General features: G+C 66.0%; 41 protein-coding genes and 1 pseudogene (1 of these 42 cut by a window edge). 25 read left to right on the plus strand and 17 right to left on the minus strand.

Annotated elements, in window-relative coordinates; translation table 11 throughout:
- Positions 1-25 precede the first annotated feature (25 nt).
- The 3 genes from OOB33_RS13665 to OOB33_RS13675 all read left to right on the plus strand — a co-directional run bounded on the left by OOB33_RS13665 (position 26) and on the right by OOB33_RS13675 (position 2,561).
- A complete protein-coding gene (locus OOB33_RS13665) occupies positions 26-505 on the plus strand; it encodes a DUF3828 domain-containing protein (protein WP_271008980.1) in 480 nt (159 codons plus the stop codon).
- 1,181 nt (positions 506-1,686) lie between these two features.
- The gene (locus OOB33_RS13670; RefSeq protein WP_271009082.1) at positions 1,687-2,040 is read left to right on the plus strand and encodes an ankyrin repeat domain-containing protein; all 354 of its coding nucleotides are present in this window, start codon (positions 1,687-1,689) and stop codon (positions 2,038-2,040) included.
- Between the two features lie 65 nt (positions 2,041-2,105).
- A complete protein-coding gene (locus OOB33_RS13675) occupies positions 2,106-2,561 on the plus strand; it encodes a hypothetical protein (RefSeq protein ID WP_271009083.1) in 456 nt (151 codons plus the stop codon).
- 328 nt (positions 2,562-2,889) lie between these two features.
- Here the strand turns inward: OOB33_RS13675 and OOB33_RS13680 are convergent, their stop codons facing one another.
- The gene (locus tag OOB33_RS13680; RefSeq protein WP_271009084.1) at positions 2,890-3,969 is read right to left on the minus strand and encodes an IS110 family transposase; all 1,080 of its coding nucleotides are present in this window, start codon (positions 3,967-3,969) and stop codon (positions 2,890-2,892) included.
- A gap of 159 nt (positions 3,970-4,128) precedes the next feature.
- Here OOB33_RS13680 and OOB33_RS13685 point away from each other — a divergent pair, with 159 nt between their 5' ends.
- Positions 4,129-4,686, plus strand: coding sequence for a hypothetical protein (locus OOB33_RS13685; RefSeq protein WP_271009085.1), 558 nt, complete (start codon positions 4,129-4,131; stop codon positions 4,684-4,686).
- A gap of 413 nt (positions 4,687-5,099) precedes the next feature.
- Positions 5,100-5,603 (plus strand): GNAT family N-acetyltransferase, encoded by a 504-nt coding sequence (locus OOB33_RS13690; RefSeq protein ID WP_102766720.1) that lies wholly within the window; start codon positions 5,100-5,102, stop codon positions 5,601-5,603.
- A gap of 937 nt (positions 5,604-6,540) precedes the next feature.
- Here the strand turns inward: OOB33_RS13690 and OOB33_RS13695 are convergent.
- Positions 6,541-7,619: pseudogene (locus OOB33_RS13695) on the minus strand (IS110 family transposase).
- 164 nt (positions 7,620-7,783) lie between these two features.
- Here OOB33_RS13695 and OOB33_RS13700 point away from each other — a divergent pair.
- From OOB33_RS13700 to gloA2, 5 genes are all read left to right on the plus strand, one after another.
- Entirely contained in the window at positions 7,784-8,146 is a 363-nt protein-coding gene (locus OOB33_RS13700; RefSeq protein ID WP_166096270.1) for a transposase, read from the plus strand.
- Complete coding sequence (locus OOB33_RS13705) at positions 8,110-8,967, plus strand: IS3 family transposase (protein WP_271010058.1); 858 nt, start codon at positions 8,110-8,112, stop codon at positions 8,965-8,967. The genes OOB33_RS13700 and OOB33_RS13705 overlap by 37 nt, the downstream gene beginning before the upstream one ends.
- Before the next feature lie 449 nt (positions 8,968-9,416).
- Positions 9,417-9,587: a hypothetical protein gene (locus OOB33_RS13710; RefSeq protein ID WP_271009086.1), complete on the plus strand. Its 171-nt coding sequence runs from the start codon at positions 9,417-9,419 to the stop codon at positions 9,585-9,587.
- Between the two features lie 368 nt (positions 9,588-9,955).
- Positions 9,956-10,720: an SDR family oxidoreductase gene (locus tag OOB33_RS13715; RefSeq protein ID WP_442953014.1), complete on the plus strand. Its 765-nt coding sequence runs from the start codon at positions 9,956-9,958 to the stop codon at positions 10,718-10,720.
- 245 nt (positions 10,721-10,965) lie between these two features.
- Complete coding sequence (gloA2, locus tag OOB33_RS13720) at positions 10,966-11,388, plus strand: SMU1112c/YaeR family gloxylase I-like metalloprotein (RefSeq protein ID WP_102770010.1); 423 nt, start codon at positions 10,966-10,968, stop codon at positions 11,386-11,388.
- A 47-nt stretch (positions 11,389-11,435) separates the two neighbouring features.
- Here the strand turns inward: gloA2 and OOB33_RS13725 are convergent, their stop codons facing one another.
- Complete coding sequence (locus OOB33_RS13725; RefSeq protein WP_271009088.1) at positions 11,436-11,759, minus strand: DUF6172 family protein; 324 nt, start codon at positions 11,757-11,759, stop codon at positions 11,436-11,438.
- Positions 11,760-12,209: 450 nt separating this feature from the next.
- On the opposite strand from OOB33_RS13725, the gene OOB33_RS13730 reads away from it, so the two are divergent.
- Entirely contained in the window at positions 12,210-14,273 is a 2,064-nt protein-coding gene (locus tag OOB33_RS13730) for a GGDEF domain-containing protein (RefSeq protein WP_271009089.1), read from the plus strand.
- Between the two features lie 8 nt (positions 14,274-14,281).
- Entirely contained in the window at positions 14,282-16,417 is a 2,136-nt protein-coding gene (locus tag OOB33_RS13735; protein ID WP_271009090.1) for a diguanylate cyclase, read from the plus strand.
- Positions 16,418-16,426: 9 nt separating this feature from the next.
- On the opposite strand, the gene OOB33_RS13740 is transcribed toward OOB33_RS13735, so the two are convergent.
- From OOB33_RS13740 to OOB33_RS13755, 4 genes are all read right to left on the minus strand, one after another.
- Positions 16,427-17,893, minus strand: a complete 1,467-nt coding sequence (locus OOB33_RS13740) for a sulfatase family protein (RefSeq protein WP_271009091.1) — start codon at positions 17,891-17,893, stop codon at positions 16,427-16,429.
- Positions 17,894-17,960: 67 nt separating this feature from the next.
- Entirely contained in the window at positions 17,961-18,728 is a 768-nt protein-coding gene (locus OOB33_RS13745; protein WP_271009092.1) for a substrate-binding periplasmic protein, read from the minus strand.
- 58 nt (positions 18,729-18,786) lie between these two features.
- Positions 18,787-20,661, minus strand: coding sequence for a maltodextrin glucosidase (malZ, locus tag OOB33_RS13750; protein ID WP_271009093.1), 1,875 nt, complete (start codon positions 20,659-20,661; stop codon positions 18,787-18,789).
- 137 nt (positions 20,662-20,798) lie between these two features.
- Positions 20,799-22,646 (minus strand): helix-turn-helix transcriptional regulator, encoded by a 1,848-nt coding sequence (locus OOB33_RS13755; RefSeq protein WP_271009094.1) that lies wholly within the window; start codon positions 22,644-22,646, stop codon positions 20,799-20,801.
- 242 nt (positions 22,647-22,888) lie between these two features.
- Between OOB33_RS13755 and OOB33_RS13760 the strand changes: the two genes are divergently transcribed.
- The 4 genes from OOB33_RS13760 (at position 22,889) to OOB33_RS13775 (ending at position 28,435) form a co-directional block, all read left to right on the plus strand.
- Entirely contained in the window at positions 22,889-24,256 is a 1,368-nt protein-coding gene (locus tag OOB33_RS13760) for an MATE family efflux transporter (protein ID WP_271009095.1), read from the plus strand.
- A 60-nt stretch (positions 24,257-24,316) separates the two neighbouring features.
- Positions 24,317-26,374: a TonB-dependent receptor plug domain-containing protein gene (locus OOB33_RS13765; RefSeq protein WP_271009096.1), complete on the plus strand. Its 2,058-nt coding sequence runs from the start codon at positions 24,317-24,319 to the stop codon at positions 26,372-26,374.
- A complete protein-coding gene (locus tag OOB33_RS13770) occupies positions 26,374-26,925 on the plus strand; it encodes a YfiR family protein (RefSeq protein ID WP_171825877.1) in 552 nt (183 codons plus the stop codon). Before OOB33_RS13765 ends, OOB33_RS13770 begins: the two co-directional genes overlap by 1 nt.
- A 142-nt stretch (positions 26,926-27,067) precedes the next feature.
- A complete protein-coding gene (locus OOB33_RS13775) occupies positions 27,068-28,435 on the plus strand; it encodes an esterase-like activity of phytase family protein (protein ID WP_271009097.1) in 1,368 nt (455 codons plus the stop codon).
- 90 nt (positions 28,436-28,525) lie between these two features.
- Here the strand turns inward: OOB33_RS13775 and OOB33_RS13780 are convergent, their stop codons facing one another.
- Together OOB33_RS13780 and OOB33_RS13785 are read right to left on the minus strand one after the other, a co-directional pair.
- On the minus strand, positions 28,526-29,113 hold the full coding sequence (locus OOB33_RS13780) for a GGDEF domain-containing protein (protein ID WP_271009098.1): 588 nt from the start codon (positions 29,111-29,113) through the stop codon (positions 28,526-28,528).
- A 114-nt stretch (positions 29,114-29,227) separates the two neighbouring features.
- Positions 29,228-31,147: a glucokinase gene (locus tag OOB33_RS13785; RefSeq protein WP_271009099.1), complete on the minus strand. Its 1,920-nt coding sequence runs from the start codon at positions 31,145-31,147 to the stop codon at positions 29,228-29,230.
- A 499-nt stretch (positions 31,148-31,646) separates the two neighbouring features.
- Between OOB33_RS13785 and glk the strand changes: the two genes are divergently transcribed.
- From glk to OOB33_RS13810, 5 genes are all read left to right on the plus strand, one after another.
- A complete protein-coding gene (gene glk, locus OOB33_RS13790) occupies positions 31,647-32,693 on the plus strand; it encodes a glucokinase (protein WP_271009100.1) in 1,047 nt (348 codons plus the stop codon).
- A gap of 313 nt (positions 32,694-33,006) precedes the next feature.
- Entirely contained in the window at positions 33,007-35,799 is a 2,793-nt protein-coding gene (locus OOB33_RS13795) for a TonB-dependent receptor (RefSeq protein WP_102770023.1), read from the plus strand.
- Between the two features lie 100 nt (positions 35,800-35,899).
- The gene (locus OOB33_RS13800; RefSeq protein ID WP_271009101.1) at positions 35,900-38,008 is read left to right on the plus strand and encodes a S9 family peptidase; all 2,109 of its coding nucleotides are present in this window, start codon (positions 35,900-35,902) and stop codon (positions 38,006-38,008) included.
- Between the two features lie 43 nt (positions 38,009-38,051).
- Complete coding sequence (locus tag OOB33_RS13805) at positions 38,052-38,666, plus strand: nitroreductase family protein (RefSeq protein WP_165794725.1); 615 nt, start codon at positions 38,052-38,054, stop codon at positions 38,664-38,666.
- Positions 38,667-38,869: 203 nt separating this feature from the next.
- Positions 38,870-39,781: a sensor domain-containing diguanylate cyclase gene (locus tag OOB33_RS13810; protein ID WP_271009102.1), complete on the plus strand. Its 912-nt coding sequence runs from the start codon at positions 38,870-38,872 to the stop codon at positions 39,779-39,781.
- Positions 39,782-39,851: 70 nt separating this feature from the next.
- Here OOB33_RS13810 and OOB33_RS13815 read toward each other — a convergent pair whose 3' ends face one another.
- The 8 genes from OOB33_RS13815 to OOB33_RS13850 all read right to left on the minus strand — a co-directional run bounded on the left by OOB33_RS13815 (position 39,852) and on the right by OOB33_RS13850 (position 50,388).
- Positions 39,852-40,616 (minus strand): LytR/AlgR family response regulator transcription factor, encoded by a 765-nt coding sequence (locus OOB33_RS13815; protein WP_102770027.1) that lies wholly within the window; start codon positions 40,614-40,616, stop codon positions 39,852-39,854.
- Positions 40,613-41,719 (minus strand): histidine kinase, encoded by a 1,107-nt coding sequence (locus OOB33_RS13820; RefSeq protein ID WP_271009103.1) that lies wholly within the window; start codon positions 41,717-41,719, stop codon positions 40,613-40,615. Before OOB33_RS13820 ends, OOB33_RS13815 begins: the two co-directional genes overlap by 4 nt.
- Positions 41,716-42,918 (minus strand): sensor histidine kinase, encoded by a 1,203-nt coding sequence (locus OOB33_RS13825; RefSeq protein ID WP_165794727.1) that lies wholly within the window; start codon positions 42,916-42,918, stop codon positions 41,716-41,718. The genes OOB33_RS13820 and OOB33_RS13825 overlap by 4 nt, the downstream gene beginning before the upstream one ends.
- 143 nt (positions 42,919-43,061) lie before the next feature.
- Positions 43,062-45,506, minus strand: a complete 2,445-nt coding sequence (locus OOB33_RS13830; protein ID WP_271009104.1) for an alpha-amylase family glycosyl hydrolase — start codon at positions 45,504-45,506, stop codon at positions 43,062-43,064.
- Positions 45,506-46,396, minus strand: a complete 891-nt coding sequence (gene malG / locus OOB33_RS13835; RefSeq protein ID WP_171825886.1) for a maltose ABC transporter permease MalG — start codon at positions 46,394-46,396, stop codon at positions 45,506-45,508. Before malG ends, OOB33_RS13830 begins: the two co-directional genes overlap by 1 nt.
- Before the next feature lie 46 nt (positions 46,397-46,442).
- Positions 46,443-48,074: a maltose ABC transporter permease MalF gene (gene malF, locus OOB33_RS13840; RefSeq protein WP_271009105.1), complete on the minus strand. Its 1,632-nt coding sequence runs from the start codon at positions 48,072-48,074 to the stop codon at positions 46,443-46,445.
- A gap of 8 nt (positions 48,075-48,082) precedes the next feature.
- Complete coding sequence (gene malE / locus OOB33_RS13845) at positions 48,083-49,288, minus strand: maltose/maltodextrin ABC transporter substrate-binding protein MalE (protein WP_271009106.1); 1,206 nt, start codon at positions 49,286-49,288, stop codon at positions 48,083-48,085.
- Entirely contained in the window at positions 49,285-50,388 is a 1,104-nt protein-coding gene (locus OOB33_RS13850; protein WP_271009107.1) for an ABC transporter ATP-binding protein, read from the minus strand. The genes malE and OOB33_RS13850 overlap by 4 nt, the downstream gene beginning before the upstream one ends.
- 503 nt (positions 50,389-50,891) lie before the next feature.
- Between OOB33_RS13850 and OOB33_RS13855 the strand changes: the two genes are divergently transcribed.
- The 4 genes in view from OOB33_RS13855 to glgX are tightly spaced (at most 20 nt apart) and all read left to right on the plus strand, a layout consistent with a single transcriptional unit that may run on beyond the window.
- Positions 50,892-53,363 (plus strand): glycogen/starch/alpha-glucan phosphorylase, encoded by a 2,472-nt coding sequence (locus tag OOB33_RS13855; RefSeq protein ID WP_271009108.1) that lies wholly within the window; start codon positions 50,892-50,894, stop codon positions 53,361-53,363.
- A 20-nt stretch (positions 53,364-53,383) separates the two neighbouring features.
- The gene (glgB, locus tag OOB33_RS13860) at positions 53,384-55,285 is read left to right on the plus strand and encodes a 1,4-alpha-glucan branching protein GlgB (protein WP_271009109.1); all 1,902 of its coding nucleotides are present in this window, start codon (positions 53,384-53,386) and stop codon (positions 55,283-55,285) included.
- On the plus strand, positions 55,282-56,235 hold the full coding sequence (locus OOB33_RS13865) for an alpha/beta hydrolase (RefSeq protein ID WP_271009110.1): 954 nt from the start codon (positions 55,282-55,284) through the stop codon (positions 56,233-56,235). The genes glgB and OOB33_RS13865 overlap by 4 nt, the downstream gene beginning before the upstream one ends.
- Positions 56,236-56,240: 5 nt before the next feature.
- On the plus strand, positions 56,241-57,671 hold the 5' portion of the coding sequence (glgX, locus tag OOB33_RS13870; RefSeq protein WP_271009111.1) for a glycogen debranching protein GlgX. It continues 711 nt past the right edge of the window; the window shows 1,431 of its 2,142 coding nt (coding positions 1-1,431); the start codon lies at positions 56,241-56,243; its stop codon lies beyond the right edge, outside the window.

The raw sequence follows: 57,671 nt of genomic DNA on the forward strand, positions 1-57,671 counted from the left end.
GTTAGCTCGAACGTTGAACAGCTGAATGATCCATCGCGCTGTATTCCTGCTGGGCTTCTTGCCGACATTGGCCTTCCCAGCGCCTCCGAATGAGCTCGACCCCGTGGTGCGGCTCTATCGCGACTTCGCATGGGAAGCTGTAATCGACACGCCGACCGCTGGTCCAGGGCTTCTTTCCCAGTCTGACGCTGTCTGGTCGCGCTATTTCTCCCCTCGGCTAATCAAGCTACTTCGAAACGACCGCCAATGTGTGGCGCGAACGCGGGAAATCTGCAAGCTTGATTTCAGTCCGATCTGGGCATCACAAGATCCTGGTGCAGCTAGGCTGAAGGTCGTTCCTGGCGAGACGCCGGCAACCGTTAACGTGTACTTCGACTATCCCGGCAATGGAAAGCGCATCAGCATGAAGTTCTTGCTACAAAAGCCCGACGCCAGATGGCTCATCGACGACATCCAGTATGAAGATGGCCAGCGACTCGGGAAGCTCCTGGAGGCGCGGGAATGAGCGCAGTAGTTGGCGGTGTGGCCATCTGTTCAACCGGTCATTCGAGCCGATCGCCTTCGGCGCCAGCTCAACTTCGACGTTAGGCAACATCCCATGCAACCACCCTCACACATCGACGGTGCTCGTGTTCTCCAATGGGCTTGGTCAGAAGTTCCATTTGGAGAGTTGAGCTTCCCGAATGGCCGTGTAGCTGCCGTCATTCATGGAATTGCACTTTGTCAGTACGACGGCTCCACCGATGTTTACCGGTTCAGTTGTGGTCAAGGTTGGCAATGCGAGCAAGATGAGGTCTATTCCTCAATCCAAGAGGCCAAAGATGAGCTTCCGGACCAGTACCAGAAAGCGCCGGCGCACTGGCGAACCGTTGCCTAACACTGCAGTCAACCGGACACCCAAATGCTGCGCATTTGGGTTCCCTTCGCTGGCGCTCCGGTGCCGGTTACTTCCACGTTAGAAGTCATGCGTTCATTGAAGATTCGATACCCGCTATTGGCGATTGGGATCATGTCCCTCTCGGCAACCGGGGCTGGAGTGTTGTTCTTCATGCTTTGGCGCGATTACCTGCTCTACGCCATCGCAACTTCAGCGTTGCTGCTAGGTGCGGCATCACTGCTTCCCGAGAAAAACACGTACCTCCATGGCCTCTCTTTAGGCCTATGCCTAGGTGCCCTTGTCGGCGGCGCCCTTGGTGCGTGCAAATACTTGGTGCCGGAGTCGACCATGACTTCTAACCTGTCGCTGGAGTGGACCTCCGCCAGCTGGCCGTGCGCCACTTCCTGTGCATTTTCAGCTCCGCGCGGCCAGCTGGCTTCGGCCTCTCAGCTTCAACGCTATGCAGCAGGCTAAGAATTCTTCGACGAGCCGTTCTGGGTTGCGCGTTTGCGGCAATCACGCGGCTCTACGGGCCGAGGTGTTCTCGCATTCGGGCTCAGCGCAAACAGCCCCCGCTTCCGGTCGTCGTGATCTTGCCGGGTCAAGCCAAACTGGCCGTCCGCTTTCCTTGGTTCGCCGCCTGCCGCATGGTGAGGAGGCAGCCTGGCGCCTCAGCCGCCTGCGGCGTGGGTACAGCTTCGGTATGCTCTCGGCCACTTCCACCGCAGTGCCTCCGAAGGTGGCTCTGCATAGCCGGTCGTTGCAGCGGACCGCCTGCGGCGTCCGCTGACCTTTACGTTAAGGCGCACATGCAAGGGCTCTCTTCGTCCGAGTACGCTGAACTGCGGAGCGCCTTCGCGGACTTGATCAACTACGAGGCCGATGACCCGATGGCGCCGGTTGAGCCGCTCACATATGTCGCGCCGGACGGTGACACCTGTCTTCACGTGGCGTCGCAGCGCGGGAACATCCGGGCAGTTGAATTGCTGGTCAAGGCAGGGGTAGATGTCAATCGGCAGGGAGATATGGGATCGACGCCGTTGCACTGCGCTGCAACACCTGAGGTGGCTGCCTTCCTGGTTGCTAGCGGTGCTTCAGTCACTATCCGGGACGAGTTCGGCCGGCTTCCGCTTCAGGTCGATGAAGGCACGAATGCGCCTTAACCTGCCGTTGGAGCGGACCGCCTGCGGCGTCCGCTCACCTACACGTTAGGCCTCAAGATACGGCGATGTCGACGATCAATATTGCACCGGAAGAGAAGAGACGGAGCGAACGCCAGGATTGGCTGTTCCAGGCTGAGGAGCGGCCTCGTCGTCCGTACGCGCTGCTGCATCTAAGCTCGCATGGCCTGCTACTCCAGGTCGATGCTCGCCTAGCGTTCCTTGCGGGTGCATGGGCATCGGTGATTGTCATTTGCCAAGCAGCCATTGAGGCCACGCTACGCGACCTTCAACTACACGACTACGAAACGAAGGCAAAAGGCATCTTCTTCGATCAGGAGGATTTGGAGCAAATGCGCTCACTCCGGAACGAACTCCTTCATCCTCAAGCTCCGGGAACACCTTCACAGGTCTGGTGCTTGCCCGGCGGAGACGTCGCGGGTTGCCATGCCGCGCTTGAGGCCCACGCAAAAAATGCGTATGAGCTGATGCTGGAAGCAACCTATGCAAACCGTGAGGCCTAACCAGTTACAGGGACTTCCCACCGCGTCAACACCGTCTCATTGAATCCCTCCGCAAGACCTGACCCCGATTGATCTGGATTGCACACGCCGACTCGGACGAAGGGCTGAACAGAGAACAGACTGCCACTCTACAGACGGCCTTGTTGCAGTCGCTGGCAGGTGCCCTGGCGCTGCGGACCCAGATACGAACCGCTCAGCAGGGCTCCATTCCATTCGCGTGGACTGGGTCCGAAGACCGCGCGCCACCACTGGTTAGTCGAGCTTGCCTGCTGCCGGTCTGACCTGTCAGTGCATCTTCTGTGTGTCGTCGTGCATGGAAGTTGGAGATTCAGCTCGGCATGGTGGCGCCGGGCTTGAGGCTGATGTGATGGGGATCGAAGCGCTCGCCGCGGGTCATGACGGCCCAGAGGATGCGGGCGTTCTTGTTGGCCAGGGCGACGACCGCCTTCTGCCAGCCCGAGCGCTCCTTGAGGGCCAAGACCCAACGCGAGATCGGATCGCTACGCGTGTGGGCGGTGTTGACCACGGATTTGGCGCCCTGGATCAGCAAGGTCCTCAGATAGGCATCGCCGCGCTTGGTGATGGTGCCCAGGTGAGGCTTGCCACCGCTGGAGTGCTGCTTGGGCACTAGACCCAGCCAGGCGCCGAACTGGGCTCCACTCTTGAATTGTCTGAAGTCCCCGACTGTGGCGACGGCCGCTGATGCGCCAACGGGGCCGATGCCCATGAGCTGCCCGGCGCGACGCACCTCCGGGTTCTCCTGCTCATGCGCGGCCAGTCGCTCATCGCACCAGGCTAGGTGCTCGTCCAGCTCACGCCACTGCGCCTGCGCCCGGCGAAGCGTCATGCGGGCCAAGCCATTCATCTCGTTGGCGCCGTCCTCCAGCAGCTCGTCCAGCACCAGGCGCAGGGCTCTGGATCCATTGGGCACGGCGACACCGAACTCCAGCAGCAGGCCGCGAATGCGATTGATGCAGGCCGTGCGGTCCGCCTTGAGGCCTTCGCGCAAGCGATGCACGCACAGCAAGCTCTGCTGCTCGACGCTCTTGACCGGAACAAAGCGCATGTGAGGGCGGCTCGCCGCCTCGCAGATGGCCGCAGCGTCGTTGGCGTCGTTCTTGCCGCAGTGGCCCTCGGCGCGATAGGGGGCGGCCAGGTGAGCCGAGATGATGCGAGCATCCAGCCCCATCGCGCGCAGGGCCCGGGCCCAGTGATGTGCGCTGGAGCTGACCTCCATCACCACCATGCAGCCGACCTGCAACAGCGCACACCAAGCCAGGAACTTGTCGCGGGCCAGCGCCCGGTTCGTCAGCACGCGGCCACCGCCGTCAACGGCGTGCACTTGGATGATTCGCTTAGAGAGATCCACGCCTACGCGCACCGCTGGAACTTGGGTATTCTTGTCCATGGACTTCCCCTTTCGAAATGGCTGCAGATTGATGACCAACACCACCAATCTTGGCGCTTTGACGCCTTTGCCTGAAGGTGGGAAGTCCCTTCGTATTCCATTGCAGCCGACCCAGGCCGGCTGCGCCGGCCGGTCGGCTGAATTCAAACGTTAGCCGTCATGAATACCAGCCCACTCTTCTTCGCCGCGCGGTCAAGAATCGCCGAGCTTCTGCCGCGTTTGCATCTGGTGCAAAAGGCAGACTGGAGCGCGGACTACCTGGACCAGGCAACCGGAGAAAGGTGGATTCGCTACCCCCTTTGGGATTACCACGGTCCAGGGCCTGATTGCCTCCGTCGAGGCGACCCGGATCTTGGCGAAATACTTGAATGCATAGGCTCGAGTCATGACGATGCAGAGGTTGCCGCAGCCGCCTTCCATCTGGTGAACGAGCATCCTGCGCGGAAAGAGAACTACGCGCCGTTGGTGGATTACCTCGAAGGTCTGGTTCAAGGGCGGCCATCCGTGCGCCAGCTCAGGAACGCTGCACTTGCGATTATTTGGTCTGCTGCAAATCAGCCTTTCAACTCTCGCGATCCGTCAGGTAAGTCCATTGAGCAGGTCGATGCCGACTATCGACACTTCGTGGAAATTGCAGCGCGTGCTCGCGCAGTCAAGGCGCGGGCGGAGGAGGAACTTGGGTGCTCAATCACACAACAGAGCGTGAGTTTCGCGTGACGGCTAACCAGTCGCTCGAGCCGACTCGCGTCGGCAGGCCGCCGCTCGCGGCTCAGCTTCAACGTTGTGCAGCAAGCTAAGCAACGCATGAAGATTCGCCTTCGGTCCGTCGTTCGCCGCGGTCTCGCGGGGGAATCCTCATCGCGCTTGTTCGAGTCGGTCGCAGTTCAAGCTCTGTCAGTCCCTGGCCGCCGTGATGTTGCCTGGCTGAGCAAGGCCGCTTGTGTTCCGTTTCGTCCTGCGCCGCCAGCGGACAGGCGAACAAGGCGCTTGGCGCCTCGGGCGTTCGCCGCGTGGGTACCGCTTCGATATGCTGTGGGCCAGTTCGACGGCAGTGCCTCCGAAGTGGCTCTGCACAACCTGCCATTCGAGCGGACCGCCTTCGGCGTCCGCTCACTTTCACGTTAGGCCTCATGATCGTCCCGCTTCTGGAATCGACCCGACTTCGGCTTCGCCAGTACCGAGTGGGCGATCTTCCACACTTCGCGGCGTTGAACTCCGACCCCGACGTACGTGAGCACGTCGGCGGCCTTCTACCGACACAGCGCATTTCGCAGTACCTGCATGACTTCGCCGCCACGACAGAACCCACCGAACTGCGAGCGTGGGCGATTGAGAACTCAAAGAACGGTGAGTACATCGGACACGCTTGGCTACTCCACCAAGGCAGGCTATATCAGCCTGACGTAGGGGTATTAATTTCAAAGAATCACTGGGGCAGTCGATTTGGGCCAGAGGCAACTGCTGAAATCCAGCGATTTGCTAAACGCGAACTCAACAGCGCTTGCGTTTATGCGTCAGTCGACACTGACAACCTAAGATCAATATCCATGTTGCACCGAGCAGGCTTCGCCTATTTAGCTACCGAGAAAGATGAAGAGGGTAGTTTTTATATTTTCGTCAGCAATGAGGCCTAACCCCTCGCTCAACCGGACCCATTGCCGCATGCGGCTAAAGGCCCTCCATTTCATTCTGGGCCTTTAGCCACATACCGCAACGGTCCGGTTAGCTCAAACGTTAGGCCGCTGATGCGTTTCGCCTTGGTTCCCGTTCTAGACAAAGAAGTTCTTCCTGTCGGGTGGGAGCGCGGAGACTTGCACACAAAGAGCGACTGGCTTCGCGCAGGCCGTTGGCGCCTAGACATAGGGCTCGTTAGCGCAATGCTTGGAAGGGGCCTAGCTCCTTGCAGTGAGCCGTCCTTGCCCGCGGCGTTAGTTCTCCACCTAATCATCGTCGGCTCAACTGACTCGTCCCAACTGATGCACTTCTTTGGTGACTCACCGTCCTATGTCCGGAGTAAGCGGGAGCTTCACCTTTCTGTGTCACTAAAGTACACGGGCGTCAAGTACCTCGACGCGAGCGCTCAATGGAAGCGTCTCTGCAATGCGATATTGCACTCAGCGCGAGAGGCGGAGCGCAGTTTGGAGGTTCCGCGAACCGTGTCGCTGGCTGTGCTCACGTCGCAATTGAAGGAGGTTCTTGCGCAAGTTGAGCCTCGGGAGGTCACTGCGCGTGCAGCGGCCTAACCCTTTACAGGGACTTCCCACCGCGTCAACACCGTCTCATTGAATCCCTCCGCAAGACCTGACCCCGATTGATCTGGATTGCACACGCCGACTCGGACGAAGGGCTGAACAGAGAACAGACTGCCACTCTACAGACGGCCTTGTTGCAGTCGCTGGCAGGTGCCCTGGCGCTGCGGACCCAGATACGAACCGCTCAGCAGGGCTCCATTCCATTCGCGTGGACTGGGTCCGAAGACCGCGCGCCACCACTGGTTAGTCGAGCTTGCCTGCTGCCGGTCTGACCTGTCAGTGCATCTTCTGTGTGTCGTCGTGCATGGAAGTTGGAGATTCAGCTCGGCATGGTGGCGCCGGGCTTGAGGCTGATGTGATGGGGATCGAAGCGCTCGCCGCGGGTCATGACGGCCCAGAGGATGCGGGCGTTCTTGTTGGCCAGGGCGACGACCGCCTTCTGCCAGCCCGAGCGCTCCTTGAGGGCCAAGACCCAACGCGAGATCGGATCGCTACGCGTGTGGGCGGTGTTGACCACGGATTTGGCGCCCTGGATCAGCAAGGTCCTCAGATAGGCATCGCCGCGCTTGGTGATGGTGCCCAGGTGAGGCTTGCCACCGCTGGAGTGCTGCTTGGGCACTAGACCCAGCCAGGCGCCGAACTGGGCTCCACTCTTGAATTGTCTGAAGTCCCCGACTGTGGCGACGGCCGCTGATGCGCCAACGGGGCCGATGCCCATGAGCTGCCCGGCGCGACGCACCTCCGGGTTCTCCTGCTCATGCGCGGCCAGTCGCTCATCGCACCAGGCTAGGTGCTCGTCCAGCTCACGCCACTGCGCCTGCGCCCGGCGAAGCGTCATGCGGGCCAAGCCATTCATCTCGTTGGCGCCGTCCTCCAGCAGCTCGTCCAGCACCAGGCGCAGGGCTCTGGATCCATTGGGCACGGCGACACCGAACTCCAGCAGCAGGCCGCGAATGCGATTGATGCAGGCCGTGCGGTCCGCCTTGAGGCCTTCGCGCAAGCGATGCACGCACAGCAAGCTCTGCTGCTCGACGCTCTTGACCGGAACAAAGCGCATGTGAGGGCGGCTCGCCGCCTCGCAGATGGCCGCAGCGTCGTTGGCGTCGTTCTTGCCGCAGTGGCCCTCGGCGCGATAGGGGCGGCCAGGTGAGCCGAGATGATGCGAGCATCCAGCCCCATCGCGCGCAGGGCCCGGGCCCAGTGATGTGCGCTGGAGCTGACCTCCATCACCACCATGCAGCCGACCTGCAACAGCGCACACCAAGCCAGGAACTTGTCGCGGGCCAGCGCCCGGTTCGTCAGCACGCGGCCACCGCCGTCAACGGCGTGCACTTGGATGATTCGCTTAGAGAGATCCACGCCTACGCGCACCGCTGGAACTTGGGTATTCTTGTCCATGGACTTCCCCTTTCGAAATGGCTGCAGATTGATGACCAACACCACCAATCTTGGCGCTTTGACGCCTTTGCCTGAAGGTGGGAAGTCCCTTCGTATTCCCATCGAGAGGGACGGGAGCTTGAATCGGTTTCGTTGACACTTCCACCTAACGAAGGAAGTGTTCAATGGGAACAGCAGGGCCAAGAAAAGTTCACCGTTACGAGCTGAGTTTCAAGCTCAAGGCGGTGCTGATGAGCGAGCAGCCAGGGGTGCTGATCAAGGACGTGGCGGAGTCCTTGTGCATTCATCCCTTCATGCTGTCCAAGTGGCGAAAGCAAGTGCGTGATGGTGAGCTGTCCGGCCCCATCGAGCCGGTTGAACCCGCAGCGGTGGCGGAACTGCGGCGGCTGCGCGAAGTCGAGCAGCAGTTCAAGCGTTTGCAGACGGAGCACGATCTGCTAAAAAAATTCATCCGGTTTGCAGCAGATCAAAAGCGGAAGTCTTCGCCTTCATCGCGGCAAACCGGCAAGCCCACTCGATCCAAGTGATGTGCAAGCTGTACCAAGTCACCCGCGCAGTCTACTACGCCTGGTGCCAGCGTGAGCGCAGCGTCAGAGCTGCCGGCGATGAGCAGCTCATCGAGCAGGTGCGCTTGGTTCACGAGCAAAGCCGAGGCTACTACGGCAGCCCGCGTATTGCGCAGCAGCTCAAGCAGCAGGGCGTTCAGGTGGGGCGCCGCCGGGTGGCACGTCTGATGCGCAAGGCGGGCTTGCAGGGGCGCAGCGCCCGGCTGTACCGGCGTGCCAAGGTGGGGCAACGCAAGTTCTTCGCCAGCGTGCCCAATGCGCTGCGAGACGTGGCGCTGAGCGATGCAGACCAGGCCTGGGTCGGTGACGTGACGTACCTCAAAGTGGCGGGCCAGTGGCGCTACATGGCGGCTGTAATGGATCGACACTCCCGGCGGCTGGTGGGCTGGAGCCTGAGCCGGCGTCGCGATGCAGCGCTGACGCGCCAGGCTCTGAATCATGCGGTGCGCAAGCGCCAGCCGTCGCCGGGCTTGATCTTCCACAGCGATCGGGGCATCGAGTATGCGGCGTATGAGTACCGCGAGCAGCTGAACCGGCTGGGCATCAAGCAGAGCATGAACCGGCCCGGCAAAATGAATGACAACGCGCACATGGAGTCGTTCTTCCACTCGATGAAGACCGAGTCCTTGCATGGCATGTCGTTCGAGACGGACAAGCAACTGCGTACCGCACTGCGCAGCTACATCGGTTTCTACAACCAGCAGCGGCTACATTCCTCGCTGAGCTATCTATCCCCGGTCAAATTCGAGCAACAGCAGCGGCAGCAATCATGTGTCAACTGAATCGGCGCAAGTTCCCCTCCGCCAGCTGGCCGCGCTACGCTGTCTGTGTATTTTCAGCTTCGCGCGGCCAACTGGCTGTGGCCCCTCAGCTTCAACGTTGTGCAGCAAGCTAGGTAGCGCATGAAGATCCGCCTTCGGCCTGTCGCTCGCCACGGTCTCGCAGGACAGTCCGCATCGCGCTTGCTCGAGTCGGGCGCAGTTCAAGCACTGTCAGTACCTGGTCGCCGTGGTCTTGCCCGGCTGAGCAAGGCCGCTTGTTCTCCGTTTCGTCTTGCGTCGCCAGCTGGCAGGCGGACAAGGCGCTTGGCGCCTCGGGCGTTCGCCGCATGGGTACCGCTTCGGTATTCTCTTGGCCACTTCCACCGCAGTGCCTCCGATGGTGGCTCTGCATAGCCGGTCTTTGCAGCGGACCGCCTGCGGCGTCCGCTGACCTTTACGTTATGGCGCAAATGACGATTGACGAGGCGGCGTCTGCGATCGGTCGCACATCGCCGGATGTTGCTGTTCAAGGGTTGGCTAGTTTGTTGGCCGAATGGAAGCTCAATGCGGACAACGTGGATGAACTGCGAGGTCAGGTCGAGCGCTACATTGGCAATAGTTGGATTTCAGCACAGCGTTGAGTACACGACGCAAGGCATCAGGGCTTTGCAGGAAGACCAGCCCAAACTCAGCCAGCCAGTGCGTTCGTGCTTGCTTCAACGTCAGCAGCATCAGGTCGGGTAATTTGCTGCTGAGTTCTTCCGGCACGTCGCTGGGCACATGTTCCAGCCGATCCGCTTACGGCGCCGCGTTTCGTCGCGCTTCGCTTCGCAAGAAGCGGGTCGCAAGTTTCCAGACTGTCCTCCACAGTCCAGGTCTCGCATTGCATCGCATCGCACTGAATTGCGTTGCTTCGCATCACCCTTCGTCACCTTGCCTGGTGTGGGCGCAGGAGCAGGGCTGGTGCGTGGATGCAAGTTTTCATAGGATCTAGGAGGCTTCATTCAGTATGGCGGCTTTGATGAACAAGGTGGCGATCGTCACCGGGGCGAGTTCGGGGATTGGGCGCGCGGCGGCGCTGTTGTTCGCGCGAGAAGGGGCGAGGGTGCTGGTGGCTGCGCGGCGAGAGGAGGCGCTTCAAGCCCTGGTCGAGGAGATTGCGAGCGCAGGCGGTCAGGCAGTGGCGATGGCAGGGGATGTGAGTGACGAAGCCGTGGCGCGCGAGCTGGTGGCGCGTGCGTGCGCCCAGTTCGGCGGGCTGGATGTGGCCTTCAACAATGCGGGGATTCTGGGTGAGATGGCGGCGGCGCCGGATTTGCCTCTTTCCGCTTGGGAAGCCACTTTACGGACCAATCTGACGAGCGCGTTTTTGGCGGCCAAGTTCCAACTGCCGGCGCTGGCGGCGCGTGGCGGCGGTTCGCTGATCTTCACATCGAGTTTTGTCGGCCACACCGTGGGCTTTCCAGGCATGTCGGCCTATGCGGCCAGCAAGTCAGGACTGATCGGGCTGACGCAGTGCCTGGCCAGCGAATGGGGAGCACAGGGCATTCGGGTCAACGCCTTGTTGCCGGGCGGCACGGACACGCCCATGGGTCGACATGTGGCCAACACGCCAGAGGCCATGGCCCAGGTGCAGGGCCTGCACGCGCTGCGGCGCCTGGCCCATCCGGACGAGGTGGCCCGTTCGGCGCTGTACTTGGCTTCGGACGATTCGAGCTTCACCACAGGCAGTGCTTTGCTGGTGGACGGGGGCGTGTCGATTCACCGGGGTTAAGAGCGGGGGGATGGAGCGGGGGATGGAGCGGCATCCGGCCCATGAGAGAGGCCGGGGGGGGGCTGTTTGCGAGGCCCATCTTCAGCCGGCGTGTCTGGCTTTATGCTCGTCGGGGCGACGTGCGCGGCGCGTTCGTCTGGAGGCCACCCTCGATCGTTTTGAGTTTTTGCTTTTTGTTTTTCGGTACCGGGCTCTCGCCGCGCCTACGGTTCGCCAATCATTTTTGCTCTTTCCCTTTCAAGCCCATGCTCTTGCGCATCCATCACGTCGCCATCATTTGCTCGGATTACGCCGTGTCCAAGCGCTTCTATACCGAAGTGCTGGGGCTGCGGGTGCTGGCCGAGCAGTACCGGGCGGAGCGACAGTCTTACAAACTCGATCTGGCGTTGCCGGATGGAGGGCAGATCGAGCTGTTCTCGTTTCCAGGCGCGCCCGCGCGGCCCTCGTATCCTGAGGCGCAGGGTTTGCGCCATCTGGCGTTTGAGGTTGAGGATGTGCATGCCTGCTGCGCAGCCTTGCGGGCGCAAGGTGTGGCTGTCGAACCGATCCGTTTGGACGCCCACACGCAGCGGCGTTTCAGCTTCTTTGCGGACCCGGACGGGCTGCCTTTGGAGCTGTATGAGCGCTCGGTCCGGGAGGAAGTGGAGCCGGGCCAGCCCAGCGCCTGAGGGCGCGGATGCTCTGGTGAGCGATGGGAGGGCGGGGCGGCGGGCGCTCAGTCTTCGTGATGTTCGTCAGCGCTTGCGGGGCTGGCTGCGCGTGGTTTGCGCACGCCGGGCTTGGCAATCAGTTCGACGTAAAAGCTCTCCGCCTTCTCCGCGGCATAGGCATTGATGCGCTCGGTCAGCGCGCCTGGGTGGATGGACTCGGCCGTGGCGGCGCTGCTGCCGAACTTGCAGTCGAAATCCCAAAAGTCCACGCCAGCGGGGCGGGGCTTGTTCTGCTCGCGCTTGATGTATTTACGGATCTCGTGCTTGGTGGCTTCGAGCAGGCGGTCGGGGTGCTTGCCTTCGACGTGGAGGGGGTAGGTTTTTTTCAAGTGGGCTTTCTGGGCAAGTGGTGCCGGCCCGGGCGATGAGCGCACGGCGATGGCGAAACAGGGCGCGATTATCCCCTGGAGGCGCCCGCCAGTCGTCATGGAGCTTTTGCGCCGGGCTTGCCCTTCGATTCGGCGCTTCGGTGCCGGGGTTTGGGTCGATACTGGACTCAGAATAGCGCCAGCCGCCTTGGCCGAGGACGTATGGGGTTACCCGTGGCGCCCGGCGCGGCGATGGCGGCGCCGGTTCATCAAGGCATCATCATCGGCAACTTCTTTTTCTATCTCCAGGACGAGCAGAAGCAGATGGCGCACGACAGGCTGGGGGCCATGCGGGCCGGAGCACAGAGGACAGGGGGCATGCGCCGCGGCGCAGGTCTGTGTCCGCCTGGTGTGACGCTGCTCTTGGGCCTTGCGTTGCTGCTGGGCTTGGCGGAAGCACAGCCCGGGCACATGTCGGCCAGCCAGGTGGCGCCGCCTGGAAGCGCCGGTTCAGCAGCCAGTTCCGCGCTGCGCAGTTCGCACAGCGAAGTGCCCGATCTCTGGACGCAGTTGGAGCGGGTCGAGCGCGGCGGCACGGCCCGAGCCGCCCTCAATCTGCCGGTGCTGGCAGCCTTGGAGGGGCGCGCGGCGCCGGGCAGCCTGGAGCTCTTGGAGTTGCTGGCCCTGCGTGGCTCGGCCCTGGTGGAAACCAAGGACACGGTGGCCCTGCAGCCATTGCTGGATCGCCTGAAAGCCTGGCCCGACAGTCGCCAACACGCTGCGGCCCAGCTGGCCGAGGCCTGGGTGCGTGCGCAGCAACTCAATCGCGAGGGCAAGTCGGATCAGGCGCTCAAAGCCATGTCGACCTTGCCCACCGAATGGACGTCCGAGATCCCTCTGAGCCTGATGGTGCGTTTTCTGAGTCAGCTTTGCATCGCCGAATCCGAAGCTGGGCGGGTCGAGCAGGCGATCGCCCATGCCAATCAGGCCTTGCAGCTGGCCGAGCGCTCGCGGGCGTCCTGGCGCCGCGCGGCCGCGCTGTCCAGCCTGGCCTATGCCTTGCTGCGTGCCCAGCAGTTCGAGCGGGCTGCCTCGGTCATCGAAGAAGCGCTGCAAGAGGCCGGACGCGACCCCGACCCCATGTTGCTCTACCGCGTGCACAACACCCGCGCCATCATCCTGAGCCAGCTCAAGCGCTTTGACCGGGCCCAGGCCTCCATGCAGATGGCCTTGAGCGCCGCACGCGACAGCGGCTCGCTGACCTTGCAGTCGCTGGCCCTGGCCAACTTCGGCGATTTCTACCTGCGCCAAGGCAATTTCGCCAAGGCCCGCCAGTATTCCGAGGAAGGCCTGGCCCTGGCCCGCCGCAACGAAGACAGCAGCAACGAAGCCTTGGCCCTGCACAACCTCGGCATCGCCCTGATTCAGCTGCGCCAGGTGGAGCAGGGCAAGGGCTATGTCATGCAGTCCATCACCGTCAGCCAGGCCCAGGGCTTGAATGGCCAGGTGGCCGACAGCCTGCATGAGCTGGGCGATGCGCTGGAGCGCATGGGAGATCTGGGCGGCGCCGCCCATGCCTTTCAGCAGCACCGGCGCATGATCGACCAGCAGCTGCGCGAAGAAACCCGCAGCGCCGTGCTCGAGCTGCAAGCCCAGTACGACGACGACCGCCGTGCCAAGGAAATGGCCCTGCTCAACCGCGACCACAGCCTCAAGCTGGAGCAGCTGCGCGCCCGCGATCTGCAGCTGCAGCTCTGGGCGGCGGTGGGGGCGTGCGTGGTGCTGTCGGCTGTGCTCCTGGGCCTGGCCTACCAGCGCATCCGCAAGACCAATCTCGCGCTGGCGCACAGCAATGCAGCACTCAAGGTGCAGGGTGAGCGTGATCCACTCACCGGCCTGGCCAACCGGCGCCATTTTCAGACGGCCATCCGCCGCCTGGCCGAGCATGGCCAGCTGCGCGCCTCGGTCTTTTTGATCGACATCGATCACTTCAAACGCATCAACGACAGCCATGGTCACGCGGTCGGTGACGCGGTGTTGATCGAGGTGGCCGCGCGCCTGCGCAGCTGCCTGCGCGACGAGGACTTGCTGGTGCGCTGGGGCGGCGAGGAGTTCCTGATCGTCATCGATGCGCGCCAGCCGGCGCAGATCGAGCACCTGGCCCAGCGGCTCTTGAACCAGATTGCCCAGGCCCCGGTGCGCTTCGGCCCGGGCCTGGCCCAGCTGCTGCCCATCAGCGCGTCCATGGGCTTTGCCAGCTTCCCGGTGGCGCCGCACGATTGGACGGTGGACTGGGAGCGCGCCATCGCCCTGGTGGACACCTTGATGTACATGGCCAAGGCCCATGGCCGCAACCGCGCCTTCGGCCTGCAAAGCCTGGGCGCCGGGCAGGCCTCGCTCGATGCTGCTGGCTGCCTGGCGCTGAGCGAGCGCATGGAGGAGGCCTGGCAGCAAGGCGAGCTGGCCCTCTTGCAGCTGCAAGGTCCAAGTTTGCCCGCCAGCCCGTCCGCGGTGCCGAGCGAGGGTGGGTCATGAGTCGGTCCATGCCCTCGCACCGGGTTCAGAGGGCCGCCCGAGCCGCGGTGCTGCTGGCCTCATGGCTGTCGCTGTCACCGCTGGCGGCCCAGGACACTCGGCCACCCGAGGCTGCCATGTCGGGGGCGGCGCCCGCGGCCAGCGCCGCGCGCTTGACGCCGACCGCCTGGCCCTACGAGCGCAGCTTCGACGATTCGCTGGAGCTGTTGCTGCGCCAGGGTTTCGATCGACCCGAGCAAGCCCTGCAGCGCGTGCGTGCGATGCAAAAGGACCGGGCCCTAGCCCGCCACAGCCTGCCTCTGTTGCTGGCTGAAGGCCGGCTGCTGGTGCTGGCGGGTGAGTTCACGCCGGCCCAGGCCTTGGCCGATCGATTGGCGCAGCACCCCGAGGCGCGTGACGCCGCTCTGCTTTTGCAAGCCGAGTGGGCGGATCGCCAAGGCCAGGGCATTCGTGCCACAGCCCTGGCTCGCCAGGCTTTGGCCGGTTTGAGCTTGCACTGTCCCAGCTCGGCCAGCCTGCAAAGCGTCCAGGCCTCGGGGGCGGGTGGGCGCTCGGCCTTGCCGGCCGCCTGCGATTTCCGCCTCAGCTGGTCGGCCCTGCGCCTGATCGAGCGCAACCAGATCCGCTCGGGCACCTTGCCCTTGGCCGAGGCCACGGTGCAGTGGGCCTTGGCTCTGGCACAGGCCGGTGGCGACCGTCATCTGGCGGCCAACAGCATGGGCACCCTGGCCATGTTGGCGCAGATGCAGGATCAGGCTGAGCAAGCCAAGCGCTGGCTGGTCCAGGCCCGGCAGCTGGCCCAGGGCGATGCACTGGCGCTGTTCAAGGTCAAGAACTACGAGGCCTTCGTGGCCAGCCATCGCCAGGACCACGCGGCCAAGCTGCGCGCGCTGGAAGAGTGCGTGGAGCTGGCGCGTCAGGCCGACGCACCACGCTGGCTTGCACAGGCGCAAAGCAATCTGGCAGATGCCTACCTACAGCTCAAGCAGCCGGCCCGGGCGCTGGAGGTGGCGCGCCAGGCCTTGCCTTTGTTCGAGCAGCGTGGCGACATCCGCATCCAGCGCACCATTCGTCACAATATGGCAGTGGCCTATGTGCAGCTGGGCGACTACGAGCAGGCCAAGCGCGAGGTGGCGCGCATCGAGGCCATGAGCCAGGGCCTGGTGGACCAGGGCCTGCGTGTACAGGAGCTGCGCGAGCTCGGCGAGGCCTGGACCGAAGCCGGCCAGTTCAAGGAAGGCCTGGCCGCCTACCACCTGGAGCGGCGCCTGAGTGCCGAGTTGGTCGAGATGAATCGCGCCAGCGCCTTGCAGCAGCTGCAGCTCAAGTACGACAGCGAGCGCAAGCAGCGCGATCTGGAGCTGTTGCAGCGCGACCAGGCTCTGGTGGACCATCAGCTCGCCAACCGCCAGCGGGTGCAGCAAGTGGGCGTGGCCGTGGCCCTGCTCTTGGGTCTGTCGCTCATTCTGGTGGCGGCCATGGTGCAGCGGGTACGGGCTGCCCGCAAGCGCCTGCGCGCCAACGAGCAACTGCTCAAGGCTCAGAGCGAACGCGACCCGCTGACCGACCTGGCCAACCGCCGCCATTTCCTGGCCGTGATGCAGGAGCATGCGCGGCGCGAGTTCCACGGTGCCTTGCTGATGGTGGACATCGACCACTTCAAGCATGTCAACGACCAGCATGGCCATGGGGTCGGCGATGTGGTGATCTGCGAGGTGGCCCGGCGCCTGAGCCTGGCCGTGCGGGCCGAAGACCTGGTGGTGCGCTGGGGCGGCGAGGAGTTTCTGGTCTTTGCGCCGGGTATTGCGCCCGAGGACTTGCTGCCTCTGGCCCAGCGCGTGCTGCAAGGCATTGGCGGTGAGCCGGTGGCCAGCAGCGAGGGGCCGCTGCGCATCACCGTGTCCATCGGCTGCGCGCATTTCCCGCTCCAGCCCAGCGGCCTGCCGCAGCATTGGGAGCAGGCGGTCAACTGGGCCGATATGGCGCTCTACACCGCCAAATCACGCGGCCGCAACCGGGCCGCCGCCATCGTCACTGTCAAGGCCGGCGACCGCCAGGCCTTGCAACAGATCGAGGCCGATTTTGACGCCGCCTGCTCCAGCGAGCGGGTGCAGCTGCAGCAGGTGCTGGGCCCCGGGGCCTGAACCCGGATCTCAGTCCTTGCCGGCCGGCGCTTCCGGCGCGTTGACGCCGTAGCGGTCGGCCTGGCGATCGCCGCGCACCCAATGGGTGTAGACATCGGGCGTGATGGGCAGCATTTCGGCGTTCCATTGCTCCCACAGGGCGCGCATCGTGGCCAGGCGATCTGCTTGAGCCGATGCCAGATTGGCGCGCTCGCGCGGATCGCGGCTGAGGTCGAACAGGAATTCATGCTGGCGGATGCGCAGGTACTTCATCGTGCCCTCGCGCAGCGCCCGCTGGCCCTGGGCCTTGTAACGCCAGAACAAGCGGCGCGCCTGGAGCGGCTGTCGGCCTTGCAACACAGGCAGCAAGTCGATGCCGTCGCTGGCCAGAGCGGGCGCTGGCGCGCTGGCGGCGGCCAGCAAGGAGGGCAGCATGTCCATGCTGATGGCGGTTTGTTCACTGACGCCAGCCTGCAGCCGCGCCGGCCAGCGCAGGATCAGGGGCACGCGGATGCCGCCTTCCAGCAGCTCGGTTTTCTGGCCGCTGAAGGGCCAGGTGCGCGAGAAGCGTTCGCCGCCGTTGTCGCTGGTGAAGACCACCAGGGTGTTGTCCTCCAGCCCTTGCTCGCGCAAGGCTTGCAGCACCCGGCCGATGCCTCGGTCCATGGCCTGCACCATGCGGCCGTAGGTCTCCAGGCTGCCGCCGTCGTGGTGCAGCAGGCTCTTGAGCTGCCCGGCCAGGGCGGCATCCTCCGGGCCTTCCCAGGGCCAGTGCGGGGCGGTGTAGTGCAGGCTCAGGAACAGGGGGCGAGGGTCGGTCTTGCAGGCCTGGATCACTTCGACCGCCCGGCTGCTCAGCAGGTCGGTGTAGTAGCCCTGGGTGTCGAGCAGGCGCTCGCCGTCCCAGAAATCGACCTGCGCTTTGGGGCCGGTGCTGTCCTTGTGATTGAAGTAGCCGATGCCGCCGCCGAGATTGCCGTAGAAGCTTTCGTAGCCGCTTTTCAGCGGGCCGAAGGCCGGCGGGTGGCCGAGATGCCATTTGCCGACCAGGGTCGTGCGGTAGCCGGCCGCGCGCAGCTGGCCCGGCAGGGTGGGGTGATCGGGAGGCAGGCCGTGGAGCGAGTCGCGGCTGGGAATGGGCTCTTCCAGGCCCACGCGCAGGCGGTACTGGTAGCGGCCGGTGATCAGCGCCGTGCGCGTGGCCGAGCAGACCGGTGAATTGGCATAGGCCTGGGTCAGGCGCTGGCCTTGCGCGGCCAGGCGGTCCAGCACCGGGGTGCTGAAATCGGTCTGACCATAGCAGCCGAGATCACCCCAGCCCAGGTCATCGGCCATGATGAAGACGATGTGGGGCGCGGCGCCGGCCGGCTTGGCGGTATCAGCCGCCAGGGCCGAGGCCGAGCCGGCCCCCAGGCCCAAACCGGCCGCGGCGCCCAGGCTGCGCTCCAGCCAGTCGCGTCGGCTCCAGTGGCCTCGGTGGGGGGGTGAATCGCTCATACCGGTCTCCGCGGGGATGCAAAGCCGGGCATGCTAGCGCCGGCGTCGGGCCCAGCCCCCCGGGGATTCACTGGTAGCTGCGCAGAATGGCGTTCAGCCGGCCTGATTTCTGCAACTGCTCCATGGCCCGGCGCAGGGCGCGCAGCGTCTCTTCCGACAGATCGCGGCGGGCGTACAAGCTGTAGTTCTTTTCGTTGACGACAAAGGGCGGCGCGAAGCTGGCGCGATCGATGCCGGTCTGGCGCAGGGCGTAGCTGAGCAGGTAGTCGGAGGAGATCACGGCGTCGAGCCGCTCCAGGGCCAGCATGCGCACGCCCTGGAAAGGGTCGGCCATGGGGAACTTCTGGATCGCTTCGTCGTTGTTGATGCTCTCGTCGTAGAAGGCCCCGCGGGCCACGCCCAGCAGGTGGCCGCGCAGCTGGCTGACCTGGCTGATGCCGGCGGCTTTGCGCGTCAGCACCACGAACTTGAAGCTGTGAAAGGGCACGATTTTTTGGGCCAGGGCGTCCAACTCGGGGCCGTCGACGCCCACCACCAGATCGGCGCTGCCGTCCTTCAGCCCCAGGGCCAGGCGCACGTAGACGGCGGAGTTGATGCTGACGGCCAGCTCGGCCTGCTGGGCCAAGGCATTCATGATCTCGATGTGCATGCCGGGCCGTTGGGCCTCGCCGCGCAGGGTGTAGGGCGCCACATCGTTGATCAGCACGCGCAGCGGCGCCGGCGGCAGGGCCGGCGCAGCGGCCACGGCGCCTTGTGCCGCCGCAGGGCGGCCGGACCACAGCAAGCACAGCGCCAGCAGCGCTGCCCGGCAGGAGGGGCGCAATTCAACAAGCATGCGGCAGTTTAGTGCCGCTCTTTCTTCGCCTTGCGCTGACCTGGCACCGACCTGGCGCCTACTCGCTCAGCAGCAGCACACTGGCGCAGGCCGGCAGTTGCAGGCGTACGCGGTGTCCGCCATCGAGCAGCTCCAGCACCACCGGACCCGCATGCCCCGGCTGCACACCGCGCCACTGGCGCACCTGCAGGGGCAGCTGCCAGACGGGGATCTCCAGGCTCAGGGCTTGATCACCGCGGTTCACGGCCACGACCGTGGCCTCCCAATCGGTGTGGCGCGCAAACACCAGGGCCTCATCGCGCACCGTCAAGGTCTGCACCACGCCGTGGCGCCATTCGCCGCGGCTCTGGCGCAGCTGGATCAGCGCGCGGTAGTGCTGGAACAGGGGCAGGTTCCACTGCGCGCGGTCCCAGGGGAAGGGGCGGCGGCAGTCCGGGTCTTGGCCGCCGGGCAGGCCGATCTCGTCACCGTAATAGACACAGGGCGCGCCCGGGCTGGTGAAGAGCAGGGTGGCTGCCAGGGCCATGCGGGCCGTGTCTTCGCCCAGCAGGGTGAAGAAGCGCGAAGTGTCGTGGCTGTCCAGCAGATTGAGCTGGGCCAGCTGGTTGGCATAGGGGATGGTGGCGCGGCCGCGCGCCAGCCAGCGCTCGAAGGCCACGGTGCTCAGGCGGATCGGCTGGTAGGCCACGTCCAGCCCGGCCAGCCAGGCGCGCACCGGGTGGGCGAAGCCGTAGTAGTTCATGGCCCCGTCTTCCTGCTCGCCCTGCAGCCAGCGCGTGGCCTCGGCAAAATGCTCGCCCAACACATAGGCCTGGTCGTTCTCCTGCTTGATGGCCTGGCGGAACTCGCGCACGAACTGGGCGTTGTTGCGCGCCCCGGGGCCTTCGCCCAGCATGTGGATCACGTCGAGGCGCCAGCCGTCAATGGCATAGGGTGGGCGCAGCCAGTGGCGCAGCACGGCGTCGGGCCCGGCGTAGATGGCCTGGCGCAGCGCGGCCGAGCTGAAATCCAGCACCGGCAGGGAGTCATAGCCCTTCCAGCCCAGAGGCCGGCCCTGGCCGTCGAAGGCATAGAAGCTGCGGTAGGGCGAATGGATCGACTGCGCCGCGCCCAGCTCCGCATGCACACCGGTCTGGTTGAACCAGGGGTGGTTGACGCCGGTGTGGTTGACCACCGCATCCAACACCAGCCTCATGCCGCGCGCGGCGGTGGCCTCGCGCAGCTCGACCAGGGCGCGGTTGCCGCCCAGCTGTGCGTCGACTTGAAAGTAGTCGTCGCAGTCGTATTTGTGGTTGCTGCCCGAGCTGAAGATGGGGTTCAGGTAGAGGGCGCTGATGCCCAGCTCCTGCTGCAGATAGTCGAGCTTCTCGATGATGCCGGGCAGGTCGCCGCCGTAAAAGCTGTTGGCCGCATGGGCCGGGTCCACCGGCTCATGCCAGGCCGGCTCCACCACCGCGCGCCCGGCCTGGCCGGGCAAGACCTGACCCTGGCGGCTGGGTGGCCGCGGGCTGTGCTCGGCGGCATGAAAGCGATCGGGAAAGATTTGATAGAAGACCTGCTCGCGCACCCAGTCGGGCGGCTGGTGCTGGCGATTCAGGCGGAAATGCAGGCTCTCCGGCGGCAGGTGCTCATGTGCGCCATCGGCCGCCAGCCAATGCTGCGTGCCATCGACCAGCACCTTGAAGGCATAGAGCGTCAGCGCATCGCCATGGTTCCAGGGCAGCCAGGCCTGCCAGCGGTGCAGCTGGCCCTGGCGCCCGACGTAGTGCATGGGGATCAGCTGCTCTTCGTTGTCGGGCTGGCTGCGCAGATAGACCTGGTCCAGCTGTTCGCGTTCGCTGAGCAGGCTGATCTTGCAACCCTCGGGGCTGCGCTGCACCCAGGGGCTGATCTGCGGATGGACCAGGAGCAGCGAATGGGAATCAAGCAGCATGGGCAGGTCTTTCGGGTTCTCGGTCTTGGGGCGGCCAGGGCAGGCCGATCCGGGCCGGCATTCTGCGCAGAGCCCGGCCCCTGATGCGTCCGCCCCGGGGGTGGAATCTGGGGTGGAGGCAAGGCGAGGGCCGGCTCTCAGCGCGGCACGGTGCGGGCCCGCTGCATGGCTTCTTCGCGCGAGCTGATGTGCAGTTTGGCGTAAAGCCGGTTGATGTGGGTCTTGACCGTGGTGACCGAGACGAAAAGCTGGGCGGCGATCTGCTCGTTGCTGAGCTCGCTGCCGATCAGCTGCAGCACCTGCCACTCGCGCCGGGTCAGGCCGAAGGGCGGCGGGTTGGTGTGCTCATCGGCGCGGCTCGCGGGCTGATCGTGCGGGCGAGGGGTGTTGCGCTGGGTCTCGGGCATGAGCGAGGCTTGAGTCGGCCCGCCGCGCAAGACCTGCAGCCAGTGGCGCGCGTTCTGGCGCGCCAGCGGGTGGTGGACGATGGCCGGCTGGGCCAGCAAGGCGGCCAGCGGCCCGACCAGCTTGGGCGCCAGCAGGCGCACGCGGTTCAGCGTCTCGTTCAGCTGCTGGGCGCTGCGCAGGGCCTGCAGGCCATCTCGCAGGGCGTCCAGCCCGGCGCCGCCGGCCGGCTGGCTCAGCGCCCGCAGCAGCGCCTGCTGCCAGGCCAGTCGCTGCAGCCCGCGGGCCTGCATGGCCTCGGCCCAGGCCGCGAGGCGCGCATCCGGCCAGGGGCGGGCTGCCAGCAAGGCAGCGCAGCCCTGCAGCCAGGCGCGCTCGAAATCGAACAGCGAGGCCGCCGTGGGTACAGGGGCAGCGGCGCTTTCCGCGCCCGTCTCCAGTGCCGCCCAGTGCAGCAGGCGCGGCATCTGGTGTTGCAGGGAAGCGAGGTGGATCTGCGCCTGCAGCAGGCGGTTGCGCCAGCGCTTGCAGTAAAAGGTGTGACTGTCGCGCTGGCTCAGGGCCTCGATCTGTCGCGCGGCCGCCTCGACCTCGCCGCTGTTCAAGCCGGCCTGCGCCTGGTCCACCAGGCGCGGGAAGGCGAAATAGTCCTCGGCCGGCAGCGGGCCGTCCAGCAAGCCCAGTTGCTGCCGCAGGGCCTGGGCCTGCGCGGCGAAGAAACGGGCGCTCTCGCCGGGCTCGGCCCCGGCCTCGTCGTCCAGCTCCAGATGCACCTCGGCCAGGGCTTCCAGGGCTTCGATCTGCAGCAGGCTGCAGTCGTCACGGCGTGCGCCCTTGAGTGCCGCCGTCAGCGGCGCCAGGGCGGCGCGCGGCTGCCCGGCCGCCAGCCAGGCGCGGCCCAGGGTGGCCCGGGCCATCAGGGCCGGCAGGATCAGGTCGTTGGGGAAGGCCGCGATGGCCGCTTGGGCCTCGGCCACGGCCCGGCTGCTCTGGTCAAACGCCAGGGCGACGCGGGCTTGCAAGGTGGCGCGCAAGCCCTCGCTCAGCCCTTCAGCCGCCGGCAGCAGGCGTTCCACCGTGTGGGGCTCGCCCACGGCTTCGATGGTCCAGGCCAGGCGCAGGCCCAGCAGATCCCCGCGCTGCAGCGCGGGCTGCAGCAGATTGGGTTTCAGCAAGCGGCCCGCCAGCTCCTGCTGCGGGCTCAGCAGCAGGGCCCAGCCGGCGCGCTCCAGCACCTGCAGCTGCAGGCCGGCCCAGCCGTGCTCCAGCGCCAGGCGCGCCGCCAGCAGGGGCTGGGGGCTGCGCAGCAAAAGTTCCACCGCGCGGCTCAGCATGGCGTCGAAGCTGGCGGGCTCCCGCTCGCGCCAGCGCTGCACGGCGCTCAGGCCCTCGGCCACCTGGTCCGCGCCGCCGGCGGTCAGGGGCGGCAGCTCGCGCGGAGCACAGGCCAGCGCGGCAGCCAGCAGGGCCGGGTCCTGCGCGCCGGGCTCACCGCCGAGCAGGGCCTGCAAGGCCAGGCGCCGGCTGGCCAGGTCCAGGCTGGGCGGGAGGGCCGTGGCGGTGACAGAGGGGCTCAGCAAGGGGCGGGCTAAGAGCTGGGGTGGTGGGTGAAGCCGGGGCCGCCAGCGCGCCAGGCCTCGGGCGGTGCGCTCGCCGCACCGGGATCGACAAGTTCCACTCCGGGGGTGGATGCCGGGCCGCGGCGCAGTGGCAACAATGCGCTGGCGCAAAGTCTACGTTCAATCGGCGCTGGGGCTTTGCGACCTGGCCGTACGCTGCTTCCTCAGCCGGCCTGTTTCACCGTTCTTGCTGCCCTCTCGCCTTGTCGTCTGCCTCCACCCCGCATCCCCAGCCCCGCCTGCTCAGCCTGGCCTGGCCCTTGTTCACCGAGCTGGGCCTGGGCATCGCCATCGGCCTGCTGGGCACGGCCCTGGCCGCCGCCATCTCGGACACGGCCGGCGCGGCCTTCGCCCTGGCCAACCATGTCTCGGCCATGCTGTTCATCCTGTTTCGCATCATCGGTGCCGGGGTCAGCGTGGTCCTGACCCAAAGCCTGGGGGCCGGCCGGCGCGATGCCGCCGATGCGGTGGCGCGCGCGGTGCTGGGCGCCAGCAGCTGGATCGGCGCCTTCAGCGCCTCGGTGGCCTTGCTGTTCGCCGGGCCGCTGCTGCGCCTGCTCAATGCCCCGCCCGAGGTGCTGCCTCTGGCCCAGCCGTTCTTGCAGGCCCTGGCGCCGGCGCTGCTGCTCGATGCCTGGAATGCCTCGATGAGCAGCGTGATGCGCGCGCACCTGCGCAGCCGCGAAGCGCTGGCCGTGGTGGTGGTGATGCATTCGGTGCACCTGCTGCTGGCCTGGCCGCTGATGCAGGGCTGGGGGCCCTTGCCGGCGCTGGGCCTGCCTGGCTTTGCCGTGGCACTTGGACTGAGCCGAGCGGTGGGTTTGAGCCTGCATCTGATGCTGTGGCGGGCGCGCCTGGATCTGCGGCCGCAGCGCAGCGATTGGTGGCGGCTCCCGCGCCGGGAGCTGTCGGCGGTCTTGCACATCGGCCTGCCCGGCGCGGCCGAGAACATCGCTTACCGCCTGGCCTTCATGGTCAGCGTGGCGGTGGCCGCGCTCTGGGGCGCCGGGGCCCTGGCCACCCATGCGTACGTGTCGCAGCTGATGTACGGCATCTTGCTTTTCGGTCTGGCCACCGGCTTTGCGGTCGAGATCGTGGTGGGGCATTTGATTGGCGCGGGGCAGCTGCACGCGGCCAACCGCCTCGTGCGGCGGGCGCTGGCGCGCGGCCTGGTGGTCAGCGTGGGGGTGGCTTTGAGTGCGGCCCTGGCCGGGCCCTGGCTGCTGGGTTTGTTCACGACGGACGCGGCCATCATTCGAGCCGGCAGCGTGCTGCTGTGGCTGACCGTGCTGCTGGAGCCGGGGCGCACCTTCAATCTGGTGGTGATCAACGCCCTGCGCGCAGCCGGCGACGCCCGCTATCCGGTGATGGCGGGGGCGGCATCCATGCTGCTGGTGCTGGCGGGCGGCGCCTGGTTTTTGGGCGCGTTTTGCGGCCTGGGCCTGCCTGGGGTGTGGCTGGCCTATGTGCTGGACGAGTGGATTCGCGGCCTCCTGATGTGGCGCCGCTGGAACACTTTGGCCTGGGTTCCCATGGCGCGGGCTGCACACAGGCGCTTGCGCTCGGCATGATTTGGCAGCGCGGCACACTTCGCCGTGCCTCGCGTCCGGCCCGCTGCGATACTGGTGGGGATGAGCCTGAAGCCCGAATTCCGCGTTTTGTTCCACGGTTTCCTGGCGGTCCTCTGGCTGGCCGTCAGCGGTCTGCCAGCGCAGGCGCAGGCATCCGAGCACGCAGCCCCACCTGCGGCACCCGTGCCTGCGGCTTCGGCTGCCTCGGTCGTACGGCTGCAGCCGGGCTCCGACGAACCCGATCTTGAAGAACTGCTGCGCCAGGAATTGCGCGAAGTGCCGCGCGAGGTCGAGGTTTCGGCCGCTTCCCGCTTCGCCCAGAGCGCCGCGCAGGCCCCAGCCGTCACCTATGTGGTCACGGCGGCCGAGATCCAGCGCTACGGCATGCGCAGCCTGGCCGACATCCTGCGCGCCATGCCGGGCATCCACATCAGTTTTGATGGCGGCTTCAGCTACATCGGTGCCCGCGGCCTGGGCCGGCCGGCCGATTTCAACAGCCGTTTGCTGGTGCTGCTGGACGGCATGCGGGTCAATGAGAACATCTACGACGCGGCCCTGATCGACGGCGACTTCTTTGCCGATGTTGACCTGATCGACCGGGTCGAGTACGCGCCTGGGCCGGGTTCTGCGGTCTACGGCAACAATGCCTTCCTGGGCGTGGTCAATGTGATCACCAAGCGGGTGGACAAGCTGCGTGGCTTCCAGCTGCGCAGCAGCCTCGACTCCGAGGGACAAAAGCGCCTGCGTGCCAGCTGGGGCTGGCGTGGCGAGTCGGGCTGGGAGGGCTGGCTTTCGAGCAGCCAGATGCAGCACAGCCGCCGCTCGCTCATGAACGAGTACCCGCCCGAACATGAGCCGGCCCTGCGCGCGCTCAAGTGGGCGCGTGATCAGCGCGTGCTGGGTGGTGTGCGGGGGGACGGCATCAGCCTGCAGGCTGGCTTCAGCAGCGTGCGCGAGGGCCTGCCGTATTTTTTGACCGAGGACACCTGGGATCTGGGCCAGTACAACAGCCGCGGGGTCAACACTTTTTACGCCCTCGACTACGAGCGCAGTCTTGGAGCTCACTGGGATCTGTCCTTGCATCTCTCGGGCAAGCGGGTGGATTTCCAGAAGCACTCGCCCTTTCTCGATGGCCCGGACACGGTGTCGTTCTACAACGAGCGCAGTCTGGGGCGCTGGATCAACGGTGATCTACGCCTGAGTACCCAGCTGTGGGCGGGGCACAAGCTGATGTTCGGCTTGGAGTACCAGCGCGACCTGGTTCAGCGCGTCTCTGCTGGTGCCGACGCTTACGGGGATCTCTTTGTCTTCGAAGGCGGCAACCGCCGCAACGGTCTGTTTGTGCAGGATGAATGGCGGCTCAATGATGCGCATCTGCTGGTCCTGGGTCTGCGCCAGGACCGGGCCCGCATTGGCGGCAGCAGCTGGAATCCGCGTCTGGCCTGGATCTGGCGGGCCCGGCCCGATGCCAGCTTCAAGCTGCTTTACGGCAGCGCCTTCCGGGCCGCCAATCTGTTCGAGTTCCAGGTCAACGAGCCGCGTGCCTTGCCGACACCGGAACCCGAGCGCGTGCGCAGCCTGGAGGCCGCCTGGGATCAGGCGCTCAGCCCGCAGCTGCAACTGCGGGCGTCGGCCTTTGTGTCGCGCTTGCGAAACCTGATCAGTCTCGATGATTCGCCCCAGCCTTACTTCATCAACAGCCCGCGCCTGCGCACCGAGGGGCTGGAGCTCGGCCTGGAAAAACGTTGGGACCAGGGCGCGCAGCTGCGAGCCTCGCTGTCGCTGCAGCGCACCCGCGACCCGCAAGGTCAGGGCCTGAGCAACTCGCCCCACGCCTTGCTCAAGCTGCACTACAGCCGGCCGCTGCTGGGCGACCGGCTGCAGCTCGGGTGGCAGCTGCAAGCCACCAGTCGGCGCCATACCGACGGCGAGGATTTGCCGGGTTATGTCGTGCAGAACCTGAACCTGCTCTGGCGGCCGGCGTCCGGTCATGAGCTGAGCCTCGGCCTCTACAACCTGACCCAGACTCGCTATTTCGATCAGCCCGTGGTGCAAGGCTACCCCTTGCCTCAGCCGCGGCGGAGCGCTCAGCTGAGCTGGACCTGGAGCTTCGAGTGATGACGAAGCGCCTGCCTGCCGCGACTCTGCAGCGCCGACGCCGCCAGGCGCTGGCCCTGCTGGCGCTGCTCGCCTCGGCCCTGAGCCCGGTGCGCGCCGGCCTGGGCCTCGACGATGCGCAGCTCAAGGCCGCCTTCATTTACCGCTTCGCCCAGTTCACCCAGTGGCCCGGGCCGCCGCCGCAGGAATTCAGCTACTGCGTGGCGAGCGCACCGGCGCTGCGCGAGGCCATGTCCGGCCTGCCGCAGAAGCCCCATGCCGTGGCGACGGTCAAGGTGCGCAGCGTCAGCGAACCGCAGCAGGCCCTGGGCTGCCAGGTGCTGGTGCTGGGCCTGAGCGAGCGGGCCGATCTGCTGCGTTGGCAGCAGGCCTTGGGGGCCGAGCCGGTGCTGGTGGTGGGCGACAGCGCCGAGGCTTTTCGTGCCGGCGTGTCGATCGCCTTGCTGGTGGAGCCCAATGGCCTGGCCTTTCGTATCAACCACAGCGAAGCCAAGCGCCGCGGCCTGAGCCTGAGCTCGCAGATGCTCAAGCTGGCGCGCGAGGTGAAGTAGCACCGGGCGCCGATTGCGCGGGTCGTGTCGGCCGCATGGTCCGTTTGCACCGGGCCTGCTTCACCGCCTTGTCACCCCTGGCTTGAAGAATGCGCCGCGTACGCAGGCCCCTGCTCCTGCGCCCCATGGAGCCTTCTTCCTCATGATCACCAAGACTTTTGCCCGCGCCCCGGGCGCCCTGAATACGCTGGTTCTGGCCCTGACCCTGGCGGCCGCTGCCACCTCGGCCCAAGCCCAAAGCAACACCCTGATCGGCTGGGCCAAGATGCCCGCCAACACCTTCTCGGACGGCCCGACCTCGGGCCAATTCGCCTCGGGCGCTGGCGGCAACCCGCTGCCCTTGCTGAACAAGCAGCCGGTGCAAGGCTTCTCGGCCGTGCTGAATGGCCCGAGCGCCGGCAGCTACCTCTTCATGCCCGACAACGGCTTCGGCACCCAAGGCAACTCGGCCGACACCTTGCTGCGCATGTACGCCGTTACGCCCGACTTCAAGACCATCTCGGGCGGCAGCGGCACGATCTCGGCTGCCAGCTACCAGACCGGCGCCAGCCTGCCGGCCTTCAATGCCGACAGTCGCATCACCCTGGCCGACCCGGACCGCAAGCTGGGCTTCAAGATCCAGGCCGACTACACCAACTATTACAACAACGCTGCCAACCCCCTGGTCGATGCCAGCATCCGCTCGGGCCGATTGCTGACCGGCGCTGACTTCGACATCGAGTCGGTGCGCAAGGACAAGAACGGCAATCTCTGGTTCGGCGACGAGTTCGGCCCCTTCCTGGTCAAGGCCGATGCCACGGGCAAGGTGCTGCGCACCGAAGTCGGCCTGCCTGGCGTGATGGCACCGCAGAACCCGCACCTCAACGGCGGCGTGGCCAATCTGCCAGGCTCGGGTGGCTTCGAAGGCATGGCCATCAACCCGGCCGGCGACAAGCTCTACACCTTGATGGAAAAGAGCGTGGCCGGCGACGCAGCCGGCACCCTGCGCATCAATGAGTTCAGCATCGACAGCGAGAGCTATACCGGCGCCAGCTTCCGCTACAAGCTCGATGCTGCGGGCGTGGCCATCGGCGACATGACGGCGCTGAACGACCATGAGTTCATCGTCATCGAACGCAACAACGCCACCGCCACCGCTGGCGGCACCCCCTTCAAGAAGCTGTTCCGCGTCGACATCAATCGCGTCGATGCCCAGGGTTATGTCAGCAAGACCGAGCTGGTCGATCTGATGAACATTGCCGATCCGAACGATCTCAACGGAGACGGCAAGACCACCTTCACCTTCCCCTTTGTCACCATCGAAAGCGTGTTGGTGCTGGATCAGAACACCTTGCTAATCGCCAACGACAACAACTACCCCGGCACGGGTGGCCGTGATCTGGGTTCGGACCCGACCGAGTTTCTGAAGATCCAGCTGGCCAACCCGGTGCCGGAGCCCAGCAGCTACGCCATGTTGCTGGGTGGTCTGGGTCTGATGGGCGCCTGGTTGCGCCGCCGCAAGCTGGCCTGAGCGGACCCAGCAAGGAGGGAGGGGGGGGGCTGGCGCCCCGAACCAAGAAAAACAGGCCGGTCGTCCGGCCTGTTTTTTTGCTCGCCCGCTTCAGGCTGGCTGCAGATCAAGATTGGGCCATTGCTCGGCCTGAATTTCGAAGCGGTGGTACCAGTCGGACGGCAGGGTACCGGCCCAGACCCGGTTGTGGTGGGGCTGCAGGCGTTTCTTGCCGAAGGTCAGCCGGGCTTCGGCCAGGGCCAGCAGGCTGTTGGCATTCCAGTCGCCACCGACCGGGCTGGCCGCGGCGCCGAGCGAAATGGTCAAGGGCGCCGGACCGTCCAGATCGGCGCAAGCCGCTTGCACGGCGGCGCGCAGCGCTTCGGCCTTCTCGTGGGCGGCCGCCAGATCGGTGGCCGGTAACAGCATCACGAATTCATCGCCGCCGAGATGCACCAGGCTGCCGCCCGCCGGTTGTTGGGCTTTGAGCAGTTCGGCCACACGCAGCAGCACGGCTTGCGCCTGGGCCTGGCCCTGGTCTTCCAGATAGGCTTTGAAATGGTCGAGGTCCATGGTCAGCACCGCCAGCGGCTGGCCCGCAGCGCGTGCGGCCGCGGCCGCCTGATCCAGATGACCTTGCAGGGCCGTGCGGTCCAGCAAGCCGTTCAACTCCAGTGTGTCGGCAATGAGATTGGGCATATCAGCGCTCTCCGGTCTAAGGAACGACCCCATCCTAAGCAGGGGGCCGAACCCGGAGCATGCTCCTTTTCCCGTGGGTCGCCAGCGGCCGGTGCGCCCTTTTCTTGCGCCAGATCAGCGGCTGTGCGAGGTCAGCCGGGCCAAGGGCGAGGCCAGGCTGACGCCGGGCGCAGCCCGCCGTGCGCCGCCGCGCGCCGGGCTGGCTTCTGCGCTGGATTCTTCCAACCGGTCTTGCGGGCTGGCCGCGATCAGGCCGGCCGGGTCGCGCTGCATGGCCACGCCGACCGCCAGGATGTCGATCACCAGCAGGTGCAGGATGCGGCTGACCATGGGCAGGTGGGTGGAGACGTCCTCGACATGGTCGATGATCAGGGCCACATCGGCCTTTCGCGCCAGCGGCGACTGGCCGGCCGTGATGGCCACCACATAGGCGCCGCGCGCCTTGGCTTTTTCCACCACTTCCAGCAGCTCGGGCAGGCGGCCGCTGTTGCTGATGACCACGGCCACATCGCCGGGTTTGAGCACATTGGCGGCCAGCAGCTGCAGGCGCGGGTCGGTGTAGGCGCAGCTGGACATGCCAAAGCGCAGGAACTTGAACTCTGCATCCTGCGCCACCACGCCGTAATGGCCGACGGCATAAAACTCGATGCGCCCGGCCTTGAGCAGCAGGGCGACCGCACGGTCGATCATGTCGCGGTTGAGTTGGCTGCGCACCTGCAGGATGGCCGAGGCCGTGTTGCCCAAGACCTTGGCGCCCAGCTCCAGCATGGAGTCGTCGCCCTTGACCTGGGTGTGGGTGACGGGCACGGTGCCGGTCAGGCCCGAGGCCAGGCGCAGCTTGAAGTCCGACAGGCCCTCGCAGCCCAGGGTGCGGCAGAAGCGGATGACGGTGGGCTGGCTGACGTTGGCGGCGCGGGCGATCTCGACAATGGGGTCGTTCAGGGCCGAGCGCGGGTGGGCCAGCACATGGTCGGCCACGCGCGCCTCGGCCGGTGACAAGCCCGGGCGGGCGCGGCGGATCTGGCCCAGCAGGCCGGCGCCGGGGGCTTCTTCCAGCGTGGCCAGCTGGGCTTGCAGAATCGCCGAGGCGCCCTTGAAGGTGGCGTGCTCGGCGGTGATGACAAAGGTCGGGATGCCGGCGACATAGTCGCTGAAGCGGCCTTTGTCCTCGAAGCGGGCGCGGAAGCTGGAGCGGTCGAAAGCCTCACCCAGGCGCGGCACGATGCCGCCGCCGATGTAGACGCCGCCCAGGGCGCCCAGGGTCACCGCCAGATTGGAGGCGGCTGTGCCCAGCAGGCCGCAGAAGACTTCCAGGGTTTCGACGCACAAGGCGTCGCTGGCATCCAGAGCGCGCTGGGTGATCTTGGGCGCATCCAATTCCTCGGCCTCCTGGCCGGCATGCTCGGCCAGGGCGCGGTAGATCAGCTCCAGGCCGGGGCCGGAGAGCAGGCGCTCAAAAGACACGTGGTCGTACTGCTTCCAGGCGTGGCGCAGGATGGCGATCTCTCGCTCGTCGCGCGGTGCGAAATTGGTGTGGCCGCCCTCGGTGCCCAGGGCGATCCAGCCGTCGCCGGCCGGGATCAGGCCTGACACGCCCAAGCCCGAGCCCGAGCCCAGCAGGCCGATCACGCTGGGCATGCGCGCCTCGCCGCCGCCCACCTGGCGCACATCGGCGGGTGAGAGCCGCGGCAAGGCCATGGCCAGGGCCGTGAAGTCATTGACCACGACCAGGGTGTCGAAACCCAGGCGCTGGCGCATCTCTTCGATCGAGAACTGCCAGTGGTAGTTGGTCATGCGCACCTGGTCGCCTTCGACCGGGTTCGCGATGGCAATGGCCGCGTGGGCGATATGGAGGGTGTCGGCCAAGCCCTTGAGATAGGCGCTCACAGCGGCATGGAAATCGGCGTGCTCGGCGCAGCGCAGGGAGGCGATCCGGCTGAACTCGCCCGGCGACGTCTCCAGAGCGAAGCGCGCGTAAGTGCCGCCAATGTCGGCAATCAGGCGGGGGGCGTCAAACGGAGGCAGAGAGGACATCGGCGTGGGCATCCAGGCAAGGGGCAGGGCGACTGCGCATTATCAGGGTCGCTCCTGGGCGGGGTAAGCCGGGCAGTCCCTGCCATGCCAGCAGCCCGGCGGTTCTGGTGTGCGCAGGGCGCCCGCAGGCTTGCGGCGGCAAGCACATATGGGGGTGATTTTGACTTGAATTTGTAGCTTCACTACTTTTTGTGAAGGCGGCAAGCCTGGCTTGTTGGCCGTGTTCCGTGTGGCTCAATCGGTACTCAGGGGACTTTCGCCCTAGGAATCGCCTCCCGGGTGGCGAGTTCTTGCCATTCCTCGGGTAGTCGCTCTTGCTATGTGAATGTAGTTTTGCTACCTTTTGCCTGTGCGAGGAGCGGGCCCAAAGGGCTGGCCGCGCAAGAACATGAGACGCAGCCGCCTTCCGGGTGGTCTGCCGCGAACGGGGACCGAGGATGCAGCGAGTAGATGTGATGGGCGTGGTTCTGGGGCTGAGGCCGGATCAGGGTGCGTGCGCATGAGTGCGATTGCGCCGCGTGCATCGGCTGCTGAGGCGCCGGCCTACCCGAGTTTGGTGGCGGATGTGGGCGGCACCAATGCCCGTTTCGGCTGGCTGGCGCAGGCCGGCGCTGCGGTGACGGACGTGCAGGTGCTGCCGGTGCGTGAGCATCGCAGCCCTTTGTCGGCCGTGCAGGCCTATCTGGCGCTGCAGCAGGCGCGCCTGGGCGCGGCCTATCAGGCGCCACGCCGGCTGGCGTTTGCTCTGGCCACCTCGGTCGGGGGTGATCGCCTGGAGCTGACCAATGCGCACTGGAGCTTTTCGCGCAGTGAGCTGCAGGCGCAGCTGGGGCTGTCCAGCCTTCTGGTGCTCAATGATTTCGAGGCTCTGGCCTTGTCGCTGCCGCGCTTGTCGGCGGCGCAGCTGCGCCAGTGGGGTGGTGCGCGGGTGCTGCCGGGTGAGGATCTGGGGGCGGCGGGTGCCTTGGCCGTGATTGGCCCGGGCACCGGCCTCGGCGTGGCCGGTGTGCTGCCTTCGCGCCACGGCTGGATGGCCTTGCCGGGTGAGGGCGGTCATATGACGCTGGCGCCGGCCGATGGCTTTGAGAGCGAGTTGCTGGCCCAGGTGCGCACCGAGTTTGCGCATGTCTCTGCCGAGCGCCTGCTCTCGGGCATCGGTCTGCCGGTGTTGCATCAGGCGGTGCGGGCGGTCTTGGGCGCGCCGCTTGCCGAGGCGCTGAGCACCGAGCAGATCGTCGAGCGCGGCTTGACCGGCGCGGATGCCTTTTGCGAGCGCAGCCTGGCCACCTTCTGTGCCTTGCTGGGCGGCTTCGCCGGCAATGTGGCGCTGGCGCTGGGTGCGCGTGGTGGGGTCTATATCGGCGGCGGCATCGTGCCGCGCCTTGGGGACTACTTCTTTGCCTCGCAGTTCCGTGAGCGCTTTGAAGCCAAGGGGCGCTTCCGTGCCTATCTGGAGGAGATCCCGGTGGCCTTGATCACCGACACCCTGGCGGCGCTCAGTGGTGCAGCCCTGGCCTTGGAGCAACAAGATGCGATCTGCCTGTAGTTTGATGTAGTTGAATTACAAGCCGCATGACTTTCAGTCTCGGTGATGCCCCTGATCTGGACTGGAAGTGGTATTGAAAACGCGTTAAATCGGCCGTTTTTTCAGAAAAAAGCGTCTAAAAATGGTTGCTTGGACGCAAAACTAGGGTTTACGTTTGTTGGTCTGAAAATCTAGTTTTGATACAAACTAGTTCAGACATCAGGTTCAAAGTCATGGCATCCGTCGCACCAGCGGCGGGGCAGGGCGGCGAAGGGTTCGTTGGTTCGGTCGTTGTTGAGTACGTAGCAAGCAGTCGAGATTCAGGAGACAAAAGATGAGTACTTCCGCAGAGAAGCGCAAGCAGGCCCTGGCAGTGCAGCGCGAGATTTTCAAAATCAACCCGGTGGCCGTGGGCTGCAGCCTGTTGATGTTGGCCACGGGTGCGTTTGCCCAACAATCGCCGGCCAAACTGGACACTGTGCAGGTGACCGGCATCCGCAAGGGCATCGAGGACGCCATCTCGGTCAAGAAGAACAGCGACTCCATCGTCGAGTCGATTTCTTCCGAGGACATCGGCAAGCTGCCTGACAACAGCATTGCCGAGTCTCTGGCTCGCCTGCCGGGTCTCTCGGCTCAGCGCGTGGCCGGCCGGGCTCAGGTGATCAGCGTGCGCGGCCTGTCGCCCGATTTCGCCACCAGCCTGCTCAACGGCCGTGAACTGGTCAGCACCGGTGACAACCGCAGCGTCGAGTTCGACCAATACCCCTCGGAGCTGCTCAGCGGCGTGACCGTGTACAAGACCCCGGACGCCGGTCTGATCGGCCAAGGTCTGTCGGGCACCCTGGACATGCAGACCGTGCGTCCGCTGAACTTCGGCAGCCGTGTCGTGGCCCTGAACGCTCGCGGCCAGCGCAATTCGCTCGGCGCCGCCGGCAATGCCAAGGCCACCGGCAACCGCTTCAGCGCCAGCTACATCGACCAGTACGCCGATCGCACGGTCGGTCTGGTGCTGGGCTATTCGCACCAGGAAACGCCGATCCAGGAAAACCAGGTGGGCCTGTACGAGCCCTGGGAAGCCGTGGGCAATGGCTGGCGTCCGGGCGTGGCGGCAGGCACCTTCTATTCGAACGGGATCAAGGCCCTGCGCCGCACCGGCTTCACCAAGCGTGACGCCTTGATGGCGACCCTGGAAGTCCGCGCCTCCAAGGCCTGGACCAGCGTGCTGGACGTGTTCCACACCACGGCCAAGCAGGAAGACACGGCCAACCAGTTCGAAGTGAACCTGGGTGACTACAACGGCACCAACGGCGCTTACCGCATCGACATCAGCAACGCACAGGTCAACGGCAACGGCACTTTCATCGGTGGCTCGGCGGCCAATCTGTTCCCGCTGGTGCGCGGCATGTACAACAAGCGCGAGGACAAGATCGACGCCGCTGGCTGGAACAACAAGTTCAGCTTCGGCGATGTGAAGGTCATCGCCGATGTCAGCTATTCCAAGGCCAAGCGCGATGAGCTGAACCTGGAGAACAACACCCAGCTGGCGCCGGTCGGTGCGACCTCGGCCTGGCTGGACACTCTGAAGCTCAACTATGCGACCGGTGGCTTCTCCACGCTGGCGCCCACGCTGAGCTATGCCGATCCGACCAAGCTGCTGCTGCGCGGCACGATTTACGGCTCGGGCTACGGCAAGGTGCCCAGCGTGGAAGACGAGCTCAAGAGCTTCAAGCTGGCCGCCACCATGCCGGCGCCGTCCCTGCTGAGCGGCATCTTCTCGGATGTCGAGGTCGGCCTGAACTATGCCGATCGCTCCAAGAAGAAGCGCCAGCCGGAAGGCAATATCAATCTGGGCAAGCAGGGCGAGACCGCCATCGGCTCTGAATTCCAGTACGGTCTGGTGGACCTGGGCTTTGCCGGCATTGGCAACATCCCGGCTTGGAACGTGCCGGGTGCGGTGGCCAAGTACATGACTTTCGAGCCCAGCTCGACGGCCGCGAACTACCTGATCGCCAAGTCCTGGGATGTCAACGAGAAGATCACCACCGGCTTCCTGAAGGGCTTCATTGACTCCAAGTGGGGCGGTGTGGATGTGCGCGGCAATGTCGGCTTGCAGCTCCAGCGCGTGGACCAGTCCTCGGACGCCATCCGCCTGACCGGCGGCGAGAACCCCAAGCCGGTTCACGACGGCAAGACCTACACCGACGCTCTGCCCAGCATGAACCTGGCCTTCGGTCTGAGCAATGACCAGACCGTGCGTGTCGGCCTGGCCAAGCAAGTGGCCCGCCCGCGTGTCGATCAGCTGCGCTCGGCCATCGAGTTTGGCGTGGGTGACACCGTGAACTCGCAAGGCTTCCGCGAGCCCGGCGCCAGCGGTGGCAATGCCAAGGTCGACCCCTGGCGCGCCGTGGCCTTCGACCTGTCCTACGAGAAGTACTTCGGCAACAAGGCTTACGTCGCTGCTGCCTACTTCTACAAGGACCTGAAGAGCTACATCTACACCCAGAAGATCTCGAACTACGACTTCTCGGCCTACCTGCCCGATGTCAAGCCGATCCTGGGTCCCGATGGCAAGCCTCTGCCGATTCAGCCCACCGGCACCTACACCGCGCCGGAGAACGGCAAGGGCGGCCGCCTGTCGGGTGTGGAGCTCTCGGCCTCACTGCCCCTGTCTTTGCTGACGCCGGCTTTGAGCGGCTTCGGCATCCAGGCCAGCGCCAGCTTCACCAGCAGCGGCATCAAGATCCGTGATCCGGAAAGCGCCTCCAGCGTGGGCAGTGGCGACATCACCCTGCCGGGTCTGTCCAAGCGCGTCACCAACCTGACGGCCTACTATGAGAAAGACGGCTTCGAGTTCCGCATCAGCAACCGCCGTCGTTCAGACTTCATCGGTGAGATCGGCAACTTCAATGGCGCTCGCACCCTGCGTTATGTCGTGGGTGAGAACATCACCGACGCGCAGATCGGCTACAGCTTCAACGATGGCGCCTTCAAGGGCCTGGGTCTGACGCTGCAGGTGAACAACCTCGGTGATGCCGCTTACCAGACCTATGCCGGCAGCAAGGATCGCCCGCTTGAGTACATCAAGTGGGGCCGCAGCTGGTTGGTGGGCGCAAGCTACAAGTTCTGAACCCTGCCTTGACCGCAACCCCTGCCGGCCGCCCAGCCCGCAGGGGTTTTTACTTTTGGGTAGGCCCAAGCCTCGGGCCCACAGGACCAGGAAACGCTGAATGAACGACGACCACTGCACCGCATCCGCTGCTCCCGCTTGGCGCCGACGCCATCTGCTCCAGGCGGCTGGCGCCGCTGCGGCCGCGTCGGCGGCTTCGGTCTGGCCCGGGTCGAGTGCCTGGGCGGCGGAACTGCCGGACGCCGGCCGCTTCATCCGGCCGGCGCAGATGACCGGCGCCGCGCTCTCGCCCGATGGCCAGCGCCTCGCCCTGCGTACGACCGGCCCGCATGGCCGCTGGATGCTCAGCGTCCTGCTGCTGGACACCTTGGCGCCCACCGTGGTCTACAGCAGCGAAGGCGCTGATGTGGGCCGCTTTCTCTGGGTCAACAAGGAGCGCCTGGTCTTTGATTTGCAAGATCGCGAAACGCCCGAGGGCCGGCAGGATGCGGCGCCCGGTCTGTTTGCTGTCGATCACGATGGCAGCCGCTTTCGGCAGCTGGTCGAGCGCCAGCGGGTGCTGGTTCGCAGCGGCAACGAAGTCCGCAGCCTGGAGCCCTGGAACACCTTTCTGCTCCATGGTGACACCCAGCGCCGTGGCGATGAGGTGCTGGTGGTGCGCCCCGAGGCCTACACCGACAAAGAGCTGGGGCATTTCAAGCTCCTGCGCCTGAACACGGTGACGGGTCGCAGCCGCGAGATCGACAGCCTGCCGCAGGCGCAGAGCTGGTGGTTCGATGCCGCTGGCCATCTGCGTTTGCAGCGCACGCTGGAGACCCCGGCTGCCACCTCTGGCGAACGCGCAGCGGCCCCGCGCGGCCGCTACCTTTGGCGTGATTTGGGCAGCGCCTCCGACAAGGAGGCCTGGCGCCCGATCGCCGAGTTCAACCCCATCACCGGCGAGGGCGACTTCCGCGTGCGCCACCTCGGCGCCGACGGCAAGCTCTATGTCAGCGCCCGCCGCCAGGGCGCCGACAAGCTGGCCTGCTGGCTGCTCGACCCGGCCAGCGGCCAATGGTCAGAGGCCCCGCTGGCCCAGCACGCGCAATTCGACATCGATGCCGAGGTGATCACGCGTCAGGACCGGGTGCTGGGCCTGCGCTTCAGCATCGACGCCGAGGTCACGCAATGGCTGGATGCAGACATGCAAGCCCTGCAGGCCCAGGTCGACAAGGTGCTGCCGCGCACCGCCAACCGCCTGTCCGTGCCTTGGAGCGGTGATGCGCCCTGGGTCTTGATCGAAGCCTCGGCCGACATCCAGCCCACGCTCTATTTCCTCTACAACCGTCAGACCCGCAAATACACCCGCCTGGGCAGCGAGCGGCCCGATGTCGAGGCCAAGCAGATGGCCGCCATGGACCTGCACCGCCTCAAGGCGCGTGACGGCCTGGAGTTGCCCGCCTGGCTGACCCTGCCCAAGGGCAAGAGCCTGGCCGACAAGCCGCGCTTTCCCCTGGTGGTGCTGATCCACGGTGGCCCCTGGGTGCGCGGTCCAGCCTGGGCCTGGGACCCCTATGTGCAGTTCCTGGCCGCGCGTGGTTATGCCGTGCTGCAGCCGCAGTTCCGCGGCACCTTGGGGCTGGGTCAGAAGCACGAGCGCGCCAGCTGGAAACAGTGGGGCCAGGCCATGCAGGACGACATCAGCGATGCCACCCGCTGGGCGATTGAGCAGGGCGTGGCCGACCCCGCGCGCATCGCCCTGATGGGTGCCAGCTACGGCGGCTATTCGGCCCTGATGGGCCTGGTGCGCGAGCCGGGCTTGTACCGCTGCGCCGTGGCCTGGGTGGGCGTGACCGATCTGAATCTGCTCTACAGCGTCAGCTGGAGCGACACCTCGGATGCCATCAAGCAGCATGGCATGCCTGTGCTGCTGGGCGATCCGGTCGAGGACGCGGCCCTGCTGCGCGCCCAGTCGCCGCTCAGCCATGCGGCCGCGATTCGCCATCCGCTCTTGCTGGCCTACGGTGAGAAAGACCGGCGCGTGCCCCTGATCCACGGCGAGGCCTTCCGCAAGGCCTTGCAGGGCGCGCCCGGCCGCGCGCCCGACAGCCTGGAGTGGCAGGTCTATGCCGACGAAGGCCATGGCTGGCGCCTGCCCGCCAATGACATCGACTTCTGGAACCGCGCCGCGCACTTTCTCGATCGCCACCTGGCGGAGGTTCGCAGCTGAGCCTTCCGCCAAAAGCTTTTTCAGAACGTTCTACAGTCCGGCCATGAGCATCGATTCCTCCGCCCTGGCGGCCCTGGCCGGCCGCTACTCTCAAGGCCCGAAGTACATGACTGCGCCGGCGCCGAGCCGCGCGCAGTGGCAGCAGGCGGCTGAGCTGGCCTTGCGCGCGCCCGACCATGGTGGCCTGCGGCCGTTTCGCTTTGTGCTGGTGTCCGAGGATCAGCGTGCGTTGCTGGCCGAACTCTTTGTCAATGCCGCTCGGCGCTGGGGCCAGAGCGAGGCCGAAGATCTGCAGCGCGCCCACGACCGCGCCTGGAACGGGCCCGGCCTGGCCGCCTTGATCGTGCGCCTGCGCGAAGGCGAGCCCGAGGTGCCGGCCCATGAGCAGCTGCTTTGTGCCGGGGCGGGTTTGATGAACTTCCTCAATGCCCTGCATTTGATGGGTTATGCCGCCAAGACCTTAAGCGGTGCCGCTCTGCGCGACCCGGCGCTGCAGGCGGCCTTCTGCCAACCCGGCGAGCAACTGCTGGCCTGGGTGCTGGCCGGCACGCCGCTGAAGCCGGCGGTGGCGCGTGCCAAGCCACGTGGGGACGTGGCGCACGCCCTGGCTGGGGAGGCAGACGAGCTCTGCGCTGACTGGGAGCCGCCGGTCTTCTGAGCGGGTTCGATCATCGTTGCAGCTTCGATTGACTCGGGACCCGCTGAATCCACACCGGACCGGGCTGCGTCTGAATACATCGAGATTGAGGAGTCGGTGCTGTTTGTGTAATCTTGCAAACACAGGGAACAGCGCATCGCCTGCCTGCGCCAAGACATGGGAGTTGTTGAGCTGCATAGGCTCTTTTCAGGAAAGAAGTACCGATGACGACCCATTTCCAAGACTTGTTCATGAAGCTGCCGATTCCGCTGTGCTGGGTGGCTTCCGATGGTGTGGTCCTGCAGATGAACAAGCGCTTCGAGTCGGTGTTTGGTTATTCCAAGAAGGACATGCCGATTCTTGACTGCTGGTGGCCCTTGGCCTACCCCGACACCAGCTATCGCGATTGGGTACGTCGCACCTGGAATGAGGCTTTGGCCTTGGCCGAGAAGCGCGACATCATTCCGATTGAGTATCGGGTCCGTTGCAAAAACCAGCAGACGGTGACCATGGAGATCTCGGGTATCACATTGGGCGATGGCTTCTTGGCGACTTTCATTGATGTCACCGAGCGCAACGCAGCGCAAGAACGGGTCCAGCATCTGGCCTTTTACGACTCGCTGACCGATCTTCCCAACCGCCGCTTGCTGGCCACGCGCCTGGAGCACTTGATGGCCAAGCTCAAGCGCAGTCAGCGCTGTGCGGCCTTGATGGTTGTGGATTTGGACAATTTCAAACCTCTCAATGACCGCTGGGGTCATGCAGCCGGTGATCAGGTGTTGGTGGAGGCGGCTCGGCGCATGGTGAATGTGGTGCGAGCCGTGGACACCGTGTCTCGCGCAGGGGGAGATGAGTTCGTGGTCTTGCTGGACGAGATCGATGCCGATGCAGAGCATGCCGCCCGCGTCGCGATGGACATCGCGCGGCGGCTCCAGACCAGCCTGTCGGCGGAGTTTGAGTTGTCCTTGGACAATTTGCTTGCACGAGGCGCCTGTCATCGGGGCAGCGCCAGCATCGGTGTGGTGCTGTTCGATGGCCGTGTTGCGCGGACGGAATCCTTGTTCGCTTGCGCCGACACGGCCATGTACGAGGTCAAGCGACAGGGGCGCAATGGTGTGCTGATGACTCGGGTTTGAGTGCTGGTTCTGTCGGCAGTGATACGTCTGGACCCGTGAGCCGGACGGAGATGCGGCCCGTGGGAAGGGATCACATCTGCTTGAACAAATGGTTGTAGGCCTCGGCCACGGGCAGAATGTCTGCGTGGTCCTTGAGCCGGACCTGCAGGCGGCCGCGGAAGTCGCGGATGACGCTGGCCACGGCCGCCACATTGAGCAGGGTGGAGCGGTGGATCTGCCAGAACTGCTGCGGATCGAGTTCTTCGACCAGCTCCTTCAGCGGCTTGCGGATCAGGGCCTCGGAATCGCGTAGGACCAGGCGCGTGTACTTGCTGTCGGACTGGAAGTACAGCACCTCGTCCACCGTGATCAGGTGCAGGGTTTGACCCACCGAGGCGTTGATCCAGCGCAGCGGCGTGCGTGGGGCGCTGGGCTCGGCGGAGGCCGCAGGCTGCCAGGCACGCTCCTGACCCGTCGCCGGACTGGCGAGCCGGGCCTTGAGCCGGCCGATGGCGGTGAACAGCCGGCTGGGTTCCAGAGGCTTGAGCAAGTAGTCCACCGCGCCATGATCGAAGGCGGCGATGGCATGCTCGTCAAAGGCGGTGATGAACACCACATGGCTGCGCGTACCCACCTGCCGCGCCACATCGAGACCATTGGCGCCGGGCATCTGGATGTCCAGGAACAGCACATCGGGCGCATGCAGATCCAGCAAGCGCAGGGCTTCGATGCCGTCGGCGGCCTCGCCCACGATGCTCAGCTCGGGCCAGAGCTGGGCCAGGCGCTCGACCAGCTCCTGGCGCAAGGTGTGCTCATCTTCGGCGACCACGGCGGTCGGTGCGCTCAGGGATCTCATGGGGGCAGTTCCAGGGTGAAGTGGGTATGGCCGGTCGTGCTGTGACAGCGCAGGCGCGCGAGCCCGGCGCTGCAGTCGCGCAAGCGGGCCGCCAGTTCTTGCAAGCTGGCGTCGTCGCCGCAGAGGCCCGGCAAGGACAGCTTCAGCGTCAGGCTCAGGCCTTGCTCGCCTGCGCCGAAGCAGCGCGCCGCCAGCTCGGCCTGCGTGGGCAGGCTGTGTTGGCGCTGCCACGCCAGGCGCAGGGCGCGTTGCAGCAAGGGCAGCAGCAGCATGGGCGGCAGCGTCCGTTGGCGCAGTGCCTCGGGCCAGTCGGTGCTGAACTGTACCGGGCTGCGGTGGCGGTCGGACATGACGGCGAGGTAACTGTCCAGCAGTTCGGTCTCGATCTCGAGGCGGCTGCCGCTTTCACGCAGGCGGGGCAGGGCCACGCGCAGGTGGCGGATCAGACGCTCCAGCCGCGCGGGAGCTTCGGCGCTGCTGTCCTGGTAGGCCTGCTCGACATCAACCAGGGTATCGAACAGCAGCTCCGGTTCTACCTGGGCTTGCAAGGCGGCCAGACGGCTGGCCAGGGCCTGGCGGGCCATGGCGCTGTGGCGCAGCAGCAGCTGGTCCAGCTGTGCCTGTGCCTGGGTCTGGCGCCGCTGCATCTCGGTCAGCGCGACCAGCAGGCCACAAGGGATCAGGGCGTACAGCGCGCCGCTGAGCCATTGCTGCCAGCCGAGCGGTGGCCGTGTCATCCCCTTGCGTTGCCAGAGCAGGGCTTCGTAATCGGGCCAGGCCAGCCCATGAATCACGCCCTGCGCCAGGCCTTGTCCCAACAGAGCGCCGGCCACGGTGGCCGCCACCAGCAGCCAGATCCGGCGCCCGCCCTCAAGCTGGCTGCGCAGCACCGGCAGCCAGGTCAGCAGCAAGCCCAGCAGCACCAGCTGTGGTTTCAGCAGCTCGCGTGCCACCGCCAGCTGCCAGCCCGGCACATCGCTGACATGCACCAGCTCGGGCAGGTCGATCAGGCCGTAGAGCAGGGCCAGCAACAGGCCTGACAGGGCTTCGCGTGGCGTCAACGAGCGCCATGCGGCCCAGGTCCGGGAGGCCAGGCGGCTCATGCCGGCAGGCCCGGGCGGGTCGCCGTAACCGGATGTGACCGGTGGGCGGATGGAGGCGCCTGCTGGATCATGTTCGAGGCCATGCTTGAGCCCCTGTTCAGGGGCAGTTGCAAGCGCACCCGCACGCCGCGCGGTTCGGCGGCTTCCAGCACCAGGGCGGCGCGATCCCCGAACAGGGCGCTCAGGCGCGCCCGCGTGTTGGCCAGGCCGACGCCGGAGCCGCCTTGGCCGCTGAAGCCTCGGCCGTCGTCCAGCACCTGCACACAGAGCTGCTCGCCCTCGGCCTCGGCGCTGATGTGGATGCTGCCGCCCTCGGGCAGGGGAGCGAGGCCATGTTTGATGGCGTTCTCCACCAAGGTGGGCAGCACCAGCGTGGGCAGGCTGGCGTCGCGCAGCCCAGGCTCGACCGAGACCGTGAAGCGCAGTCGCTCACCCATGCGCATCTGCAGCACGCTCAGATAGTTGCAGACCAGATCCAGCTCCTGACCCAGGGTCGACTCGCTGCGGCGCATGGCGGGCAGGGCGGCACGCAGATAGGCGATCAGTGCTTGCAGCATGTCACGGCCGCGTTCCGGTGCGGTCTCGTACAGGCGTTTGACATGGGCCAGGGTGTTGAACAGGAAATGAGGTTCGATCTGCGCCTGCAAGGCGCTCAGCTGGGCCTCCAGCTGTTGCCCCCTCAGACGCTCTTGTTCGCGGGCATTGGCGGCCAGTTGTTGGTGCAAAGCCTGGTGCCTGCGGGTGAAGAGCAGCAGGGCATAGGCCGCCCCGCCGATCATGATCCAGAGCAGGGAGGTGGAAAACACCCAGCTCCATTTGAAGACGGCCTCCGGGTTGTCCAGGCGACCGATGACATGGCGCAGCAGCACGCTGACCGGCGCGGCCAGGCCCAGGGCCAGGCCGCGCCAGCGCAGGGCGGGGCCGGCGTGCTTGCGGTGCTGCAGCCAGGCTTCCACCAGGGCAATGGCCAGCAGCAGGGTGAAGCCGGTGATCAGGTTCTGTCGGGTGAAGCGCACCCAGAGATGCACCCAGCTTTCCAGTGAATCCTCCGGCTTGTACCAATGCAGGGCGCGCGAGGTGGCGACCAGCAAGCACAGGTAGTAGACGGCGGCCACCACCCGCAGCTGGACGATTTGCAGAAAAACCTGGCGGCCGCTTTTCGGGCCGGCGCTGCGGGTGTCGTTGAAGGCCATGGACATGGCTGGCATTCTCGCGGCTGGACAAGACCGCTGCTGTGGCATGCGACGAATGCTGCCCTGCGCGGACCAAAGGCGGTTTTTTGCGGCGCGGCGGCGCCCGGTCTGCCGCCGTTGGCGGCGCCGCGAGCGCCTCGCGCCCGGTCTCAGCGGCTGATCAGCACCCGCCCGCCGTGAGCGGGCAGGGTCAGCGTCAGCCTCGCGCCCTCGGCCCGCGGCGCCACGCGTGCGGTTCCGGTGTTCAGCGCCTCTCGCCAGGCGCGGCCTTGCAGAGCGGTCGGCAGCGTCAGCTGGACACGGCGCGGCCTGGCCGCATTGTTCATGGCCGTGAGGGCCCAGGTTTCGCCGTCCTGTCGCGCCAGCACGATGACATTGGCATCCAGGTGCAGCGGTGCGCTGAGGCTGCCGTGGCGCAGCACGGGCTCGGCATGGCGCAGGGCGGTCACTCGCTTGAAGTCGGCCAGCAGGGCCAGGTCCGGCCGGCCGCCTTCGTCGGCCCAGGGGTAGGGCGCGCGGTTGTAGGGGTCCTCACCGCCGCCCAGGCCGACTTCGTCGCCGTAGTAAATCGTCGGTGCGCCGGGGAAGACCATCTGGAAGAACACCGCCAGGCGCAGGCGCTGCTTGGCCAGGCTCAGGGCTTGGGCGCTGCGCTGCGGGGCGCTGGCGCCGGGCTCATCCGAATAGCCAAAGTGGTGCAGGGCGCGGGCCTGGTCGTGGCTGGAGAGCAGGTTCATCAGCGCATAAAAAGCCTGGGGCGGGTAGGCCTCGCGCATCAGCTCGATCTGGGCATAGAGCTTTCGCGCATCGCCGCCGGCCGCGTACTCGAGCACGGCATTGCGGAAGATGTAATTCATCGTCGAGTCGAACATATCGCCGAGGAAATACTTGCTGGCATCGAACCAGGTCTCGGCCACGGTCAGCGCATCGGGCTTCGTCGCCTTCACCACCTGGCGCCATTCGCGCCAGAAGTCGTCGGGCACCCAGGGCGCCACATCCATGCGCCAGCCGGCGGCGCCGAAGTCCAGCCATTGCCGGGTCACCGAGTCAGGCGCGCGGTAGGCAAACTCGCGAAAAGCGGGCGAGTTCTTGTCCAGCTCGGGCAGGTCCTTCACCCCCGTCCAGCCCTGGTACTGATCCTCGGGCTTGGCCTGGCTGGGGTCGAGCTTGAACCAGCTGGCATAGATCGAGTCGGGGTTGAGTCGGCCACCGTCGAAAGCGCCGCCGGGCTTGAAATTGTTGAAGCGGTTGAAGTAGGGCGAGTCGCTGCCGACGTGGTTGAGCGAGGTGTCCGCAATGACGCGGATGCCGCGCTTGGCGGCCTCCAAGGTCAGGCGCTTGAAGTCCTCGTTGCTACCGAAGGCCGGGTCGATCTGCTTGTAGTCGCCGGTGTCGTACTTGTGGTTGCTGGCCGCGCGGAAGACCGGCGTCATGTAGATCGTGTTGGCGCCGAGCTCGCGGATGTAGTCGAGCTTGTCGATGATGCCGGCCAGGTCGCCGCCGAAGAAATCGTTGTTGTAGACGCTGTCCGACCCGTCGCCGCTGCCTGGTTTGTAGGGCTTGCTCAGCCAACGGCTGTGGCGCTCCACGCCTTTGTCTTGGTAATGGTCGCGGCCTGGCTGCGGGTCGTTGCTGCGGTCGCCGTTGCGGAAGCGCTCGGGGAAGATGGAGTAGTAGACGATGTCGCGCGCCCAGTCGGGCACTTTGAAGTCGGCGGCGTAGACGGTCTGGCGGTAGCGGCGGATCTGACGCAGGTTCTCGGGTCGCAGGTCCAAGGGCAGGGGGTCCACGCTGCCGGCGCCCATGCTGCCTTTTTCGCGGGTCCAGAACACCGGGTCGCGGTTGTTGTGGAAGACAAAAGTCTTGCCGGCAATCTCCACCTCGAAGTGGTAGCCGTAGATGGCCGGCTCGGCCAGCACCACCGTGCCGCTCCAGCGCTCGCGGCCCGCTTTGCTTCCGCTTTCCTTTTGCAGAGGCAGGCGCTGCACCTCGCTGTACTCGAGCAGCTCCTGATTGCCCTCGAGCCGCCGCTTGGCGACCACGAGGCTGGCGCGCTGCACACCGGGCAGGGCGCTCAGGCTCAGGCGCAGCGGCGTGCCGGGCGTGACGGCGCCAAACGGTGCTTTGTGCTGCAGATCGCGCGAATCAAAGCGCAGGCTCAGGGCCACCGGGTCTGTGACGCTGGGCGTGCTGCTGAGCTGGGGCGGTTTGCCGGCAAAGGGCTGGATGGCCAGGCTGCCGCTCTTGTCCGTCAGGCGCAGCACCAGTTTGTGCATGCCGCCCTTGAAGCGCTGGTTCAGTGACGGACCTTTGAGCTGCAGCTGTGCGGCCGGGCCGCCGAAGTCGGCGTCGGCCGACCAGTCTTCGTCGGCGATCTTGAAGCTCTGCTCGCCTTGCAGCTTCAGGTAGAGCTCATAACGGTCACAGACATAGACCAAGCGATGGGCGTCGCTGGCGCTCCAGTTGTTGAAGCTGCCGCGCAGGAAAAGCTCGCGTGTGCCCAGGGGGCTGGGCGTGCAGTTGGAGCTGGCTTGGGCCGGGCTGTGGGTCTGAGGCAGGGCCAGCAGGGCAACCAGCAGCAGCGCGCCACGCATCACCCTTTCACCCCACCAGCTGTCAGGCCCGAGACGATCCAGCGCTGTGCCAGCAGGAAGACTGCGGTGATCGGCAGGCCCGAAAGCACGGCCGCGGCGGCGAAATCGCCCCAGAGGAAACGCTGGTCATGCAAAAAGTATTTGGAGCCCACGGCCAAGGTCAGATTGCCTTCTTCGCGCAGCAGCACCGAGGCGACCGGGTACTCGATGATGGTGCCGATGAAGGCCAGCACAAAGACCACCATCAGGATGGGCAAGGCCATGGGAAGCAGCACCATGCGGAAGGCCTGCCAGTGTGTGGCTCCGTCGACCTTGGCGCATTCCTCGATCTCGACCGGGATGGTTTCGAAATAGCCCTTGATGGTCCAGATGTGGGTGGCCACGCCGCCGAGGTAGGCCAGCACCAGGCCGCCGTGGGTCTCCAGGCCCAGGGCCGGCACGAAGTTGCCCAGGGTTTCAAAGATCGCGTAGATCGCCACCAGGGCCAGCACCGGCGGGAACATCTGCAGCAGCAGCATGCTGTTGAGAATGGGCGTTTTGAAGCGGAACTGCAGGCGGGCAAAGCCAAAGGCCGCGGTGGTAGAGATGGCTACGATCAGAAAGGCCGAGAGGGTCGCGACCTTGACCGAATTCCACAGCCAGGTCAGCACCGGGAAGGGCGGCTGGACCAGGCTGCCATCCGCTGCCTGATAGGGGATGCCCAGCGCCAGCTTCCAGTGCTCCAGGCTGATCTCGCTGGGGATCAGCTGGCCGGTTGCGAAATTGCCCGGGCGCAGCGAGATGCTGACGATGGCCAGCAGCGGGAACAGGGTCAGTGCCAGGAAGACCCACATCAGCCCATGCGCGGCCCAGACCTGCCAGCGCGCCTTTTTGCCTCGAACGATGGCCATCAGCGGCTCCCCCAGACGACGGGTGTGTTTGTCATCATCATGATCATCAGGAATTGGCTTTGCGCATCAGGCGCAGATTGATCAGGGACATGGCCGCCACCAGGAAGAAGATCAGGGTGGAGATGGCTGCGGCCAGGCCGAAGTCCGAGCCTGAGTCCTTGAAGGCAATGCGGTAGGTGTAGGACACCAGGATGTCGGTCTGCCCGGCCGGGATCTTGGTCGAGAGGAAATCGGGCCGGCCGTCCGTCAAGAGCGCGATCAGCACGAAGTTGTTGAAGTTGAAGGCAAAGGCACTGACCAGCAGGGGCGCCAGCGGCTTGATGACCAGCGGCGCGGTGATCTTGAAGAAGTTGGTCAGCGGGCCGGCGCCGGCAATCGCCGAGGCTTCGTACAAATCGGCCGGGATGCTCTTCAGCAGGCCGGCACAGAGAATCATGATGTAGGGGTAGCCCAGCCAGACGTTGACGATCAGCAGCATCACCTTGGCCAGCAGCGGGTCGGCAAACCAGGCCGGCTTGATGCCGAGCAGGGCATCGAGGATGGCGTTGATCTCGCCGAAGTTCTGGTTGAACAAGCCCTTGAACACCAGGATGGAGATGAAGCCCGGCACCGCGTAGGGCAGGAAGAGCAGGGTGCGGTAGGTGCCGCGGAACTTGAGGTCGTCCCAGTTCAAGAGCACGGCCAGCAGCATGCCGATGGCGGTGGCGCAGAGCACAGTCAGGGCCGAGAACAAGACGGTCCAGCTGAAGATGGCGAGGAAAGGCCCGCGGAACTCCGCGTCCATCACCATGCGCGTGTAGTTGCGCCAGCCCACCACGACCTTGAAGCCGGGTTGCTGCACCTCGCCGCTGGCGCTTTCGAAATAGCCGGTTTGCAGATTCGGGCTGAAGCGGGTCTGGTCGGCCAGGCGCAGCAGGCTGCCATCTTCCTTAGCCTGCCAATGGCGGCTGATGGCGCCGAACTCGCGCAGGCCCAGATAACGCAGCTCCTGCGCGGCGCCGGGCAGGCGCAGCTTGAGCTGCATCAGCGCCTCGCGGTGCTCGATCAGCTCGCGCAGGGGCAGGGCTTGCTGCAGCGGCGCGGTCAGGGGTTGCTGGGCGGACTGCGCGGGCAGCATGTCCACGCTCAGCTCCTGGCGGTTGGTCTTCAGGGCCAGGGCCGGCGAAACCCAGCTCGGGCTGCCGTCCTCGGCGCGCAGCACCAGGCGGAACTCCGGCCCATCGGCATGCAGGGTGAAGGCCTGGGTCTGGCCGGGCACGGCCTCGTGCTGGTCGAGCAGGTACTCACGCACCCGCTCCTGGCTCAGCAAATGCGCCGAGGAGTAGTTGGTGAAGCCGATCTGCGCCGTGTAAATCAGCGGGAAGGCGATGAAGATCAGCATGCCGGCGATGCCGGGGAAGAGGTAGCGCAGGGCAAACGCCGCCTGGCTGATGTAGATGTAGAACACCAGGACGAAGAAGCCCAGGGCCCCGAGGGCCAGCCAGGTCTGGCCGGCGGCATGCATCAGGAACACCAGGTAGAGCGAGGCCAGACCGGCTGCGCCGGTCAGCGGCCAACGCAGGCGCTGGGCCAGGCGCTCCAGGCGGCTGGGCGGCAGGCGGGTGTAGACGCCGCGGCCCGGGGTGGAGGCGTGCGCAGGAGCTGCGTCCGAAGGCGAGAGGCTGGCGGGCGGATTCATGGACGGGTTCACTTGGTGTTCAGCAACATGCGGCCCGCGGCGCCGTCGAGGGCGTCCTTGGGCGACTGCAGGCCATTGGTGATGGCTTCCAGTGCGGCGTCCATGGCGGTCCAGAAGCGGCCGACTTCGGGGATGTTGGGGATGGCTTCGCCGAGGCGGGCGTTCTCCATGCTGGCGCGGATCAGCGGGTTGACCGCCAGCTCCGCATAAAAGGCCTTGTTGGCCGGCACGCCGATGGGCACATCGGCATCGAGCACCTTGAGCGCCTCGGGCCGCATCAGGTGGTTTTCGATGAACTCGCGCGCCAGGTCTTTCTGGCGCGAGGGCGCGGCAATCATGCAGCCCAGCACGCCGACAAAGGGTTTCGAATACTGGCCGGCCTTCACGCCGGGAATCGGTGCCACGCCGAAATCGATCTTGGCCCGGCGGGCGTTGTCCCAGGCCCAGGGGCCGGAGATCATCATGGCCACCTCGCCGCGGGCGAAGCCGCTTTCCATCTCGGCGTAGCGGGCGCCCTTGGGCATCTGGCCTTCGCGCAGCAGGCGCGCGATCATCTCGGCGCCGGCCAGGGCGCCGGCATTGTTGACGCCGACCTTGCTGCTGTCGAACTCACCTTGGGCATCGCGGGCAAAGATCTGCCCGCCCGCGCCGGCCAGCAGCGACCAGCTGAAGAAGCTCTTGTTGTAGTCCCAGAGGATGGCGTGCTTGCGGCCGCCGGATTCGGCCTGCAGGCGCTTGTCCAGGGCGATCACCTCGTCGAAGGTCTTGGGCGGTGTCGGCACCAGGGCCTTGTTGTAGATCAGGCCGGTGGTTTCGATGGCGATCGGATAGCCCCAGAGCTTGCCCTGATAGGCGAAGGCCTTCCAGGCGCTGTCTTCCACCTCGTCGTAGAGCTTCTTGCTCGGGCGCAGCGGGGTCAGCAGGCCCGATTTGGCCCATTCGCCGACCCGGTCATGCGGCCAGCAGAACACATCGGGGCCCTTGCCGGCGCCGGCGGCTTGCTGGAACTTGTCGGTGGCGTCCACCGGGTGCTCGACCACGACCTTGACGCCGGAGGCCTTCTCGAAGGCATCGCCGACCTTTTGCAGGCCGTTGTAGGCCTTGTCGCCATTGATCCAGACCAGCAGCTTGTGGTTCTTGGCCGCCAGCGCAGGCTGGGTGGCCAGCAAAGCAGCGGCCAGAAGCAAGAGTTTCGGAGTGCTCGCGCTGCTCATGTCGGCGATCCGCTCAGGCGTTGGAAGGCCTGGCCCTGGGCATCGAAGAGATAGCAAGCCTCGGGCGGCAGGCCCAGGCGGATGTCCTGGCCCGATTTGATGCGGGTGCGTCCGTCGAATTCACAGGTCAGCGCGTCCTCGACACCGGGGTAGGCGCAGTAGGCATGGGTGGCGCTGCCAAGCGACTCGACAAAGGTGACGGTGGACTGGATGGCGTTGTCCTCGCCGCCCACCACAAAGTGCTCGGGCCGCAGGCCCAGGGTCAGTTTGTCACCGGCTTGGGCGTGGGAGGCGTCGACGGTGGCGCGGATTTGGGTGCCAGAAGCGAGGCGGACCAGGGCTTCTGAACTGGTCCCCCGGACCAGTTCAGCCTCCAGGAAGTTCATCTTGGGCGAGCCGATGAAGCCGGCGACGAAGAGATTGCGCGGGTGTTCGTAGAGCTCCAGCGGCGTGCCCACCTGTTCGATCTTGCCAGCCGAGAGCACGACGATGCGGTCGGCCAGGGTCATGGCCTCCACCTGGTCGTGGGTCACGTAGACCATGGTGGTTTTGAGGTCCTCGTGCAGCTTGGCGAATTCGTAGCGCATGCGCACGCGCAGAGCGGCGTCGAGGTTGGACAGGGGCTCGTCGAACAAGAACACCTCGGGCTTGCGCACGATGGCGCGGCCGATGGCCACGCGCTGGCGTTGGCCACCGCTCAAGTCCTTGGGCTTGCGGTCCAGCAGGTGCTCGATGTGCAGGATGCGCGCGGCGTTCTTGACGGCGGCGTCGATCTCGGCCGGCGGCACCTTGGCCAGCTTGAGGCCGAAGGCCATGTTGTCGTAGAGATTCATATGCGGGTAGAGCGCATAACTCTGGAACACCATGGCAATGCCGCGCTCGGCCGGCGGCACCTCGTTGACGAGAACGCCGCCGATGCGCAGCTCGCCGCCGGTGATCTCTTCCAGGCCGGCGATGGTGCGCAGCAGGGTCGATTTGCCGCAGCCCGATGGGCCGACAAAGACCATGAACTCGCCATCGCGGATCTCCAGATCAATGCCGTGCAGGATCTTGGTGCTGCCGTAGGCCTTGCTCACGCCGCTGAGTTGAACGTCCGCCACTTGCTGTCTCCGGGGTGCTGCCCTGTTCAGGGCGGCGCCGCTGTGTCTTGTATGTGCTTGTGTGTTCCTGGCCGGCAAGCGCTTGCCGTTTCAGGCCTGATTTGTAGACAATATACAGCTTCAAAACTACTTGAACAACCGCGGTAACCCGATTGATCCAAGTTCAAAACAAGTAAAATCAACGACTTGCGTTGATCATCGGGATAACCCGATGTAGTGAAACTACACAAAACTACGAGCGTCGGCGATACTTTTGCCAACGCGACGCCGGATGCCGCCGCAGCCGGCCGTGTGGTGGCCAGAGGAAGGCCCTCTGGTGGTCTCGCATTCTTGCTCTGTCGCCCCTGTGGCGCACTGATGAACACCCTTTGATGAACACCGGCGGTCGCGGGCGCGTTTCACGCCTGCTTGCAGCCAGTCCGCCCCTCCAACCGATCGCCGCCATGTCTCAGCCCGTCACCCTTGTTTCATCCCCGCTGACCTCGCTTGCGAAAGCCGTGCCCATGAACGACTCTGCCTCCAGCGCCCTGACTTCCTCGGCCTCCCCCGAGCTGCGCGCCGCCTTTGCCGCCGCCTACCGGGAGGCGCAGCGCCAGAACCTGGGCCAAAGCTCGGCTGCGCTGGCCTTGCGCGCGGCGGCCACGGCCTGCCGCCAGGTTCTGGCCGAGCGCTGGGCCCAGACTCAAGCGCAGGATGCGCAACGCCCGGTCGGTGGTGAGGCCGTGCGCTGCGTGCACTACCTGTCCATGGAGTTCCTGATGGGCCGGGCGCTGAGCAATGCTCTGGCCGCCCTGGGCCTGCAGGGTGATCTGCAAGCGCTGCTGGCCGCTGAGGGCCTGAGCCTGGGCGAGGTGCTGGAGCGCGAGCCCGATGCGGCGCTCGGCAATGGCGGCCTGGGCCGCCTGGCCGCCTGCTTTCTTGACTCCTTTGCCGAGCTGGGCCTGCCGTCCTTCGGCTACGGCCTGCGCTACCAGTACGGCATGTTTGCCCAGGCCATCCAGGACGGCCGTCAGGTCGAGGCGCCGGACGACTGGATGCGTCTCGGCGCACCCTGGGAAGTGCGCCACGAGCAGATCCGCTACCGCGTCGGCTTCGGTGGCCGGGTCGAGCTGGACGCAGGAGGCCAACGCCGCTGGCTGCCGGCCGAGCTGCTGGAGGCCCAGGCCTTTGACTTCATCGTGCCGGCCCACCACAGCGAGCGCGTGTCCACCCTGCGCCAGTGGCAGGCCAGCGCCGTGGCGCCGATCGACTTCAAGGCTTTCTGCCAGGGTGACTACGCCGCGGCCGCGCGCCACCGTGTCGCCGCCGATGCGCTGAACTGGGTGCTCTACCCGGACGACAGCAGCGAGGCCGGCCGCGAGCTGCGCCTCAAGCAAGAGGCTTTCTTGGTCAGTGCCTCGCTGCAGGACTTGCTGGCCCGCCACGTGGCCGAGGGCGCGCCCCTGCATGAGCTGGGCCGCCGCAATGCCATCCATCTGAACGACACCCACCCCGCGCTGGCGCCGGCCGAGCTGATGCGCTTGCTGCTGGACGAGCAGGGCTTGGGCTGGGACGAGGCCTGGGCCATCACCCGCCAGGCGGTCTCCTACACCAACCACACCTTGATGCCCGAGGCGCTGGAGACCTGGCCGGTGCGCATGTTCGAGGCCTTGCTGCCGCGTCACCTCGAGATCATCTACGAGATCAACCACCGCTTCCTGAGCGAGCTGCGCCAGCGCTTCCCCGGCGACGAGGCCTTGCTGGCCCGCGTCTCGCTGATCGACGAAGGCAGCCCTTTCGGCGGCGAGCGCCGCGTGCGCATGGCGGCCCTGTCCATCGTCGCCTCGCACCGCGTCAACGGCGTGGCGGCCCTGCATTCCGAGCTGATGGTGCAGACCATTTTTGCGGACTACGCGGCCATCTTCCCCGAGCGTTTTCACAACGTCACCAACGGCGTCACACCGCGGCGCTGGCTGCAGCAGGCCAACCCGGCGCTGTCTGCCTTGATCGATGGCCGCATCGGCAGCGCCTGGCGCCAAGACCTGGCTGGCCTGGCGCAGCTGAAGCCGGCCGCCGATGACGCTGAATTTGGCCGTCAGTTCATGGCCGTCAAGCGCGCCAACAAGCAGCGCCTGGCCGAGCGGGTGCGCGCCGAGCTGGGCCTGGTGATCAACCCTGACAGCCTCTTTGATGTGCAGATCAAGCGCATCCACGAGTACAAGCGCCAGCTGCTCAACATCCTGCATGTGATTGCGCGCTACCAGGCCATCATTGCCAAGCCGCAAGCCAACTGGACCCCGCGCACGGTGCTGATCGCCGGCAAGGCCGCATCGGCCTATGTGGCAGCCAAGTCCATCATCCAGCTGGCCCATGATGTCGGCCGGGTGGTCAACAGCGACCCGCGTGTGGGCGACAAGCTCAAGCTCGTGTTTCTGCCCAATTACGGCGTGTCGCTGGCCGAGACCATCATCCCGGCGGCCGATCTGTCCGAGCAGATTTCCACCGCCGGCACCGAGGCCTCAGGCACCGGCAATATGAAGTTCGCCCTCAACGGCGCGCTGACCATCGGCACCTGGGATGGCGCCAATATCGAGATGGCCGAGGCCTTCGGCCCCGAGAACATGTTCTGCTTCGGCCTGCGCACCGAAGCCGTGGCGCAGATGAAGGCCCTGGGCTACGACCCGCGCCTTTTTGTCGAAGAAAACCGCCAGCTGGCCCAGGTGATGGAGGCCATCTCCAGCGGTGCCTTCAGCGGCGGCGACCGCGAGCGCTACCGCGCCCTGGTCGACAGCCTGCTGGGCCGCGATGTCTACATGCTGATGGCCGACTTCAAGGACTATGTGGCCACCCAGGCCCGCGTCGACGCCTTGTTTGCTCAGCCTGAGGCCTGGGCCCGTCAGGCGGTGCTCAATGCGGCCGGCATGGGCTGGTTCTCGGCCGACCGCACGATCACCGAGTACGTCGATCGCGTCTGGTCGGTGAAGAGCTTGGGCTGAGCCTCCGTCAGCGCTTGGCCATGGCACTGATCTCCGCGCAAGACCTGGCCCTGCTGGCCCGTGGTGAACACCCGCGGCCGCAGGAGTTGCTGGGTGCCCATGTCGGGCGCCTGGGTCGCAAGCACGGCGTGCGCTTTGCCGTCTGGGCGCCCAATGCCAGCCGGGTCAGCGTGGTCGGCAGTTTCAACCGCTGGGACGGCGAGGCCGATCCCCTCGTCAAGGATGAGGCCTCGGGCGTGTGGCAGGGCTTTGCCACCGCCGCGCGCGTGGGCGATCTCTACAAATTCGAGCTTCATGACCGCGCCGGTCAGCGGCTGCCGCTGAAGGCCGACCCCTTCGCGCGTGTGGCCGAGCTGCGCCCGGCCACGGCCAGCATCGTGGCGCCGGCCTTGCCGCTGCTCAAGACCCGGCCGCGCCTGAGCCCGGAGCGCGCGATGGCCAATGCGCGGCAGGCGCCGGTGGCGATCTACGAGGTCCATGCCGCCTCCTGGCGCCGGGGCGCTGGGGCCTTCCCGAGCTGGGACGAGCTGGCCGAGCAACTGCCGGCCTATGCCGCCAATCTCGGATTCACCCACATCGAGCTGATGCCCATCAGCGAGCACCCTTTTGATGGCAGCTGGGGCTACCAGACCCTGGGCCTGTTCGCACCCAGCGCGCGCTTCGGCCCGCCCGAGGGCTTCGCCCGTTTTGTCGAGGCCTGCCATGCGCAGGGTCTGGGCCTGCTGCTGGACTGGGTGCCGGCGCATTTCCCCATGGATCCGCATGGCCTGGCCCAGTTCGATGGCACGGCGCTGTTTGAATACGCCGACCCGCGCGAAGGTTTCCACCGCGACTGGAACACCGCCATCTACAACTTCGGCCGCTACGAGGTGCGCCAGTTCCTGGCTGGCAATGCGCTCTACTGGATGGAGCGCTGGGGCGTGGACGGCCTGCGTGTCGATGCGGTGGCCTCCATGCTTTACCGCGACTACTCCCGCCCGGCGGGCGAGTGGCTGCCCAATGTGGACGGCGGGCGCGAGAACCTGGAGGCCATTAGCCTGTTCAAGCGCATCAACGAGCTGCTCGGCCAGGAGGCGCCCGGCGCCATCACCGTGGCCGAGGAGTCGACCAGCTTTCCCGGTGTGAGCGCACCGACTTATGCCGGCGGCCTGGGCTTTCACTACAAATGGAATATGGGTTGGATGAACGATTGCCTGCGCTATATGCAGGAAGATCCCATCCACCGCCGCTGGCACCACGACAAGCTGACCTTCGGCCTGGTCTATGCCTTCAGCGAGAACTTTGTGCTGCCGATCTCGCATGACGAGGTGGTGCATGGCAAGGGCTCGATGCTGGGCAAGATGCCGGGCGATGCCTGGCAGAAGTTCGCCAATCTGCGCGCCTTCTACGGTTTCATGTGGGGCCATCCGGGCAAGAAGCTGCTCTTCATGGGCCAAGAGTTTGCTCAGCCCAGCGAGTGGAACCATGACGCCGAATTGCCCTGGCATCTGCTGGACGATGCGCAGGGCCACCACGCCGGCATGCAGCGCCTGGTGCGCGACCTGAACCTGCTCTACCGCCGCGAGCCGGCCCTGCACCGCCTGGACTGCGACGCCCGTGGTTTCGAGTGGTTGCAGGCCGAGGACCGCGAGCAGTCGGTGCTGGCCTGGGCGCGGCATGATGAAAGTGAAGAGGGCGAGCGCCGAACGGTGCTGGTGGTCTGCAACTTCACGCCGGTGCCGCGGCCCGGCTATCGCCTAGCGCTGCCGCCGGCCCTTGCAGCAGGTGGCCCGTGGCGCGAGCTGCTCAACACCGATTCCGCCCACTACGGCGGCAGCAATCTGGGCAATCTCGATGCCGGCTTGCAGGCCGAGGCCGATGGCAGCCTGCTGCTGACCTTGCCGCCGCTGTCGGTGCTGTTCCTGGGGCAGGAGAAGTCATGACGCTGGGTTTGAATCGACGCGAGGCCATGGTGAAGACTGCTGCGGTCTTGAGCGGCGCGGTCTTGGGCTCTGCCGCGTTGGCCGAGCCGATTCAGGCAAGCCTTACGGCCCAGGTGCAACTCGGCCGCCTGGAGCGCTGGACGCCGTTCCCCTCGCGCGCCGTGCCGCCACGCCCAGTCGAAGTCTGGCTGCCGCCCGGCTACGACGGCCGCCGCCCGCATGCGGTGCTTTACATGCACGACGGCCAGATGCTGTTCGACCCGCGCAGCACCTGGAACGGCCAGGCCTGGAAGGTCGACCAGGTGGCCGCGCCGCTGATTGCCTCGGGCCAGCTGCGCGACTTCATCGTCGTCGGCATCTGGAACCGGCCCGAGTTTCGCCACGCCGAGTTCTTTCCGCAGGCCTACGACCAGGCTTTGAAAGATTCGCCCACGGCCCAGCGCTACCGCGCCGAGCGCATCAAGCATCCGGTGATGTCGGATGCCTACTTGCGTTTCATCGTCGAGGAACTCAAGCCCGCCGTGGATGCGCGTTATGCCACCGCGCCCGGCCGCGAGTCCACCTTTCTGATGGGCGCCAGCATGGGTGGCATGATCAGCGTCTATGGTCTGTGCGAATACCCCCAGGTCTTTGGCGCCGCGGCCGCGCTGAGCACGCACTGGATCGGCAGCTTCGAGCGCAACCGAGAGATCCCCGCGGCCGCGCTGGCCTATCTGCGCCGCAAGCTGCCGCCACCGGGTCAGCTGCGCCTCTACATGGATCGCGGCACGGCGGATCTGGATGCACAGTACGACGAGGCACAGGCCCAGGTCGATGCGCTGATGGCCGAGCTGGGCCAACGCGCCCCGCAGCTGCAGTCGCGGGTGTTTGAAGGCCAAGGCCACAATGAGTTGGCTTGGTCTGCCCGCTTCGCCCAGCCCCTGAGTTTCTTACTGGGCGCCAGCGCCTGAGCTTGATGATGATGACGACGAGCACTGCATTCCGTTTGCCCGAGGTGTTGGAGCCCGGCCGCCACGAGCCCTTGGGCGCCCAAGTTCGCGATGGCGGCATCAACTTCGCCGTGTTCTCCGAGCATGCGCAGGCCATCGAGCTTTGTGTCTTTGATGCCGCCGGCCAGTGCGAGCTGCGCCGCTACCGCTTGCAGGGCCCGCAGGACGGCATCTTCCAGGGCTTTCTGCCCGGCCTGGGTGCCGGCCTGGTCTACGGTCTGCGCGCCCACGGCCCCTACCAGCCCGAGGCCGGTCACCGTTTCAATGCCCACAAGCTGTTGCTCGACCCCTATGCCCGCGAGATCGTCGGTCACTTTGGCTGGCATGCCGAGCACCATGGTTATGAGCTGGGCCACCCGGATGGCGCGCGCTCCTTCGACCGCCGCGACAACGCCGCCCAGGCGCTGAAAGCGCGCGTGCCCGCACCGCTGGCCGGGCTCAGCCCGCGCCGCTCGGCGTCGCGCCACGCGCTGCAGGATGTGGTGCTCTACGAGGTTCATGTCAAAGGCTTCTCGCAGCAGATGGCCGAGATCCCGGCCGCGCTGCGTGGCAGTTATGCAGCGCTGGCACATCCGGCCGCGATTGCGCATTTCAAGGCCCTGGGCGTGACGACCCTGTCCTTGCTGCCGGTGCACTATGCGCTGGACGAGCCGCATCTGGCCGGCACCGGCCTGCGCAACTACTGGGGCTACAACTCCCTGGGCTTTTTCGCGCCCGACCCGCGCCTGGCCCAGCCGACCCACCGCGAGGACGCCAGCGCCGTGGCGGCCGAGTTCCGCGCCATGGTGCGGGCCTTGCACGAAGCGGGGCTGGAGGTGGTGCTGGACGTGGTCTACAACCACACGCCCGAGGGCAATGAGTTCGGCCCGACGATCTCCTTCCGCGGCCTCGATCACAAGAGCTACTACCGCCTGGTGGCCGAAGACCTGAGCCGCTGCGAGAACCACAGCGCCTGCGGCAACACCCTCAACACCGCGCACCCGCGCGTGGCGCAGCTGGTGCTCGATTCCCTGCGCTTCTGGGTGCAGGAGATGGGGGTGGATGGCTTCCGCTTCGACCTGGCCCCGGTGCTGGGCCGCACCCGCCATGGTTTCGATGGCAACGCCGCCTTCTTCATGGCCTTGCGCCAGGACCCGGTGCTGGCCGGTGTGCACCTGATCGCCGAGCCCTGGGATGCGGGTTATGACGGCTACCAGCTGGGCCGCTTTCCGGGTCGCTTTCTCGAGTGGAACGACAAGTTTCGCGATGCTGTGCGGGGCTACTGGCTGGGTGCCGGCGGTGCGGGTGGCACGGGCCGGGGCGAGTTCGCGCGCCGCTTCACCGCCTCCAGCGATGTCTTTCACCATGGCCAGCGCAGCCCGCTCGCTTCGGTCAACTTCGTGGCCTGCCACGACGGC

Source organism: Paucibacter sp. B51 (genome assembly GCF_027863535.1).
Classification (GTDB): Bacteria; Pseudomonadota; Gammaproteobacteria; order Burkholderiales; family Burkholderiaceae_C; genus Paucibacter_A; species Paucibacter_A aquatilis.

Coding starts and splice junctions, on each gene's coding strand:
- OOB33_RS13785 (WP_271009099.1), bottom strand. CDS start 31,147: ATGTCCTCTCTGCCTCCGTTTGACGCCCCCCGCCTGATTGCCGACATT.
- OOB33_RS13680 (WP_271009084.1), bottom strand. CDS start 3,969: ATGGACAAGAATACCCAAGTTCCAGCGGTGCGCGTAGGCGTGGATCTC.
- OOB33_RS13815 (WP_102770027.1), bottom strand. CDS start 40,616: ATGAGATCCCTGAGCGCACCGACCGCCGTGGTCGCCGAAGATGAGCAC.
- glk (WP_271009100.1), top strand. CDS start 31,647: ATGAGTGCGATTGCGCCGCGTGCATCGGCTGCTGAGGCGCCGGCCTAC.
- OOB33_RS13675 (WP_271009083.1), top strand. CDS start 2,106: ATGTCGACGATCAATATTGCACCGGAAGAGAAGAGACGGAGCGAACGC.
- OOB33_RS13855 (WP_271009108.1), top strand. CDS start 50,892: ATGAACGACTCTGCCTCCAGCGCCCTGACTTCCTCGGCCTCCCCCGAG.
- OOB33_RS13745 (WP_271009092.1), bottom strand. CDS start 18,728: ATGCTTGTTGAATTGCGCCCCTCCTGCCGGGCAGCGCTGCTGGCGCTG.
- malG (WP_171825886.1), bottom strand. CDS start 46,396: ATGGCCATCGTTCGAGGCAAAAAGGCGCGCTGGCAGGTCTGGGCCGCG.
- OOB33_RS13730 (WP_271009089.1), top strand. CDS start 12,210: ATGTCGGCCAGCCAGGTGGCGCCGCCTGGAAGCGCCGGTTCAGCAGCC.
- OOB33_RS13690 (WP_102766720.1), top strand. CDS start 5,100: ATGATCGTCCCGCTTCTGGAATCGACCCGACTTCGGCTTCGCCAGTAC.
- OOB33_RS13735 (WP_271009090.1), top strand. CDS start 14,282: ATGCCCTCGCACCGGGTTCAGAGGGCCGCCCGAGCCGCGGTGCTGCTG.
- OOB33_RS13710 (WP_271009086.1), top strand. CDS start 9,417: ATGACGATTGACGAGGCGGCGTCTGCGATCGGTCGCACATCGCCGGAT.
- OOB33_RS13715 (WP_442953014.1), top strand. CDS start 9,956: ATGGCGGCTTTGATGAACAAGGTGGCGATCGTCACCGGGGCGAGTTCG.
- OOB33_RS13865 (WP_271009110.1), top strand. CDS start 55,282: ATGACGCTGGGTTTGAATCGACGCGAGGCCATGGTGAAGACTGCTGCG.
- OOB33_RS13810 (WP_271009102.1), top strand. CDS start 38,870: ATGACGACCCATTTCCAAGACTTGTTCATGAAGCTGCCGATTCCGCTG.
- OOB33_RS13825 (WP_165794727.1), bottom strand. CDS start 42,918: ATGTCCATGGCCTTCAACGACACCCGCAGCGCCGGCCCGAAAAGCGGC.
- glgB (WP_271009109.1), top strand. CDS start 53,384: ATGGCACTGATCTCCGCGCAAGACCTGGCCCTGCTGGCCCGTGGTGAA.
- malE (WP_271009106.1), bottom strand. CDS start 49,288: ATGAGCAGCGCGAGCACTCCGAAACTCTTGCTTCTGGCCGCTGCTTTG.
- OOB33_RS13740 (WP_271009091.1), bottom strand. CDS start 17,893: ATGAGCGATTCACCCCCCCACCGAGGCCACTGGAGCCGACGCGACTGG.
- malF (WP_271009105.1), bottom strand. CDS start 48,074: ATGAATCCGCCCGCCAGCCTCTCGCCTTCGGACGCAGCTCCTGCGCAC.
- OOB33_RS13685 (WP_271009085.1), top strand. CDS start 4,129: ATGAATACCAGCCCACTCTTCTTCGCCGCGCGGTCAAGAATCGCCGAG.
- OOB33_RS13805 (WP_165794725.1), top strand. CDS start 38,052: ATGAGCATCGATTCCTCCGCCCTGGCGGCCCTGGCCGGCCGCTACTCT.
- OOB33_RS13780 (WP_271009098.1), bottom strand. CDS start 29,113: ATGCCCAATCTCATTGCCGACACACTGGAGTTGAACGGCTTGCTGGAC.
- OOB33_RS13830 (WP_271009104.1), bottom strand. CDS start 45,506: ATGCGTGGCGCGCTGCTGCTGGTTGCCCTGCTGGCCCTGCCTCAGACC.
- OOB33_RS13775 (WP_271009097.1), top strand. CDS start 27,068: ATGATCACCAAGACTTTTGCCCGCGCCCCGGGCGCCCTGAATACGCTG.
- OOB33_RS13820 (WP_271009103.1), bottom strand. CDS start 41,719: ATGAGCCGCCTGGCCTCCCGGACCTGGGCCGCATGGCGCTCGTTGACG.
- OOB33_RS13770 (WP_171825877.1), top strand. CDS start 26,374: ATGACGAAGCGCCTGCCTGCCGCGACTCTGCAGCGCCGACGCCGCCAG.
- OOB33_RS13800 (WP_271009101.1), top strand. CDS start 35,900: ATGAACGACGACCACTGCACCGCATCCGCTGCTCCCGCTTGGCGCCGA.
- OOB33_RS13665 (WP_271008980.1), top strand. CDS start 26: ATGATCCATCGCGCTGTATTCCTGCTGGGCTTCTTGCCGACATTGGCC.
- gloA2 (WP_102770010.1), top strand. CDS start 10,966: ATGCTCTTGCGCATCCATCACGTCGCCATCATTTGCTCGGATTACGCC.
- OOB33_RS13700 (WP_166096270.1), top strand. CDS start 7,784: ATGGGAACAGCAGGGCCAAGAAAAGTTCACCGTTACGAGCTGAGTTTC.
- OOB33_RS13670 (WP_271009082.1), top strand. CDS start 1,687: ATGCAAGGGCTCTCTTCGTCCGAGTACGCTGAACTGCGGAGCGCCTTC.
- malZ (WP_271009093.1), bottom strand. CDS start 20,661: ATGCTGCTTGATTCCCATTCGCTGCTCCTGGTCCATCCGCAGATCAGC.
- OOB33_RS13765 (WP_271009096.1), top strand. CDS start 24,317: ATGAGCCTGAAGCCCGAATTCCGCGTTTTGTTCCACGGTTTCCTGGCG.
- OOB33_RS13795 (WP_102770023.1), top strand. CDS start 33,007: ATGAGTACTTCCGCAGAGAAGCGCAAGCAGGCCCTGGCAGTGCAGCGC.